A 57,096-nucleotide genomic window follows, 5' to 3' on the forward strand; every position below is an offset into this window, starting at 1 on the left:
TCGTAACCGACGTCGCGCCGCAGTCCCACCGACGCGGCGGCACACAGCGAGGCCGTCGACAGCATCGCGGTGGCGCAGCCCCGGTGCCCGCGCGGGCAGAGCGGCCCCAGGGGGTCGAGCGGGAAGTGTCCGAGCAGGCCGACGCCCGCGTCCGGGCTGTCCACGACACGGTCGTGCGTGACGAGGCCGTAGCCGATGCCCGCGCCGACGGTGAGTACCGCGAACCGGTCGTGGCCCCGGGCGGCGCCGAACCAGTGCTCGGCGCGGGTGAGTGCGAGCAGGTCGTTGTCGACGGCGGTGGGCACGCCGAGCGCGTCGGAGAGCAGGGCGCCGAGAGGGACGTCGTCCTTCCATTCCAGGAAAGGCGCCGCGGTGACCGTCGCGTGATCGGCCACGCTGCCGCCCAGGCTCACCCCGGCGGCGGTGATGTGCCGTGATCGCGGGGCGGGTTCGGCGCCGAGTTCGGCCGCGAGGCCGCGCAGGACGGCGACGACCGAGGCGGGGTCGCGGCCGGGCAGGTCGGCCCGCGCGGAGGCGACGACCTCGGCGCGCAGCGTGGTCAGTACGGCGTGCGCGTCCTCGTGGGTGACCTTGGCGCCGATGAAATGGTGCGCGTCGGCGACGACGTCCAGCGGGCGGGTGGGACGGCCCGCGCGTGACGCGTGGCCGGTACTGCCCGACTCGACGAGGAGTCCGCTGTCCAGAAGCGGCTTCGCGAGCCGGGTGAGGCTGCCGGCGGACAGGCCGAGCCGGCGGGCGAGTTCGCTGCGGGAGAGCGGTCCGCGGCGCAGCACTTCCAGGGCGACGGCGTGCGTGGCGCCGGACAGCGGGGCCCACGGCGCTGGTGTCACGTGCAAGGGGAGACCTTCCGCGAGGAGCCCGGAGCGTACGGCGCGTACAGCGCGTACGACGGCCGGGGTGGTCCCATCCTGCCAGCTCGCCCCATTTACTTCCACACCGAAAGTAAACATGCCGCGAGAGACCTGTTCTAGCCAAAACGGCAGTGCGCCATTCGCCTTCTGGCGCCTCCTGAACGCCTATTGACGGGTGGAAACTTCCACCCCGAAACTAAACAGAGACGCCGGACGATCCGAGGAGCCCGTATGCGCACCGGTCACTCCCCTGGCTACCTCCATCTCCGTGCGCCGGGTACGAGTCTGGTCCTCGACTGCGCCGGCAGCCGGCTGCCCCGGGTGCTCCACTGGGGCGACGACCTCGGGGACGTCGAGCACACCGCGCTCGCCGAACTGGCCACCGCGAGCGCCGCCCGGCAGATGTCCAACACCCTCGATCTGCCCGTACCGCTCTCCCTCCTGCCGGAGCACTCGGCCGGCTGGCTCGGTACACCGGGCCTCACCGGCCACCGCGACGGGGCCGACTTCTCCACCGCCTTCACCGTCCGCTCGATCCGTACCGTCCGCACGCCCGACCTCCCCCAGGCGCACCAGCTCACCGTCGACGCGGTGGACGAACACGCCCGGCTCCAGCTCGTGCTGGAGATCGAGCTGACCGCCGCCGGGCTCGTACGGCAGCGCGCCACCGTCACCAACCGCGACACCGGCGAGCGCCCGTTCGTCCTGGACGGTCTGCTGCTGGCCCTCCCCGTGCCCTCCCACGCCACCGAACTCCTGGACCTCACCGGCCGGCACGCGCGCGAACGCAGCCCGCAGCGGCACGAGTTCACGCTCGGTACGCATCTGCGGGAGAACCGCCGGGGCCGTACGGGCACCGACGCGACGCTGCTGCATCTCGCGGGCGAGCCCGGCTTCGGCTTCCGTACGGGCGAGGTCTGGGCCGTCCACGTGGCGTGGAGCGGCAACCACCGCACCCTCGCCGAACGCACCCCCGCCGGTGTGTCCCTGCTCGGCGCCGGGGAGACGCTGCTCGGGGGCGAAGTCCGGCTGGCGGGCGGCGAGTCGTACACGAGCCCGTGGATCGTCTGGTCGTACGGCCACGGGCTCGACGAGCTGGCCGGGCGCTTCCACCAGCAGCTGCGGGCCAGGACCCGGCATCCGCGGCGGCCCCGGCCGGTCACCCTCAACACCTGGGAGGCCGTCTACTTCCGGCACGACCTCGGCCGGCTCAGCGCGCTGGCGGACGCCGCCGCCGAGGTGGGCGCCGAGCGTTTCGTGCTGGACGACGGCTGGTTCAAGGGCCGCCGGCACGACCGTGCCGGGCTCGGCGACTGGTATGTGGACGAGAGCGTCTGGCCCGGGGGGCTGGGCCCGCTGGTCGACCATGTCCGTTCGCTGGGCATGGAGTTCGGGCTGTGGGTCGAGCCCGAGATGGTCAGTCCCGACTCCGACCTCGCCCGCGCGCACCCGGAGTGGATCCTGGCGACGGGCGACCGGCTCCCGCCGGAGTCCCGGCAGCAGCAGGTGCTCGACCTCGGGCACGCGCAGGCGTACGACCATGTGCTTGAGCGGCTCGACGCGCTGGTCGGCGAGTACGCGATCGACTATCTCAAGTGGGATCACAACCGGGATCTCGTGGAGGCCGGGCACAGTCCCACGGGCGCGGCGGGTGTCCACGTACAGACGGCAGCCACGTACCGGCTGCTGGACGAACTGCGCGCACGGCACCCCGGATTGGAGATCGAGTCCTGCTCCTCCGGCGGAGGCCGGATCGACCTCGCCATCCTGGAACGCACCGACCGGGTCTGGGCGAGCGACTGCATCGACGCGCTCGAACGGCAGCAGATCCAGCGCTGGACCGGGCTGTTGCTGCCGCCCGAACTCCTCGGCGCGCACGTCGGCTCGCCCGTCGCGCACACCACCGGGCGTGCCCACACGCTCGACTTCCGGGCGGGGACCGCCCTGTTCGGGCACTTCGGCATCGAGTGGGACCTCACCGCCGCCGACGCCGGTGAGCGCGCCCGGCTGGCCGAGTGGGTCGCGGCGTACAAGGAACTCCGGCCGCTGCTGCACTCCGGCACCGTCGTGCACGGCGACCATCCCGATCCGGCGCTGTGGGTGCACGGCGTGGTGGCGGCGGACCGCTCGCGCGCGCTGTACGCCCTGGTCCAGACGGCGACGAGCGTGACATCACCGGCCGGCCCGGTGCGGCTGCCCGGACTCGACGCGGACGCCCGCTACCGGATACGTCCCCACCGGCCCGGCGACCGGGCGGAGGGACCCCACCGGTCCGACCCTCTCTGGTGGGAGCGCGCGGACGGGGTGGAGCTGACCGGCCGGCTGCTGGCCGTCACCGGGGTGCGGGCGCCGACGCTCCACCCGGAGCGTCTCGTGCTCGTGGAAGCGAGCAGACTCTGACCGGCACCGGCACCGGCACCGGCACCGGCACAGCGGCGTACGTAGGCGAGGTTCAGCACGTGAGCACCAACTCCCCCTCCAACTCCCCTTCTCCCGAAGCCTGGTGGAAGTCGGCGGTCGTCTACCAGATCTATCCGCGCAGCTTCGCCGATTCCGACGGCGACGGGGTCGGGGACCTGCGCGGCATCATCGACCGGCTGGACCATCTCGCCGCTCTCGGCGTCGACGTCCTGTGGCTGTCGCCGGTGTACCCGTCCCCGCAGGACGACAACGGGTACGACATCAGCGACTACCAGGACATCGACCCGTCCTTCGGCACCCTCGCGGACTTCGACGACCTGCTCGCCGCCGTGCACGCCCGCTCCATGAAGCTGGTCATGGACCTCGTCGTGAACCACACCTCCGACGAGCACCCGTGGTTCACCGAGTCCCGGCGGGGGCCGGACAGCCCCAAGCGCGACTGGTACTGGTGGCGGCCGGCCCGCGACGGCGTACCGTCCGGCACCCCGGGGGCCGAGCCCAACAACTGGCGTTCCTTCTTCTCCGGCTCCGCCTGGGAGTACGACGAGCCGGGTGACGCGTACTACCTGCATCTCTTCTCCCGTAAGCAGCCCGACCTCAACTGGGAGAATCCCGAGGTCCGTTCGGCCGTCCACCGGATGATGAACTGGTGGCTGGACCGGGGTGTGGACGGCTTCCGGATGGATGTCATCAATCTCATCTCGAAGGACCCCGCGCTGGCCGACCGCACCCACCACGGCGCGGGCCCGCGGATCCACGAGTTCCTCCAGGAGATGCACCGCGAGGTCTTCGCCGGCCGCCCCGAACGGCTGCTCACCGTCGGTGAGATGCCGGGCGTCACCGTCGAGGAGGCCAGGCTCTTCACCGATCCGGCGCGCGCCGAGGTGGACATGGTGTTCCAGTTCGAGCACGTCGGACTCGACCACGGCGACGGCAAGTTCGACGTACGGCCGCTGAATCTGCTCGATCTGAAGGCGTCCCTCGGCCGCTGGCAGGACGCCCTCGCCGACACCGGCTGGAACAGCCTCTACTGGAACAACCACGACCAGCCGCGTGTCGTCTCGCGCTTCGGCGACGACGGGCCCGCGCACCGGGTCAGGTCCGCGACGATGCTCGCCACCGTGCTGCATCTGCACCGCGGCACGCCGTACGTCTACCAGGGTGAGGAACTGGGCATGACCAACGCCCTGTTCACCTCCATCGACGACTTCCGCGACATCGAGTCGCTCAACCACTACGCGGAGGCGGTCGACGGGGGCGCCGACCCGGCGCGGGTCCTGGCGGGGCTGCGGGCGATGGGGCGGGACAACGCCCGTACTCCGATGCAGTGGGACGCGTCCCCGCACGCCGGGTTCACCACCGGCACCCCGTGGATCCCGGTCAACCCGAACCACACCGAGGTCAACGCGGCTGCGGCGTACGACGATCCGGCGTCCGTCTTCCACCACTACCGGCGGCTGATCGAGCTGCGGCACTCCGAACCGGCCGTGGCGTACGGCGACTTCACGATGCTGCTGCCGGAGGACCCACGTGTGTACGCCTTCGCGCGACGGCTGGTTGCGGCGGACGGTACGGCGACCGAGCTGCTGGTGCTCGGCAACTTCACCGGCCGCCCGGCCGAGGCCGAGCCGCCGGACGACGGCTGGCGGGACGCCGAGCTGCTGATCGGCAACGTCCCGGACCCTGATCGGTTGGGCGCCACGGTCACGCTCGCCCCGTGGGAGGCACGGGTCCATCGCCGTCGGACACGTCCGAGGGGCTGACGGGCGCCGCCTCCTCGGGGAACGCGCGGCGTACGAACGAGGCGATGTGCTCGTGGAGCGCGTTCCCGGCGGCCTCCGCGTCCCCGGCGACGGCGAGCCGCAGGATCTCGCGGTGCTCGGCCGCCTCGCGCTCCCAGGTCGGGTCCGACGCCCACGCCACGGTGGACACGAGGGCGGCCTGGTCGCGGATCTCGTCCAGCATCCGGGCGAGCAGCGGATTGCCGCACGGCAGATAGAGTGCCCGGTGGAAGTCGCGGTTGGCGAGCGACCTGTCCGCCCGGTCGGCCGCCGACTCGGCCCGGTCCAGGGCCTCTTGGGCCGCTTCGAGCCGGGCCGCGCGGCTCACCGAACGGCGTAGCGCCTCCGGTTCGAGCAGCAGGCGGACGTCGTAGACCTCCCGTGCCATGGCCGCGTCGACATGCCGTACGACCACGCCCTTGTACTGGCTCATGACGACGAGTCCGGTACCGGCGAGGGTCTTGAGCGCCTCGCGTACGGGGGTCTTGGACACGCCGAACTGGGCGGCGAGTTCGGCCTCGACCAGCGCCTGTCCCGGTCGGAGGCGCGCCGTGAGGATGGCGTGCTTGATCGCCTCCAGGACGTACTGGGTGCGGGACGGTATCGGAGTGGGCGTGAAGGTCATGTCTCATACATGACGTATGAGGTACGACGCGTCAACGTGATTGACGGAAGCCATACAGAAAATTGAGTGGGCCCCGAGGACATGTCCTCGGGGCCCACTCCTTCACAGCGCGGTCGCTACCTGCCGATCGTGAAGGTGTCGATGTCGAACAGGGAGCCCGCCCCACCGGTGAAGGTGAGGAACAGCGGTCCGGTCGGTGTGCCCGTCAGCGTGGTGGACACGTCCCGGAAGGTCTCCCAGCCGCCGGTGTTGGGCACCGCGACCGTGCCGACGACCGGTCCGGTCGCCGAGCCCGAGCGGATCGTGACGGTGCCGCCGGCGCCGGCCGACGAGACCTTCGCGGCGAAGGTCTTCGCCCCGGTGAGCGACGCCTGGGAGTAACCGGCCCAGTCGCCGTTCTCGATGTAGCCGAGGGTCCGGCCGCCGCTCGCGGGAGCGTGGTCGGCGGGCTGGACGCCCTGTCCCGAGGTGTAGGACTCCCCTTCGTAGGTGGACGACTGGGGCGGATTGGTGCCGCCCAGCTCCTTGATCCTGATGTTGCGGAAGGACACGTCGTCACCGGTGCCGTGGTTCTGGATCCCGATGTGCCCCTGCTGGAGCGAGCGCACCGGGTCGGTGTTGGTGAAGTCGTTGATCCGTACGCCGTTGAGGAAGACCTGGAGCCGCTCCCCCTCCACCCGGATCTCGTACGTGTTCCAACTCCCCGGCGGATTAAGGGCGTTGTCACGTGCCGCGAGGTCGGCCGCCTTGAAACCGTAGACGGACCCGGTGGTCCGGTCGGCCGCGTCGGTGGCGTCGATCTGGATCTCGTAGCCCTGGTTGACCGAGGTGTTGACGTCGTCGGAGGCCGGGAAGCCCACGAAGACACCGGAGTTGTCGTCACCGGCCATGCGCCAGTCCAGCTTGAGGGAGTACGAGGCGTACTCCTTCGCCCGGTACCAGTACAGGCCCATGCCGCCGGTCGAGTTCAGCGTGGCGTCGGTGTTGGTGAAGCTGCCGGGGCCGGCCTGGGACCAGCCGGTGGTGGAGCCGTTGTAGAGCGTGGTGTAGCCGGTCTCCGCGCGGCAGTCGGCCTTGGCGAAGCCCGCCGCGTACCGGATGCCGCCGAGCAGCAGCGAGCGGAAGGCGGGGTCGGCGTACGACTCCTGGGTGTGGCCGAGTCCGGTGTAGAAGGACCGGCCGTTGCCCTGCGGGTGGCACCAGGTGATCGGGTGGTCGCCGCTCATCTCCCCGCCGCTGTAGCTGGATTCGTCCAGGCTCTGCAGGACGCGGACCTGCGGGCGGGGATTGGTGCGGTAGTTGTACCACTCGTCGGTACGCGACCAGGTCTGGCCCAGGTGCGCGGTGGCCGCGTGCGACCGGTCCTCGTTCTTCAGCGTGGCCCGCTGGATCGCGGGGTGGCTCTTGAACCAGGCGCCGACGAGGGTCTGGTAGTGCGGCCACTCGTACTCGGTGTCGGCCGCCGCGTGGACGCCGAAGTAGCCGCCGCCCCCGTCCACGTAACTCTGGAGCGCGGACTGCTGGCTGGTGTTCAGGACGTCGCCGGTGGTGGAGAGGAAGACGACGGCCTTGAAGTTGGCCAGGTTGGCGGTGGTGAACGCGTTGCTGTCCTCGGTGGCGGTGACGGTGAAGTTGTTGGCCGCGCCGAGGTCGCGGATGGTCTGGGTGCCGACCGGGATGGAGTCGTGCCGGAAGCCCGCCGTCTTGGAGAAGACGAGGACCCGGTACGCGGGGTCGGCGGCCTGGGCCGCGGTCGCCGGTGCCAGGAGCGACGCGGCGAGGCCGAGGGTGAGGGCGAAGGCCGCCGCGGCGGTCTTCGGCAGCGTGCGGAGCTGACGGAGCATCATCGTCTCCTTGACTCGCGTCACTTGGTGAGAGTGAGGGTGTCGATGTCGAACAGGGAGCCGGCCCCACCGGTGAAGGTGAGGAACAGTGCCCCGGACGATCCGGTACCGGTCAGCGCGGTGGACACGTTCTGGAACGTCTCCCAGCCACCGGTGTTGGGGACGGCGACGGTGCCGAGGACGGCGCCGGTGGCCGAGCCCGAGCGGATCGTGACGGTGCCGCCCGCGCCGGCCGATGAGACCTTCGCCGAGAAGGTCTTGGTCCCGGCCGTCGGGACGTGGGCGTAGCCCGCCCAGTCGCCGTTCTCGATGTAGCCGAGGGTCTTGCCGCCGCTCGCCGGTGCGTGGTCCGCCGCCTGGACGCCCTGCCCCGAGCTGAACGACTCACCCTCCACGGTCTGGCTGGAGCCGCTGCTGCCGGTGGTGAAGGTGAAGGCGTCCACGTCGAAGAGGTTGCCCTGGCCGGTCACGCCCTTGAAGACCAGGAACAACTCCGTTGACGCGGCAGGGGCGTTGGTGACGTTCGCCGACACGTCGACGAAGTTCTCCCAGCCGCCGGTCGGGGCCACGGCCACCGAGCTGAGCAGCGTGCCGGTCGCGGACCCGGCGCGTACCTCCAGGGTGCCGCCGACGCCGCCGGAGGCGACCCGGGCGGTGAACCGGGTGGCGTTGGAGACGTTGTACGGCTTGAAGGAGACCCAGTCGTTGTTGTCGGTGAAGCCGACGGTGCTGCCGCCCTCGGCGTTGCCGTGCGCGGCGACCTGGATGCCGGACTGGGCGCCGAAGTGCTCGGCCTGCCGGTGCCGGGGCTGGAGGATACGGGCGCTGTGCGTGGTCAGCCCGGCGCCGTCGGTGTACTCGGCGTCGAAGACCCCGTAGATGTTGGCGGCGCTGTCGTGCTCACCGTCGGCGGGCACGCTGAGGTTGCCGGAGCAGCCGGTGGCCTGGGTGATCTGGTGCCGGTGCTCGTCGTGGCCGAGCAGATAGGTGACCTTGACCTTGGAGCAGTCGATGGTCCCGTCCTCCGGGTCGCTGACGGTGACCTGGAAGGGCACGGTGTCACCGAAGGAGAAGAGCTGGCCGTCCTTGGGGGTCTGGAGGGTCACGGTCGGGGCGGTGTTGCCCGCCGTGACGACCAGGCTCGCCGTACCGGTCAGCCCCTCCGGGTCGCGGACGGTGAGCGTGGGCCGGAAGGTGCCGTTGGTGGTGTAGGTGTGGCTCGGGTTGGCGGCCGTGGAGGTGGTGCCGTCGCCGAAGTTCCAGGAGTACGTCAGGGCCTTGCCCTCGGGGTCGGCGCTGCCGGCCGAGGAGAACGCGACGGTCAGCGGGGTGGGTCCGGAGACCTTGTCGGCGGCGGCCTTGGCGACCGGGTTGCGGTTGGCGCCCGCGAGATACTCGACGCGGTACAGGGCCTGATTGTTGCCACCGGTGCCGTAGTCCAGGACGTACAGCGCGCCGTCGGGGCCGAAGGCCTGGTCCATGACCTGCGTACCGGTCCACGGGAACGCCTCGATGACGCCCGGGGTGCCGTCGGCCTTGACCTCGATGGCCTTGATCCACTTGCGGCCGTACTCACCGGCGAAGAAGCGGCCGTCGAGCGACTGCGGGAACTTCACGCTGGAGTTGAGGTTGGGGTCGTAGCGGTAGACCGGGCCGCCCATCGGCGACTCGGAGCCGCCGCCGAACTCGGGCGGGGAACCCGCGTCACCGCCGTACTTGATCCAGCTCGACTTGGCGGCGGGCAGGGTCGCCAGCCCGGTGTTGCGGAAGGAGTTGTTCGCGGGCGCGGCGCAGTTGTACTTGGCCGCGGACGGGCCGCTCGGGAAGGTGAACTCGCTGTACGTCTCGGCCGCCGTGTTGGTGCCGGTGCAGTACGGCCAGCCGTAGTTGCCCGGTCCGGTGATGCGGTTGAACTCGACCTGGCCGCTGGGGCCGCGGCTCGCGTTGGTGACGCCCGCGTCGGGGCCGTAGTCGCCGAGGTAGACGATGCCGGTGGCCTTGTCGACGGACATCCGGAACGGGTTGCGGAAGCCCATCGCGTAGATCTCGGGGCGGGTGCGCGCGGTGCCGGGCGCGAACAGGTTGCCGGAGGGCACGGTGTAGCCGCCGGCGGCGGTCGGCTTGATACGGAGCACCTTGCCGCGCAGGTCGTTGGTGTTGCCCGAGGAGCGCTGGGCGTCGAACTGCGGGTTGCGGTCGGTGCGTTCGTCGATCGGCGAGTAGCCCGAGGACTCGAACGGGTTCGTGTCGTCGCCCGTCGTCAGATAGAGGTTGCCCTGCGCGTCGAAGTCGATGTCACCGCCGACGTGGCAGCACTGACCACGGTCGTTGGGGACCTCCAGCACGACCTTCTCGCTGGCCAGGTCGAGCGTGTTGTCGGCCTTGAGCGTGAAGCGCGAGAGGTTGAGGTGGCCCTTCCACGGCTCGAACGCGGCGGCGTTGCCCGTGACGGGGGCGTCGCCGCCCGGGGTGCTGAGCTTGGGCGAGTAGTACAGATACAGATACCGGTTGCTCTGGAAGTTCGGGTCGGCGGCTATCCCCTGGAGGCCCTCCTCGTCATGGGTGTAGACGTCCAGCTTGCCTGCCGACTTGGTGTTGCCCGCGGCGTCCGTGTAGCGGACCGTGCCGTCCCTCGCCGTGTGCACGACGGCGCGGTCGGGCAGTACGGCGAGTGACATCGCCTCGCCCAACTCGGCCGAACCGAGCGCGAGTTGTACCTGCTGGTAGTCGCCTGCCGGGATGGCGGCAGGCGCTGCCTGTGCTTCCTCGTGGCCGGGATGACCGGGGTGGGCGGCGGCGGTGGGGACGCTGATCGCGCCGCCGCCCACCACCAGACCCAGTACCGCGAGCCACCTCAGCCACTTCTGTCTCGGGCGCGGCCGTCCTGAGAGTCCTGACATCGAGCTTCCTTCCATACCTGTTCAAGGGAAGCGAGACAGGCGGCAGCGCGGGCGAGCGCGCCACCGTGTCTCACTCAGGGAGGAACCTGCCGACCGGGTGATGTCCCTTCACCCGATGAGCAGCCGTGCGGTCCGTGCGTCCGTGCGGTCCGTGCAAGGGCATGTGTTACGGCACCGAACATCCACGGGAAACCCGCGGGAGTTTCGCATGCTGGCAACGGGCCACTAATTTGTCAAGGGTCTATCCAAATGGCCTTGACCTGCTACTGGATCGGCGCGGCGGGATCGGCGCCCCGACAGATGATTCCGGGCCGTTGACGCGCACGCGGGGATTGCGTTCGCACACTGAACAAATGCCGCTCGAAGGGCGGCCCCGGAGGAGAACCCCCGGGCCACGGCGAAGGTGGATACACCCCACAATGTGCCGTCCGGCGGCCTGGTGTCCACGAAGGACCTCAACACCTTCCGGGGAGGTCTCTTCGACGGCCGGCTGCTGCCGGGCCGGGCGGTGCGCGAAGCGGTAGGGGGACGTCAGGGCGACGTCTCGTAGCGGGTGGCGATCGTGGCGGCCCGGTCGCGCAGGGCCGTGCGCAACCACTGCGGGGCCAGGGCCTCCGCGTCCGTGGCGAGTTGCCACAGTGCCCATTCGGCGTGGCGCGCGTCCTGGAAGGTCACCTCCAGCCGCAGTCGGCCACCCTCTTCGGCCTCCTCGGTGTGCACCGCGAGCGCGGTGGCCACCAGGTCCTCCCGTCGCGCCGGGTCCACCCGTACCAGCACCGCGACCTGGTCGCCGCCCGTGCGGAACCGGGTGCCGCGGTCCCGCCAGGCCCGGTCCAGGTCGACGCGGTCCGGGCGCTGGGCGGGCTCGGGGAGTGCCTCGGCGGCCAGGACGCGGGAGAGCCGGTAGGTGCGGTCGGCGCCGGATCTCGTGGCCAGCAGGTAGCCCTGGTCGCGTACGGTCACCAGACCGATCGGGTCCACCGTGCGCCACCGAGGTGTCTGGCCTGCCGCGGCGTACCGGATGCGCAGCTTGTGCCCGGCGAGCACCGCGCGCCGGACCTCGGCCGCCGTCGCGTCCGGCACCTCCTCGGCGGCCACGCGGCGCGAGAGGAGGTCGGTCTCCGGGTCGATGAGCAGTCGCTCGGCGACGCCGGCCGCGGTGTCCCGGTGGCTTTCCGGCAGCGCGTCGACCACCTTGAGCACGGCCGAGGCGAGCGCCGAGCCGAGGCCGAACACCTGCGCGCCGCGCCGCGATCCGGCGACCAGCAGGGCGAGCGCCTCGTCGTGGTTCAGTCCGGTCAGCTCCGTCCGGAAACCGGGCAGCAACGCGAACCCGCCGTTCCGGCCGCGTTCGGCGTAGACCGGGACACCCGCCGCGGACAGCGCCTCGATGTCGCGCAGCACGGTGCGGGTGGACACCTCCAACTCGCGGGCCAGCGTGGTCGCGGACAGCCGGCCGCGCTGGCGCAGCAGCAGCACGAGGGAGACCAGCCGGTCGGCACGCATACGAAAACCCTACCGAGATACACGACCGAGGATGTCGTGTATTCGCTGCGAGGCTCCATCACGACGTCGAAGACCTACAGACAATCGAATGGAGCGGATGTGGCTATGGAGCGAACGGCCGTCAACCCGGTGCCGTGGTCGGTGGAGATGGGCTTCAACCAGGGCGAGGTCGTCTCGGGGCACACGCGGACCCTGTATCTCTCGGGGCAGACCGCGACGGACGCTGACGGCAAGCCCCAACATGACGGTGACATGGCCGCGCAGTTGGCGCTGAGCCTCGACAACCTGGAGGCCGTACTCGGCGAGGCCGGCATGTCACTCGCGAACCTCGCCCGGCTCAACGTCTACACGACCGACGTCGATCTGCTCTTCCAGCACTACGGCGGGCTGGCGGCGCGACTTGGCGCCGCCCGCGTGGCGCCGGCCACCACGATGCTCGGGGTGACCCGGCTGGCGATCCCCACCTTGCTGGTCGAGCTTGAGGGAACCGCCGTCGCGTGACACGGCCTCGGCCGGCCGGGCTCACGCCGTCTCCGGACGGCGTGAGCCCGGCCCGTGGTCCGGGGGTACGTCCGGTCACCCCGCCCACGGATCGGCGACGGCCCAGGTCGTGTCCTCGGTGAACGAGGCGGGGTTGTCCCAGGCGCGCGGACCGCCCCGAGTCGCCATCCACACCTCCGAGTTGATGTGCCGCAGATAGCCGCCTGCCATGTTGTACGCCGCGAGGCGCACTCCCCCGGCGGCGGGCAGCGCGCAGAACGTGGCGTCGGCGCGGAAGAGCGCCGAGCCGTCACCCGCCTCCTTGTAGACGCGGAAGTCGCGGTGCCGCAGGTACTGGCCGGGGTAGTTGCGGGACTCGAAGGAGTAGCAGCCGCTGCCCGCGAGGCCGGGGACGATCTTCCAGGTGGCGTCGTTCTTCAGCAGGCTGTCGCTGTTCGCGTCGACGGGCGCGGTGAAGGCGAGGCCGTCCTGGTGGCGCAGGTACTTGCCGGTGTGACCGGGGGTGGTCACCCGCAGCGACTTGTTCTGGCCGGTGGGCAGCGTGACCGGTGGCGGCGGGTTGCGCGAGGCGTCGACGAGGGCGAGGTTGGCGGCCCTGACCCGGGCCGCGTCGACCTTGACCACCTGCCGGTCGTACGTCAGCAGACCGTTGGCCTCGTTCTCGACGTCGGTGATCTCGGTGTAGACGGACGCGGAGAGACCGCTGGGCATCTGGTTCTCGCGGATGGTGTCGATGAGGCCGACGAAGCGGTTGTTCAGCGCGGCGACGCTCGCCTGGTCCTCGTAGCTGAAGCCGCCGCCCGGGTACCACTCGTGTCCCGGCACCTTCCAGCCGAGCCCGCCGAACTCGCCGAGGACGGCGGCCCGGGTGGCCGTCGGTGTCGTGGTGCCGGGGCCGACGTAGACGTGGTTGTCGATGACGTCGCCGTTGCCGCCGTCGACGGAGCCGCAGCAGTTGACGCCGCTCATGTTGTTGACGAGGCGGGTGGGGTCGTACGCCTTGACCTCGTCGGCGATCCGGGCCTGGTCGTACTGGCCCCAGCCCTCGTTCTGGTTGACCCACATCACCAGGGACGGTGAGCTGCGGTGCTGGTCGATGATCCGGTCGTACTCGGCCTCCCACTGCACACGCGCGGCGCCGTCCGGGGTCCGGGTGTCCATGGCGGGCATGTCCTGCCACACCAGCAGACCGAGCCGGTCCGCCCAGTAGAACCAGCGCTGCGGCTCCACCTTGATGTGTTTGCGGACCATGTTGAAGCCGAGGTCCTTGTGCTTCTGGAGGTCGTGGCGCAGTGCCTCGTCGCTGGGCGCGGTGTAGATGCCGTCCGGCCAGTAGCCCTGGTCGAGGGTGCCGGTCTGGAAGACGAACTTACCGTTGAGGAGCGGGCGTTGTACGCCGCCGACCTTGCCCACGGAGATGGAGCGCATCCCGGCGTAGCTGCCGGCGGAGTCGACGGCCGTACCGCCGCCTCCCGTTCCCGACAGCAGGTCGGCCCTGATGTCGTACAGGAACGGATCCTCGGGGCTCCACAGGCGCGGGTTCGGGATCGGCACCGAGAACGGGCTGTTCACGGGCCCGGTCACGGTGGCCACGGCGGTACCGCCGGAGGAGACCGTCACCCTGGCGGTGTGGCCGGCGGTGCCGGCGGCCCGGACGGTGACCTTGAGCGTGTTGTCGGAGAGGCTGGGCACCAAGTCGAGCCGGGTGATGTGGGCGGACGCTGTGGGCTCCAGCCAGACGGTCTGCCAGATGCCGGACGCGGCCGTGTAGAAGATGCCGCCGCCGGGATGCGGCGTGACGTCGCTGATCCGTTGTTTGCCCACCGCCTGGCCGCCGGTCTGGGAGGGGTCGAAGACGGAGACGACGACGGTGTTGGTGCCCGCGGTCAGCAGGGGGGTGATGTCGTAGGTGAACGCGTCGTAGCCGCCGCTGTGGGCCGCGCCGGCCTGGCTGCCGTTGACCCAGACCGTGGTCTGCCAGTCGCTCGCGCCGAAGTTCAGCTGGACGCGGCGGCCGTTCCAGCCCGCCGGGACGGTGAAGGTGCGCTTGTACCAGAGCTTGTCGCTCTGGGTGATCTTTCGCTGGATGCCGGAGAGGGCCGACTCGGCGACGAACGGGACCCTGATCTGCTCGGGGAACGCGGCGGGCTGCCCGGCGTTCGCGCCGGTGATCGCGAAGTCCCAGACGCCGTTGAGGTTGAGCCAGTCGGGGCGGGTGAGCTGGGGGCGCGGGTACTCCGGCAGCGGGTTGTCGACCGGGACCTGGTTCGTCCACGGGGTGGTCATGGGGGACGGTTTGGGCTGCCAGGCGGCGGGCTTCGCCTCGGCGGGGCCGCCGCCGGCCACGACGAGGCTCGCGCACAGGAGCAGCAGCGCGCCGAGCCAGGCGGTGGCGCGGTCGCGCGTGGGGACACGTGTGGGGAAACGCGTGGAGATGGACGTGGGGGTGGAGCTCGGCAGCGAGGCACGCATGGTCGATTGCCCTCCTCGGTCATCGGGCGAGGACGGTGCTGGTTCGGCCCGTAGGCATCTTTTACATCGTTGGAGGAGGGCTGTACACCCTCCTCGCGCAGGCCCGTTCCGCCGGGCTGCGCGGTGGCACGGCAGGCGTGATGATGGCACTGCCACCACCCGGCTGGAGCCCAGTCACAAGGAGGACCACCCATGAGCGTCATCCCCGCAGACCCGGCGGTCGCCGCGTTCGTCTCGGCCGTCAACGGCGGGAACCGGGACGCCTTCTTCGCCGTCCTGGCCCCGGACGCCACGATGTCCGACGACGGCAGCGAACGTGACCTCGCGGGCTGGGTGGACAAGGAGATCTTCTCCGCCGACGGCCGGATGGACATCGAGACGGCCTCCGACGAGGGCCGCGCCCTGACGGCGACGTTCACCAACGCGACGTACGGCACCATGCGGACCCGCTGGGCGTTCACCGTCGCCGACGGCCGGATCACCCGCTTCGAGACGGGCCAGGCGTAGGGCGTGTCCGCAAAGTCCCGTCTGGCTCACGCGGATCGATGAGTCCGGGGGCGCTTCCCAGTCACTACCGGCAGCGGGCCGCACCGGCCCCGCACCCGGATGAGGAGAGAACGATGCGCCGACCGACACCCCACAGCGCGCTGAGCCGGCTGGACGTCCTCGTGGGTGAGTGGGACATGTGGGCCGCCGGCCACCGGGCGGGGCCGGTCCGGACCGAGTTCACCTGGCTGGAGGGCGGCGCCTTTCTGGTCCAGCGCGCGGACCCGGGGCCCACGACGGCGTTCCCGCCCGAGTGGGTGGGGCACGTGCCGTTCCCCACGAGCACGATCACGGGCTACGACGACACCGCCGACGAGTTCACGACGCTGTACGCCGACGGCCGGGGCGTCGCACGGGTCTACCGTACGAGCCTGGCCGGCGGCGTATGGAAGCAGTGGCGCGCGGCGCCCGGCTTCCACCAGCGGTTCACGGCGACCGTCGACGAGACGGCCGGCACGATCGCGGGCGCCTGGGAGCGGTCGGAGGACGGCGAGGTCTGGGCGGTGGACTTCGACGTGCAGTACGTCCGGGCCGTCGGCTGAGGACGAACGCCGTCAGGAGCCGAGCGCGTGGCCCGTCGTCGCGTCGACATGGTCAGGGACCTCGTCGTGCCGGTCGCCGACCGTCGATGTCCCGGAGGGCTCGAACATCAGGATCGCCGCGCGGGACGGGGCGTACGGCTTGTGCTCCGTACCGCGCGGGACGGTGAACACGGCGCCCTTCGGCAGCAGGACCGTGCGCTCACCGGCGGACTCGCGCAGCGAGATCCGCAGCTCCCCTTCGAGGACGAGGAAGAACTCGTCCGTGTCCTCGTGGACGTGCCAGACGTGCTCGCCCTCGACCTTGGCGACGCGTACGTCGTAGTCGTTGACGCGGGTCACGATACGAGGGCTCCACAGGGCGTCGAAGGAGGTCAGCGCCTTGTCGAGGGAGAGGGGCATGGTGGGTTCATCGCTCATGCGCCCATGCTCGTCGGTTCCGTGCGGCCGGTGTGAGTGCTAGGAATCGCATATGACGCAAGAATCCTCGCACGAACGTCGGCGCCCTCACCGGGTCGTCGTGATCGTGGACGAGAACTCGAACCCCTTCGAACTGGGCTGCGCGACCGAGGTCTTCGGTCTGCGACGGCCCGAGATCGGCCGGGAGCTGTACGACTTCCACCTCTGCTCCCCCGAGCCGCGCACCCTGATGCGGGACGGGTTCTTCACGCTCACGGGGGTCGCGGAGCTGGCGCTGGCCGATACGGCGGACACCTTGATCGTCCCGAACCGCCCGGACGTCGAGGTACCGCGCCGCCCGGCCGTGCTGGACGCCGTCCGGCGGGCCCACGGGCGCGGCGCGCGCCTTGCCGGCTTCTGCAGCGGGGCTTTCACCCTGGCGGAGGCGGGGGTGCTCGACGGGCGCCGGGCCACGGCGCACTGGCAGTGGGCGGACTCCTTCCGGGCCCGCTTCCCCCGCGTACGGTTCGAGTCGGACGTGCTGTTCGTCGACGACGGCGACATCCTCACGGCAGCGGGCAGCGCCGCCGCGCTCGATCTGGGGCTCCATGTGGTGCGCCGGGACCACGGCGCGGAGGTCGCCAACTCGGTGAGCCGGCGGCTGGTCTTCGCGGCGCACCGGGACGGCGGGCAGCGGCAGTTCGTCGAACGACCGGTACCGGACCTGCCTGACGAGTCACTGGCGCCCGTGCTGGCCTGGGCGCAGGAGCGACTGGACTCCCCGCTCACGGTGGCCACCCTCGCGACCCGCGCCTCGGTGAGCCCGGCGACCCTGCACCGCCGCTTCCAGGCACAGCTGGGCACGACGCCTCTGGCGTGGCTCACCGGTGAACGGGTCGCCCTCGCCTGCCGATTGATCGAACGGGGCGAGTCACGCTTCGAGCTGGTGGCCCGGCGCAGCGGCCTCGGCACGGCCGCGAACCTGCGCACGCTCGTCCGCCGCGAGACGGGCCTGACACCGTCGGCGTACCAGCGCCGCTTCGGCCCCGGCCCGAACTGACAGCGGCAGGGATGCCTGCCCGGCGAGCGAGCAGCCCGAAGGTCGCGCGCTCGTCCGGGTACGCCACGGCGTCCGACTCACCGGTCCGCTTCGTCCGCCGCGCCACTACCGCCGTCGTCAGCGAGAAGCTCCGCGATCAGCTCCGCGAACTCGTCCGGTGAGGCTATTCGCGTACCGAGCTTCTCGGCCTTCTCCCGCTTCGACCCGGCGTTCTCCCCCGCGACGAGGAGGGACGTGCGCTTGGAGACGCTGGAGGAGGACTTGCCGCCGGCCCGCTCGATCAGTTCGTTCATCTCGTTGCGCGAGAGCTTCTCCAGCGGTCCTGTCATGGCGCCCGTGACCACCACGGTCATCCCGTCCAACGGACCGCTCCCGCCAGGGACTTCGCCGCCCTCGGCGTCCGCCGGCTCGTCGGACGGCGGCGTGGCGCCCGGCTCGGTCATGTTGACGCCGGCCGCCCGCAGCTTCCCGATGAGCGGCGCCAGCTCGGCCAGCTCCGCGACGATCGTCGGGGCCTTCTCCCCGCCGATCCCGTCGACGCGCCGCATCGCCTCCTCGTCCGCCGCGCACAGCACGTCCATGGACGCGAAGTGCCGGGCGATCCGCCGGGACATCGAGCGTCCGGTGCCGCGCACCCCGAGGGCGGCCAGCACCCGGGACAGCGGCTGTCCCTTGGCGCGCTCGATCGCGGCCAGGAGATTGTCCGTGCTGGTCTCCCCCATCCGGTCGAGACCGAGGATCTGCTCGCGGGTGAGGGTGAACAGGTCGCCGATGTCCGCGACGAGACCGGAGTCGACGAGCTGCACGACACGGGTCGCCCCCAGACCCTCGATGTCGAACTGGTCGCGTCCGGCCGCGTACGAGATGGACGCGACGACATGGCAGTTACGGCCTCGTACACAGCGCCAGCGCTGCTCCGAGGTGTCGATGTCCGAGCCGCACTGCGGACACACCTCGGGAAAGACGACGGCCTTCTCGTCGCCGGTACGCAGGTGCGCGACGGGCGCCTCCACGCGGGGGATGATGTCGCCCGCCTTGTACACCATCACGTGGTCGCCGATCCGCAGGTCACGGCGGGTGATGTCGTTCGGGTTGTGCAGCGTGGCGTAGGTGACGGTGGAGCCGTCTATCTCGACCGGTTCCAGGACGGCGCGGGGCGCGATGGTGCCCGTACGGCCGACGTTCCACTCCACGTCCAGCAGCCGTGTCACCTTCTCGACCGCGGGAAGCTTCCACGCGATCGCCCAGCGTGGCGCGCGCGAGCCCGATCCCGCCGCCAGCTGGTCCGCCGCGGCGTCCGCCTTGATCACGATGCCGTCGATGCCGAAAGGCAGCTCGGGGCGGAGCGCCGCGATCTCCTCCACCCGGACGCGCACGGCCTCGGTGTCGGTCACCGTCCTCGGCGGAACGGTGGTGCCGGCCGTCGTGTGCACGCCCAGCCCGCCGACGAGCGACAGCACCTCGCTGTGCGGCAGTTCGGTGAGGGAGGCGGTCAGGTCGCCGCCGGAGCCGGCCAGGGGCAGCGCCGCGTACGCGAAGAACGTCATCTCCACCTGATACGGGCGGTCCTTGGCCCGTACACTCCCGGCCGCCGCGCTGCGCGGATTGGCGAAAGGCGTCCCGCCGTGGCTCGTGCGGAGCGTGTTGGCCCGTTCGAACTGCTCAGTGGTCATCAGGACTTCGCCCCGCACTTCGAGCGTGAGAGGCTCGGAGAGCAGGTCGGGCAGGCCCTCGATCATCCCGGTCGCGTGCGAGACGTCCTCACCCGCCAGCCCGTCCCCGCGCGTGATCAGCCGGGCCAGCCGGCCGTGCTCGTACCGGGCGGCGACCGCCAGTCCGTCCAGCTTCGGCTCGACGCTCCAGCGCTCCACCGGCCGCCCGACGCGCCGCTCCACGGACGCGGCCCAGACGGTGAACTCGTCGGCGCCGAACACGTTGTCCAGGGAGAGCATCGGCACCGTGTGCGGCACGTCCCCGACCACCGCGCCGCCCGCGACCTTCCCGCTGGGCGAGTCGGCGGAGATCTCGTCCGGGTGGGCTTCCTCATAGGCGGCTATGGCCCGCGCCAAACGGTCGTAGGCGTCGTCGTCCAGGGCGCTCTCGCCCGTCGCGTAGTACGCGGCGGCGGCCTTCCTCGCGGTCTCCACCGCGACGGCGTAGGCGGCTGCGTCGACAGGAACGGCTGCGGATGTCGTCATGCCGTACATCTTGCCGCCCACCACTGACAATGCCCCTGACCAGGGCGTTTGTCAGTGGTGGGCGGTCCGGCGGGCGGTCAGTCGGCGAGTTGCCCGAGGAGGTCCCAGGTCCGGCGCCGGTCGGCGTCACCGGCGATCTCCGTGCCCGCGAGGACGACCTCCGTCGCCCCGGCGTCCCGGTAGCGCCGTACCTCGGCGGCGACCGTCCGCTCGTCGCCGATCACGGCGACATCGACGGCGCGTGTGCCGCCGGAGAGTTCGATGGCCCGCGCGTAGGACGGGATCTGCTCGTAGAAGGCGAGCGCCTCGGTGGCCGTCTCGCGCACCGCGTCGACGTCGTCGGTGACCACGCCGTACACGAGCGCCACGATCCGCGGCGCGGGGCGGCCCGCGGCCTTGGCCGCCGCGTGGACGGCCGGGACGATGTGGTCGGACAGGGCACGGGGCCCGGCGAGATAGGGCAGGATCCCGTCCGCCAGCTCTCCGCTCGCGCGCAGCGCCTGCGGCCCCATCGCGGCGACGAGCAGCGGTACACCCGCGTCGGCTCCCGGCACCCGCGCCGGGATGGGGGTACGGGTGGTGAGCAGCTCGCCCTCGAAGTCGGCGGCGCCGGTCTCGGTCAACTGCCGCAGGACGGTGAGGAATTCACGCAGCCTGGCGACGGGCCGTTCGAACGGGATTCCGTAGCCGCCCTCGACGAGGAATCTGGAGCCGAGGGCGACACCGAGGTGGTACCGGCCGTGTGTGGCCGCCTGCGCGGTCAGTGCCTGGCTCGCCACGGTCAGCGGGTGCCGGCCGAAGACGGGGATCGCGGAGGTGCCCACCTGGAGGCCCGGTACCTCACGTCCGACGATCGCCGCGAGTTGCGGCGAGTCGGCGCCGAAGGTCTGACCGAACCAGGCGGACCGCAGCCCCGCCGCGGCGGCCTCGCCCGCGAGCCGTACGGTGGCGTCGATCTGGTTGTCGGGATCTGTCGCGTTGAGTGCTACTCCCACAGTCATGCCGGAGAAAGCAGCGTCCGCCGGTCACGCATTCCGTTCCTGTGTGACGTCTGTGTGTCGGCCCGGTGCGGCGGCTCCGTCGGTGGCACCCGGGCGGCGGCTCAGGACGCGTACGCGCCCAGGCGTGCGAGCGTCTCCTCGGAGCGGGAGTTCTCCTCCGTGGTGACGAGGACGAGGAACTGATCCGGGGAGCGGGCGGGTACGACGATCTGCTGGGTGACGGTGAGCTCGCCGACCAGCGGATGACGCAGCCGGTAGGAGGCCGCTTCGCACGGCCGGACCCGGTGATCGCTCCACAGCTCGGCGAACTCGGGGCAGGCCGTGGACAGTTCCCCGACCAGCGACGCCAGAAGCGCGTCCTCGGGATGGTGTCCGGCGATCTGCCGCAGGCTGCCGACGACCGCTTGTGCCTTGCGTTCCCAGTCCACGTACAGGTCTCGGGTGCGCGGGTCGAGGAACACCATGCGGGACAGGTTGGGCCGGTCCCCGGGACGGTCGGGCGCGGCGGGATCGAGGTGCCCGGCGAGCAGGGCGTGCGCCAAGGGGTTCCAGGCCAGCACGTCGGTGCGCCGGCCGAGGACCAGCGCCGGGGTGTTGCCCACGGAGCGCAGCAGGTCGCGGGTGAGCGGGTCGACGCGTTCCGCCGGGGGCCGGGTACGGGGCGGCTGCCGCCGTGAGGCCAGCTCCCGCAGGTGCGCGTGCTCGTGCTCGTCCAGGCGCAGAGCGGTGGCGAGCGCGTTCAGGACGCCGTCGGACGCGTGGACCGACTGCCCCTGTTCGAGGCGCGTGTAGTAGGAGACGCTGACGCCCGCCAGTTGCGAAAGCTCCTCGCGTCGCAGGCCCGCGACCCGTCGCCGGCCCGGGAGCCCGGGAAGCCCCACGTCCTCGGGCCGTACCCGCGCCCGCCGGGCCCGGAGGAATTCGCCGAGCCGCATGGAGACCGCCATGCCGTCGAGTATGCCGCAGGCCCCGACAGCCTGCCTGACCCTGTCATGCGTAGGCACAGGTCGGGACTGGTGACCCGGCGCGCCGTACGGCGAGGCTGGCGGGACTCCACCAGATCGACAGACAGGACCGGTCATGCAGGAAATCGTTCTCGGCGACGTATCGATCACCCGGGTCGTCGAGTACTACGGATCGGTCGAGCTGGCCCCGGCCACCTTCTTCCCCGAGGCGCCGGAGCGGGCGTGGCGCCAGCACGAGACCTGGCTGGGACCGGACTTCGTCGACTTCGAATCGGACGTCTGTGTCAGTGCGATCCAGACCTGGGTGGTACGCAGCGAGGGCAGGACGATCCTCGTCGACACGGGTGTCGGCAACCACAAGGAACGCCCCTACTCGCCGGTGTGGAGCCGCCGGGACACCGATTTCCTCGGTGAGCTGGCCAGGGCGGGCGTACAGCCGCAGGACGTCGACCTGGTGGTCAACACACATCTGCACGTCGATCACGTCGGCTGGAACACCCGGCTGGAGGGCCGCGACTGGGTGCCGACCTTCCCCAACGCCACCTATCTGATGCCGAGGCGCGACTTCGATTTCTGGAACCCGGCGAACGGTTGCGCGCCGAAGCTGGGGCGTGGCAATCAGAACGTGTTCGAGGACAGCGTTGCTCCGGTGTACGAAGCGGGACAGACGCTGCTGTGGGACGACGGCCACACCATCGACGGAAATCTGCGGCTCGCTCTCGCGCCGGGGCACACCCCGGGCTCCTCCGTACTGATGTTGGAATCGGGCACCGACCGCGCGCTGTTCGTCGGTGATCTGCTGCACTCGCCGCTCCAGTTCGTGGAGCCCGACACCAACAGCTGCTTCTGCGAGGACCCGGCCGAGGCCAGGGCCACCCGCCGCCGGCTGCTGGGCCGGGCCAGTGACACCAACTCGCTCGTCCTGCCCGCGCATCTGGGCGGGTCCGGCGGTGCGGAGGTGGTCCGGGACGGCGACTCGTTCGCCATCGCCGCCTGGGCGCCGTTCGCCCGGATCTGACCGACGCCGACCGATCGCACGAGAACAGGAGAACCGGTGTCCGACCTGATCGTCACCACCACCACCGGCGCCGTACGCGGCGCGGTCACCGACCACACCGACAGCGGGACCCGGCGGTTCCTCGCCGTCCCGTACGCCGCACCGCCACGGGGCGCCGGGCGGTTCGCGCCGCCCCGCCCCCATGAGCCGTGGACGGGCGTGCGCGACGCCCTGGCCCCAGGGCCCAGCGCGCCGCAGCCGCGACGCGACGCCTTCGGCGCGCTCGACATGGCACCGTACTTCGGCCCCGGCTGGATCCGGGGCGACGACCATCTGACGGTGAACGTGTGGGCACCGCGTGCGGCCGACCGCAGCCCGGTGATGGTGTTCGTGCACGGCGGCGGGTTCGTGGCCGGCTCGACCGGCGCCGCCCTGTACGACGGCGCCGCGTTCGCCCGCGACGGTGTGGTCCTGGTGACGCTCAACTACCGGCTCGGCGTCGCGGGCTTCCTCGACCTGCCCGGCGCGCCTGCCAACCGCGGACTGCTCGACGTCGTCGCCGCGCTGCGCTGGGTCCGGGGCAACATCGTGGCCTTCGGCGGCGATCCCGGCAACGTCACCCTGTTCGGCCAGTCCGCGGGGGCCACGATCGTCGGCGCCGTCCTCGCCACGCCCGCGGCCGCGGGCCTTTTCCGGCGGGCGATCGTGCAGAGCGGCAGTGGGCTCGGCGCGTTCTCCCCCGAGCAGGCCGGCCGGGTGACGCGTGCCGCGGCGGAGAAGCTCGGCGTCGCGCCGACGGCCGCCGCTTTCGCGGACGTTCCCGACGAAAGGCTCGTCGAGGTCGTGCCCGAGCTGGGTGGGCTGGATCTGCGGACGACCGACCGGTCCGACCCTCTCATGGGGCTCAGCCCGTTCGGTCTCGTGCTGGAACGGCAGCCCGCCGACGGCCCCTTGGCGGACGTCGACCTGCTCATCGGCACCAACGCCGAGGAAGGGAACCTGTACCTCGCGCCGCAGGGCCGGCTGACGAACTCGACGGAGGGGGACGTACACGCGACCGCCGCCGCGCACGGTGACGGCGAGACGTTCGTCGCCGCCCACCGTGCCCGGCGTCCGGACGCCGGGCACGGCGAGGTGCGCTCCGCGATTCTCGGTGACGCGCTGTTCGGCGCCGGCACCCGGCGGCTGGCCCACGCCCACGGGCGCGCCCACGTCTACGAGTTCGGCTGGCGCTCACCCGCCGTCGACGGTCTGCTCGGCGCGGCGCACACGGTGGAACTGCCCTTCGTGTTCGACCGGCTCGGCCTGCCGTCGCTGCGCGGGCGACGTGGCCTGCTGGGGCCGGCGGAGCCGCCCGCGTCGCTGGCCGAGGAGATGCACGCGGCGTGGATCGCGTTCGCCCGTACCGGCGACCCCGGCTGGCCGCCGTCGACCGGGGAGCGAGGGATGCACCGGTTCGACGGCGAGAGCGGCGAGAGCGGCAGTTGACCGGACGACACCGGTTCGAAGACAGGGCCTAGTGGGCGATGGAGTCGATCAGCTCGCGTGCTCCCTGGCGGAGCAGCGCCACCGCGACGGACGTGCCGAGGGTCTCGGGGTCCAGCGGTCCCGCCCACTCGTGCGCGTTGAGGACCGTCTTGCCGTCCGGGGTGAAGACCCGGGCGCGCAGGGAGAGTCCGCCGCTGCGCTCCGCGTGTGCGAATCCGGCGATCGGGCTGTTGCAGTGGCCCTGGAGGACGTGCAGGAACATCCGCTCGGCGGACGCCACCTTGTACGTGTCCCGGTCGCCGAGCGCGGAGACGGCGTCGATGGTGTCGGTGTCGTCCTCGCGGCACTGGAGGGCGAGGATGCCGGCGCCGATGGGCGGGCACATGAGGTCCACCGGCAGGATCTCGGTGATGACGTCCGGGCGTTCGATGCGCTCCAGGCCGGCGACGGCCAGCAGCAGCGCGTCGGCCTCCCCGGCGGCGAGCTTCTCCAGCCGGCGGTTGGCGTTTCCGCGCATCGGTACGCAGATGAGCTGCGGGTGCGAGGCGGCGAGCTGGGCGACGCGCCGGACCGACGACGTACCGACGCGGGTGCCGGCGGGCAGTTCGTCGAGGGTGTGTCCGCCGGGGTGGACCAGGGCGTCGCGGATGTCGTCGCGCTTGAGGAAGGCGGCGAAGACCGTCCCGGCGGGCAGCGGCCGGTCGGCGGGCACGTCCTTGACGCAGTGCACCGCGAGGTCGGCCTCTCCGGCGAGGAGGGCGGCGTCGACCTCCTTGGTGAAGGCGCCCTTCCCTTCCACCAGGGAGAGGTCGCCCATCCACTTGTCGCCGGTCGTCTTGACCGGTACGACCTCGGTCACGATGCCGGGGTGGAGCGCGGTCAGTTCGGCACGCACACGCTCCACCTGGGCGAGCGCCATCGGCGAGTCACGGGAGACGATGCGGATCAGTTCAGGGGTGGACATGGCGTTCACCATAGAGCGTCGGGCGGGTGCCCCCGTCATCCGACCCGGTCGTCCATCTCGCCCGTGACACAGCCGTGTTGGAGACGTCGGGCAGGTGTACGAGCCGGGCGGTGGCGAGGCCCGCAACCTTTCCCGCTTTCGGCGGTCATACCTGATATGACCAGACACGCCGTTGTCGCCCTGACCGTCGCCGCGGCGGTCGGCGGGCTCACCGCCCCGACCGCACTCGCGAACAGCGCTCCCACAGCCCCCGCCGTCTCCGTTCCCGCCGCCGTCCCCACGGATCCGGTGATCACCGGCGTCACCGTCAACGGCGGGAAGGACGTGGTCGTCGGCACGACCGCGCGCAAGACCTTCACCGTCACGGTCCACGGGAGCGACGACTCCGGGCTCGAATTCGCGGACGCCGACCTGCTGGGTCCGGCCGGCGGCTTCTACACCACCGACACCTTCTGTGAGACCGCGACCGACTGCACCACCTCGTTCACCGTGGATCCCCGTCCCGATCCGTACAACGACAACGCCGACCTCAGCAACGCCAACGCGGGCCGCTGGTACGTGCACTCGCTGGTGGACACCTTCGACGGCGTCACCCTCTTCACGAAGCACACCGGCGGCTTCCTCCTCAAGCGCGCCGCCGCGCTGACGGTCAACGCCGCGCCCGAACCGGTCGTGAAGGGCGGCACGATCACGGTCACCGGCAAGCTGACCCGGGCGAACTGGGACACGTACCGGTACGCCGGCTACACCGGCCGGCCGGTGGCGCTCCAGTTCCGCCCGAAGGCCGGCGACACCTACACCACCGTGAAGACCCTCACGACCGACGGGACGGGCAACCTCCGTACGACGGTGAAGGCCGCTTCCGACGGCTACTGGCGGTGGAGCTTCGCCGGTACGACCACCACGGCCCCGAAGAACGCGACGGGCGACTTCGTCGACGTCCGCTGACGGGCGCCGGTCCGTACCGTCGTACCACCGGCGCGTCCGGCGGCTTTCCCACTCCACCGGGCGCGCCCTCCCCCGACATAAAGACGGCGTAAGCAGATGGCCGAACGTGGGGCTGTGTCTCTTCGACGTCCGCGCACGGGGTCGGCTGTCCGCGCCCGATCCCGCCGGTTACCCGTACAGGTGAGCTTGGCAATCTCCGCGCATGGCGGCACTCCCCGCGCGGAATTAACCCTGAGTTGCCAACGTCACCATGAGTGACCATCCTTGCCCGTGGGAGTGCTGTGATGACCGGCGTGGACTCCGTACAGACCTGCCCCTTCCGCCATGACGAGGCCCTGGAACCCGACCCCTTCATGACCCGGATGCGGATCGAGGCCCCCGTCGCCCGGGTGCGTATGCCGTACGGCGAGGGCGAGTGCTGGCTGGTGACCCGGTACGAGGACGTGAAGACCGTCACCTCGGACCGCCGTTTCAGCAGAGCCGCCCTGATCGGACAGGACTTCCCCCGGATCACCCCGGCGCCCATCGCGCAGTCCGAGTCGATCAACCTCATGGACCCGCCCGCGCTCAACAGGGTGCGCAAGCTGATCAACAAGGCCTTCACCACCCCGCAGGTGGAGGCGCTGCGCCCGTGGACCCAGCGGGCGGTGGACGAGCTGCTGGACACCATGGCCAAGAGCGGCGCGCCGGCGGACATCGCCGACCATCTCGCCGACCGGCTGCCGCTGATGACGATCTGCGAGCTGCTGGACGTGCCGGAGGCGGACCGTCCCCAACTGCGGCAGCGGGCGATGGACATGATGTCCATGAACGCGGCCGACCGGAATTCGGCGGTCGAGGCGAAGGCGTGGCTACGGGCCTACTTCTCCGAGCTGACGGCGGAGCGGCGGCGCGCGCCCGGTGAGGATCTGATCAGCGGCCTCGCGACCGCGCGTATCGGCGACGAGATGCTGGACGCGGACGAACTCGCCGTGCTGGCCATGCTCCTGGTGATCACCGGCCACGACACCACCACGTACAACATCAGCAACATCGTCTACACATTGCTGACCCGGCCCGAGCGGGCCGCCGAGCTGCGTGCCCGGCCCGAACTGCTCCCGAACGCCCTTGAGGAGCTGCTGCGCCACATCCCGTTCCGCCAGGGCGTCGGCATCCCGCGGGTGGCGCTGGAGGACGTCGACTTCGACGGTGTCGTCATCAAGGCGGGCGACACGGTGCACGTGTCGTACCTGACCGCCAACCGTGACGAACTCGCCTACGACCGGGCGGACGAGCTCAACTTCCACCGCGAGGACCCCGCCCCGCACATGACCTTCGGGTGGGGCAGCCACCACTGTCTGGGCGCCCACCTGGCGCGCATGGTGCTCCAGGTCTCCATCGGCACACTGCTCACCCGCTTCCCCGACCTTCGTCTGGCCGTACCGGCGGAGGAGGTGCGGTGGAACACCGTCTCGATCTGGCGATACCCGCTCGCCCTGCCGGTGACCTGGTAAGGAGCTGATCATGGCAACTCTGTGCAGGCCCGCCATCGCCGTCCCCGATCACGTCATCACCATGGAACAGACCGTGGAGCTGGCACGGACGCTCCACCCCGATCACCCGCAGCTCGAACTCGCGGTGCGGCTGATCAGCAACACCGGTGTCCTCACCCGACGTCTGGTGAGGCCCATCGAGGAGACCCTTCGCCATCCCGGCTTCACCGCCCGTAACGACGCCTACGAGGCGGAGGCGAAGGCGCGGGTGCCCGAGGTCGTCGAGCGGGCCCTGGCCCACGCCGAACTGACGCCGCGGGACATCGACATGATCGTCTACGTGTCGTGCACCGGCTTCATGATGCCGTCGATGACGGCCTGGCTGATCAACACCATGGGCTTCAGGCCGGAGACCCGGCAGCTGCCGATCGCCCAGTTGGGCTGCGCCGCCGGCGGTGCGGCCATCAACCGGGCACATGACTTCTGCTCGGCGTACCCGCAGGCCAACGTGTTGATCGTGGCGTGCGAGTTCTGCTCGCTGTGCTACCAGCCGACGGACCTCGCGGTGGGCAATCTGCTCTCCAACGGCCTCTTCGGTGACGCCGTCGCCGCCGCGGTGGTACGCGGTCAGGGAGGCACCGGCGTACAGCTGGAGCGCAACGCCTCCCATCTGGTGCCCGACACGGAGGACTGGATCTCGTACGCGGTCCGGGACACCGGGTTCCACTTCATGCTCGACAAGCGGGTGCCCGGCACCATGTCCGTACTCGCGCCCGCCATGCGGGAGATGGCCGAGCCGCACGACTGGGACGTCTCCGGGCTGGACTTCTACATCGTGCACGCCGGGGGGCCCAGGATCCTGGACGACCTCTGCCACTACCTCGACGTACCGGCGGAGATGTTCCGCTACAGCAGGGCGACCCTCACCGAGCGGGGCAACATCGCCAGCGCCGTCATCTTCGACGCGCTCGACCGCTTCTTCGAGGACGGCGGCGCGGAGCACGGCGCGCGAGGGGTGATCGCGGGCTTCGGTCCCGGCATCACGGCCGAACTCTCCCTCGGCACCTGGTCGGTGGGCGGCCGGGAGACCGGACGGATCGAACGGGAAGTGATCCTTCCGACGCCGGTCCTGATGGCCGGCTCCGACGCGGTCGGCTGATCCGGGCCGCGTACTGACTGATCCGGAGCCGGGTCCCCCGCCGGTCGGGGACCCGGTCCTGAAGCGCCGGACGGGCTCCACGCCCGTCCGGCGCTCGTCACTCCCCCTGACTCCGCCTCGTCACTCCTCACCGCCGATGCTGAAGCCCTGCTCCTGCGGGGGCTGGTCCCTGTCGTGCGGCATCAGCTCGATCTCGATGCGGTGCATGTTCTCGCGGGCCGCCGTCCCGCCCGCCTCGGCCGTGACGACGCCGATGTTCAGACTCCCCTTGCCGGTGCCCTCGCGCCGTACCTGCACGGTGAATTCGACGTTCACCCGCTCCACCCGGAACTGGATCCTGCTCTCCCGGCCGTCGTGCTGGGCTTCCTCCAGCTCCTCCCGGATCCGGCCGATCACCTCGGCGAGGCCGGCGGTCTCCGTACCGGGTCCACCACGTCCGCCACGTCCGCCACCCGCGCCCATTTACGACCCTCTCGTTACGCAGCGGGGGTCCATTGTCACACCCCGTGGCTATTGTTGAGCAGTATGAGGGAGCCCGATGGCACTTCCAACTCCGCGTCCCAGGACGCCCCTTGGCGGGTCCGGCTGGTCAAGGGAGAGGACGGCGCCGGGCCACCGCTCGGCGCGGGCGTGCTGCTGCCCGGTGGGCTGGTGCTCACCTGCGCCCATGTGGTGCTGGCCAAGACCGCGAGCAGGACGGACCGTTCACCGGGAGCGGGTGCCGGCCGGGGAGACGAGCCGCCGCGGCCCGTCGGGGCGTTGTACGCGGAGTTCCCCGGCGTCCGCGCGACCCCGCCCGTGCGGCTGCGCGCCGAGGTGCTCGCCGACCATCTGAAGCCGCTGACCTCGCACTTCAGCGGCGACATCGCCCTTCTGCGCCTGGCCTCCGTGCCACCGGTGGAGCCCGCCGTGCCCCATCTGCAGATCCCTGCGCGCGACGAGTTGGTGCACTCCGTCGGTTACACGGCCGCGTTGCCCGGCGGGGAGGACGTCAATGCCCGGCTCAGAGGCTGGGGCGGGCCCGGCCGTGATCCCGAATGGGTGCAACTCGACCGGGACGTCGGGTCGTTCGCGCCACGTCGCGGCTTCAGCGGCAGCGGTGTGGTCCACACCCGCTCGGGGGCTGTCATCGGCATCATGGCCTACCAGTTCGAGAACGTCCGGGACCGGATCAGCCACACCTATATGATCCCGACCGACACGATCGTGGGGCATCTGTCCGTTCTGCGGTCCCTGTGGGCGGAGCAGCGGGACGAGTTGAAGTGGACGGGGCGCAGCGCCCTGTCGCGCACCATCCCGCGCGATCCCCCCGCGAGTGCGTCGAACCGCGCTCTCGGGCTCCGCCGCAAGGTGACCAACTGGCTCGTCGACGCGGCTCCGGTGACGGGCACCACCGCCACCGCCACCGCCCAGGTGTCGAATCCGGTGTCCGGGACGGGCTCGGTGACCGGCGGGCGCGTGGCCACGGAGCCGGTGGAGCTGATCTTCGTCCGCGACGGCCGGCACGACGACATCTCGGCGATCCACACCACGCTCAACCTCGCCGACCGCGAACGCAATCCGCGGCGGGCGGGCGCGGGCGACGCCTCGGAGCCGCCCGTCGGATCGATCGACCTGGCCGTGGACGCGAAGGGTCTGACCGCCGATGAACTGATCGCGTTCACCGCCGAGCGCATCGGTCTGGTGGGCCCCTCCAGACCCACCGGACCGACCGGACCCGGTGGACCGACCGGACCCGAGGAGCGCGAAGGGGCGAACGAGCACGGGCGGCCGGAGGACCATGACCGCATGCTGGCACTGATCGCCGGGGACAGTCCGCCGATCTCCGCCGCCTTCCTGTCGGTCGATCAGGCGTCCCCGACCGGCGAGGCCGTGTTACCGCTGCTCAGGGCCCTACGGGCGAGCAAACTCACCCGCTTGCTCCTCGTCTTCCGCGACCTCGGGTCGCCCTTGCTCGACAGCGTCGTGGACACGCTGCTCGACGACGCGTGGGCCGAGCGCCGCACAACGGCCATAGCAGCACGACTGACCGTGCTCGCCGACCTGGAGAAGCGCTTCCGCAGGCTGCACGCGCACTCCGTCGGCCAGGACGGCACCGACGTGCCTCAGCCGCGCCACCGCCAACTGGCCGCGCGGCTGGCCGAGTTGCACCAGGATGGCGAGGTCCCCCGGAAGAGCGGCGCCCTCGCGCACCACCTGTTCCTGCTCGACATCGACGTCGAGGAGGCGGTCCGGCGGGTCGGCAGCGCCGTACAGGGTCTGGACCGGCCGAACTCACCGGGCGAGTACAACGTGGTCCCACCCGGAGACGATCTCACCGCGCTGCCGCGCATCACCGTCAAGAATCCCCGCGCGTTCGTGGAGTCCGAGCCCGAGCCGCAGACACCGGCGGAGCCGGATTCCGGTCTCACCGCCGGCCAGGTGCTGCACCAGCAGTACGAGGTCGTCGGACTGCTCGGCGAGGGGAGCCACGGCAAGGTGTATCTGGCCTGTGACCAGATGCTGGAGGACCGTGAGGTGGCCCTGAAGGGGGTACGGGATCCCGCCGACCAGACCGACCGGCGGATCTCCCGGGGCGAGCTGCTCCGGCTGATCGGCCTCAACCACCCTTCGATCATCAAGGTGTACAACTACGCCCCGCATCCCGGCCGCCCGGAGCAGCCCGAACACCCCGCGAACAAGGCCGGGTTCATCGTCATGGAGTTCGCGAACGGGGCTCCGCTGAAGTGGGTCGCCGAACAGATCGAGCGGAACGCGGCGCCGTTCGACGGCTATCGCGTCCATGAGTTCATCGCCGCGTACGGACTGGCGATCCTGGACGCGCTGCGCTATCTCCACGAGGACGAGGGCTTCGTCTACGGCGATCTGTCCCTCACCAACGTCCTCCACTGCGGCAACGGCATCAAGCTCATCGACGTCGCGGGCGTCCGCAGAATCGGCCACGCCGGGCCCGTCACCTTCCCGGCCCCCGAGATCGGCACGTCCACCAAGGTGACGGTCGCGGCGGACCTGTACGCGGTCGGGGCCGTCCTCCAGGAACTGCTCAACCGGGTCCCCGCACCTCCCGTCGACCTGGGTACGACCTCGCTCCAGCGCGTACTGCACCGGGCCCAGGCCCGGAAGCCCGGGGACCGGTTCGCCGACGCGCGCGAGATGGCCGTTCAACTCCGTGGTGTTCTACGCGAGTTGCGCTCGCTGCGGCGCGACGAGGAGACGTTCGAGCCGTCACCGCTGTTCTCCGTCGCGCCCGCCGCGCTCGACGGGGAACTCGGCAAGGCTCCGCCGCTCGGCCAGTGGCGGCACGGCGGCAGCGACAAACGCCCCCTGACGATAGGGCCGCCCGAACCGGCCGAGGTGGCCGTGGGCCTGCCCGTACCCAAAGTGAGCAAGCAGGACCCGAACTGGAAGAAGACGCAGCGCACGTCGTACGACGATCCGGCCGGTCTGCTCCAGCTCAGCGCCGGCTGGCAGCCCTCTCCCGAACTGGCGCTCCTGCGCTGCCGCCTCCACCTGGAGGTCGGCCGCTACCAGCCGGCCGACGCGGCAAGGCATCTGGCGTCGGCCACCGCCGAGCTGGAGCGGGCCGAGGTCGCCGTCGGCACCCTGGCCGAGTACGACTGGCGGCTGCGCTGGCACCAGGGCCTGCTCCATCTCGCGGGAGACGACGTGGAGTCGGCCCACGAGTCCTTCGACCAGGTCTACGCGGCGATCCCCGGCGAGTACGCGCCCAAGCTCGCCCTCGGCTACTGCCACGAGGTCCTCGGCCACCCGCAGGAGGCGACGGTCTTCTACAGCGCGGTGTGGAAGCGCAACCGGGCTCTCGGCAGCGCCGCCTTCGGGCTGGCCCGTATCCATCTCGCCGACGGCGACACCCAACTCGCCCTCGACCGGCTCGAAGCCGTGCCCGCCGACTCCCGGCACCGCACCGCCGCCCGTACGGCCATGGTGCGGATCCACGCGGACCCGCCCGCCGACGGTGAACCGCCGACCGTGGCCGCCGCGGGCCGGGCGTGCGAGACGCTGCACCTGCTGGCCAGGGACGAGGGTCTGACGGACCGCCATGCCCAGGACCGGCTGCGTACGGACCTGTTGGAGCTGCTGCTGCGGCTGGTCACCACTCCCCCGGTACCGGATCCGCTGCGCGCGCTCCGCGACTCGCTGAACCGGGAGATCGCGGTCCCCACCACCGAACACGAGCTGCGCAAGCAGTTGGGGGCCTGCTACGAACGGCTCTCCGAGCAGGTGCCGCGCACCCCGTCCCGCGAGCACACGACCCTGGAGCGGGCCCTGCTGGACAACGCCTACCGCACCCGTCCGTACGCGTTCGGCCACAGCAGGGGCGAGCAGCGCCAGGGCCGGTTGCGCGGGTGGCGGCCCGGGCGGCTGCGCGGCCGGGCGACGGACCCGCCGGCGACCGACGCCGCCACGGGTGAGCGGTGATGGGCCGCCGCCGGTTCACCGTAGCGGCCTCGCTCCGGTCCCCCCGGACGGCGGCGCGCTCGGCCGGGCACGCCGTACGGCATTCGGTCGCGGGGCCGTTGTGGGGCCGGTCGCGCGGTCTGCGACCTCACACGAACAAGCGCCGGCACACCGCGCCCTTCCTGTTCAGCCGCATGCTGCTGCTGCCTGCGCTCGCCCTGACGGTCCTGACGCTCGCCGGGACGGCGTATCTGGACCTGCACGACCGCACGGGCCAGTTGCGCGAGCGCTACGCCCCCGCGATGGTCGAACTGGCCCACGCCAGGACGTCGTTGGCCCTCGCGCACGACGAGGCAACGCGGCGGCTGGGCGACCACGGCAGGGATCCGCTGCTCCAGACCGATCTCGTCGGGCTCGGCGAGAGATACCCGGCCCTGCTGACCGAGGCGGCGCAGAGCCTCAACAACGCGGCGCAGACCGAGGCGCTGCGCACCGCCCAGGAGCAGGAGGTCCGGGTGGTGTCGGGGCTGGTGGTGGCGTACGACGACTGGATCGGCTGGGCCGGCAGCCATCACGAGAGCAAGGCGCTGCGCACGGCGGGGCTGGACTACGCGACGAGTCTGCTGAACGACGTCGGCAGCCCCGACAAGCCCATGGCCGTGCTCGACCGCATCGCGGCCCTCGAAAGGGAGCTGAACGAGGACGCGGCGGAGCTGTCGGGCTGGAGCGCGCTGTCCGCCGTGACGGCGTCGGCCGCCCTGCTGGCCGCGCTGGTCTTCGTGTTCGTCGTGGCCGGCACGCTGGAGTTCATCCACTCGCAGTTGCATGTGGTCAGCGTGGTGCTCGCGCTGTACGCGCTGCCGGTGCTGCTGGTCCTCGGGGTGCTGGTGCTCGGCGCCGTCGGCCAGCACCGCGCGCAGCGGGAAGTACGGCAGGCGGGCGTCGAGTTGGCTGCGGTGGGTGCGTCGGTGAAGGCCGATCCGCTGATCGAGGATCTGGACGGACAACTGGCCGTGAAGCTGCGCGGTACGCACCCGGGCAGTTGGGCGCTGGCCGCCGAGATCGCCCTGGCGGTCGGCGCGGCGGGCGCGGTGGCGTCCGGTTTCACCCTGTTCCACTACGGCCGCAGACATCTGCAGATCCTCTGGAGGACGTCGTGAGGGCTCCGTACGCTCTGCTGCGCACCGCGCTGGCCGGCGTCCTGCTCACGGGGGCGGCCGTGGTGTCGGCCGGGTGCGCGGCGCAGGAGAAGCCGACGCTGGTGGTGCTCGGTCCGTGGACGGACGGCGAGGAGAAGCCGTTCGAGGCGACGCTCGCGAAGATCGGTGAGCGGACGGGCCGGCACTACGCGTACGAGGGCACGCGCTCGCTGCGCGAGACGCTGGTCGCGCAACTGCGCACGGACGCCCCGCCCGACGTGGCGATCCTCAACGGCACCGGCGAACTGGCGGAGTACGCGCTGGACGGGGACGCGCAGCCGCTGCCGCCGGAGGTGGAGGCCGAGGCCATCGGGCCGTGGGCGCCGCGTATAGCGGTCCCCGACATCGACGGGGACGTGGCTGTGCGCGCCTACTGGGTGCCCGTGCGGGTGGACCTCAAGTCCATCGTCTGGAGCAAGGCGGGCGAGGAGGACGCCGACGACGAGGAGGCGGTGTGGTGTCTGGGCATGGCGTCGGGCGCGACGTCGGGGTGGCCGGGCACGGACTGGATCGAGGATCTGCTGCTGCAACGGCACGGCTACGAGACGTACGAGAGATGGGCCACCGGAAAGCAGCCGTGGGACGAGGGGCCGGTGAAACAGGCCTGGCAGGAATGGGCCGCCGTGCTGGCCACCGACGACAGGTCGAACGCCCTGGACTCGCTCACCACGGACTTCGAGAGTCTGGGCTCGAACAGGTACGGGCTGCTGAACGGGAAGGACTGCACCCGTGAGCACCAGGGGTCGTTCATCCGCCGCCACTACGGGCTCGACGTGACGCCCGCGCCGACCTCCGGCTTCGTCGCGGGGCTGCCGGCGGACCAGAACGTGTTCGAGGTCTCGGGCGACATGGCGGCGGTCTTCAAGCCGAGCGACGCGGCGTGGGAGCTGCTGCTCGAACTCACCTCGCCGCGGGCGCAGGCGGACTGGGTCGCGGCGGCGGCCCCGGCGGAGCGGCCGAACTTCCCGTCCGGCGCGGCGGGAATAACGGGCGCGACGGGTACGTCCGCCGCGACGGGGCCCTCGGCGGCGGTGCTGCGGATGTTCAACGGAGCGGACCAGATCTGTTTCGACGCGTCCGACGCGATGCCGTCGACGCTGCGGGGCGCCTTCCAGCGGGCCGTCCTGGAGTTCCTGGAGAAGCCGCAGGACGCGGCGGCGCTCGACGATCTGCTCGGCCAGCTGGAGGCGGAACGGATGCTCCAGAGACGAGCCGGGGCATTCGTCCTGGACGACCTCTGCGAGAAGCCATCGGGCGGGGCGCCGAGCGGCTAGGGCGTGGGGAAACAGAGAAGGCAAAGAGCGCACGCGCTCCTGGCCACTCTCAACATATAGCGCACCGGGGGCCTTGCGGCAAGACCCCCGTCGTGCCGCAGAATTGTCGGCCGAGGCGCCAGAACATACCGAAATCGGAGTTTCACCACTCCTGTGCGCTTCTGGCGGCCACTGTCGATATTGGGGGGTCTCTGTGTTTGACGTGATCGTGGCCGGCGGCGGACCGACCGGCTTGATGCTTGCCGCCGAGCTGCGGCTGCACGGCGTGAGCGTGGTCGTGCTGGAGAAGGAGCCGGAGCCGACCCGGGTGGTCCGCGCGCTGGGGCTGCACGCGCGCAGCGTCGAGGTGATGGACCAGCGCGGGCTGCTGGACCGGTTCCTCGCGCTCGGGCAGCGGTATCCGCTCGGCGGCTTCTTCGCCGGCATCCGCAAGCCGGCGCCGGAACGGCTGGGCACCGCGCATCCGTACGTCCTCGGCATCCCGCAGCCGGTCACCGAGCGGCTGCTCAACGAGCACGCCGTCGAGCTGGGCGTCGAGATCCGGCGCGGCCGGGAACTGGTCGGGCTCAGCCAGGACGACGACGGTGTGCTCGTCGAGCTGGCGGACGGCACGCGGCTGCGGGCGGGCCACCTCGTCGGTTGCGACGGTGGCCGCAGCACGGTGCGCAAGCTGCTCGGCATCGGCTTTCCCGGTGAGCCCAGCAGGGTCGACACGCTGCTGGGCGAGATGAGGATGACCGCGTCGCAGGAGACGCTGACCGCCGTGATGACCGAGGTCCGCAAGACCCAGCTGCGGTTCGGAGCCATGCCCCTGGAGGACGGGGCGTACCGCGTCGGCGTGCCCGCGGCCGGAGTGGCCGAGGACCGTTCGGTGCCGCCGGCGTTCGAGGAGTTCAAGCAGCAGCTGCGGGCGACCGCCGGTACCGACTTCGGTGTGCACTCACCGCGCTGGCTGTCGCGCTTCGGCGATGCGACCCGGCAGGCCGAGCGCTATCGCAGCGGCCGGGTACTGCTGGCCGGCGACGCGGCGCACATCCATCCTCCGGTGGGCGGGCAGGGTCTCAATCTCGGCATCCAGGACGCGTTCAACCTCGGCTGGAAGCTGGCCGCCGAGGTCAACGGCTGGGCTCCGGAGGGGCTGCTGGACAGCTACGGCACCGAACGGCACCCGGTGGCCGCCGACGTACTGGACAACACCCGGGCGCAGATGGAGCTGATGTCGACCGAGCCGGGTCCGCGGGCCGTGCGGCGGCTGGTGTCGGAGCTGATGGACTTCGACGAGGTGAACCGGTATCTGACCGAGAAGATCATCGCGGTCGGGATCCGCTACGACTTCGGGGAGGGGCATGAACTGCTGGGCCGCCGGTTGCGGGACGTGACGCTGAAGCGGGGGCGTCTGTACGAGCTGACGCGCACCGGCCGCGGGCTGCTGCTCGACCAGACCGGCCGGCTCTCGGTGACGGGCTGGGCGGACCGGGTCGACCATGTCGTCGACGTCAGCGAGGAACTGGACGTGCCCGCGGTGCTGCTGCGGCCGGACGGCCATGTCGCGTGGGTCGGCGACGAGCAGTCGGATCTGCTCGGCCGGCTGCCCGAGTGGTTCGGCGCCGCCACGGGCTGAGCGCGCCGCGCCGGGCCGGCCGACACCGGCTCGGCGGCCGGACGGGACGCCGCATGCGTCCCGTCCGGCGGCCGGGGGCGGTCAGGGGGTGATGGCGATGTTCGTCAGCCCGCGACCGCCGGTGACGGTGTTGCTGGAGTGGACGGTGGTCCGGCAACTGGCGGTGTCGGCCGTGACGTTGATCGCGAGCTGCTTGTCGCCGGTGGCGCCGGTCAGGTCCGACTTGTTGCCGCGGAAGACCGTGCCGCAGCCCCAGCCCGACTTCTGGGTGTGGGTCTCGAAGCCGTTGTTGGTGGTGTTCTTCCCGGTGTTGTTCTCGACGAGGGTGTTGTTGCCCTTGACGTCGACCCAGGAGTCGTCGAAGTTGGCGCCGGTCAGGCCCCGGCCGTCGAAGGTATTGCCGATGATCTTCGCGCCGGTGGTGCCTTCCTTGATGTCGATGGCCTCGCCGCCGACGTCGGGCCCGATGGTGTTGTTGAGGATCTGCGCGTTGTCGCTCTTGTCGGAGGTGCCGCCGGCGGAGCCGACGTAGACGCCCTCGCCCATGCCCCGGCCGTCGTTGCCGGTGTCGTAGATCCGCGAGTTCTTGACGACTCCGTCGCGGCTGGTGTTGCGGAAGTGGATGCCTTCCATGTCCAGGTCGTGCACGACGACGGAATCGATGACCACGCCATCCGCGGTGTCGGCCATGATCCCCTTCTGCGCGCCGGTGAGGGTGATGCCCTTGACGGTCCAGTACGAGGCGCCGTTGAGGTGCAGCACGTACCCACCGCCGGCGTTGAGGACGGCCTTCTCCGAACCGGTCAGCGTGATGCGGGAGTTGGCGGTGGCGGCGACGAGCGCCTTGAAGTTGCCGGTGTAGTTGCCGTCGGCGAGCTGGATCGTGTCGCCGGGGCGGACGGTGGTGAGCGCCGACTTCAGTTCGGCGGCGGTCGTCACCCTGATGACGGCCGCGTGGGCCGGGGTGACGGTCATGGACAGCGCGCCGGCCGCCGTGGCGACGGCGAGGAGGGTGGGGAGAAGCCTGGGAGTACGCATCGCAAGAGCCTTCCTGCGGGAAGTGGTGGGGTCTCATATGCGAACGAAGGACGAGCATGTGAACGGTGGGGCTGATTGGCCACCGTAGGGACACCGACGAACCACGTCAAGGTCCGTACCAATAGCAGGAGTTCGACCCATCGGGACGTCGGCCCGCCCGAACTCCGGCCCACCGACACGCCGACACTCCGGGACGGAGATCTCTTGCAGTATCCGCACGATCGATCGTATTTTTACGCCATGACGACTACCACAGCGAAGACCCTCACCGAGGAGACCGATCCCTTCTGCCTCCCCCCGGCGCGCGCCGCACAGCTCCTCGCCGGCTCGCCCTGGCGACGGTTCGCGGTGGCCGGTGACAGTCTGGCCGCCGGAACCGGCGGCCCGAGCCCCGGTTACGCGCACCTGCCGTGGGGCGACCGCGTCGCCGGCGCCCTGCGTGAGGTGTGTCCACGACTGGTCTATCTCAACACCGGCACCATCGGAGCGACCGCCGCCGACACACTGCGCCGGCAGTTGGACGAGATCGTCGCGTTCGGCCCGGATCTGCTCCATATCTCCTGCGGCGCCAACGACTTGTTCCGGCAGCGGCCGGATTTCGACGCCGTCGAGCGTACGGCACGGCGCGTGTTCGAGCGGGCGGCCGGGACGGGGGCGCGGCTGACGACGTTCACGCTCGGCAGGGCCTTCCACGTACCGGCGTTCCCTGACTTCCCCGAGCGGGTGCGGGCGATCAACGCCATCACCCTCGGCCTGGCCGTGGAGTTCGACGTCGTGGTGATCGACATGTGGGACCACCCGGTCAACGCGCGGCCGGATCTGCTGAGCGCCGACCGTATCCACTTCTCCGCGTCCGGCCAGGCGGTGCTGGCGTCCGAGGTGATCAACGCGCTGGCGCACACCCTGCGATGACGAGGCGCTGACGGGACGTCTGTCGGGCGGCGGCGGATTCGCAGGGCCATCACCACTCCCACCAGGAACAGCGCCGGAAGCGGCAGCAGCAGAGCCCAGTTGACGGCGGAACCGGCGGCCGTGAGGAGGTCGAGCTGCGATATCGAGAGCCACACGAGCACCACCAGACCGACAGCGGCCACGGCGGGTGCTATCAGGACGCGCCAGGGCGAGTGGCCCCGGAGGTTCTTCGCGAAGAAGAAGACCACCGCGAGCGCGGTGAGCGCTTCGAGCGCGAGGATGCCGAGCACCCCGGGCGCGGCCGACCAGAGGAAGACCACCAGGTACGGGTCCGCGCCCAGGATCATCGCCAGGCCGAGGACCACGGCGTTGAGGACGGTCTGGGCGACCGTGCCGCCGACCGGCGCGCCGGACCGCCGGTGGATCCTGCCGAACGCGCCCGGCAGGACGCGCTGCCGGCCGAGCGCGAAGAAGTAGCGGGACGCGGCGTTGTGGAAGGCGAGCGCGGCGGCGAAGGCGCTCGTACAGAGCAGGATCTGGCCGAAGTCGGCGGCCCAGGCACCGACGTAGTGGGTGATCGAGGCGAACGTCATGTTCGCCACGTCGTCGCCGCCCGCGAAGGCGAGCGCGCCGTCGGAGCCGTACGCGACGAACACGCACCACACGGAGAAGGTGTAGAAGACGGCGAGGAAGCCGATGGCGATGTAGGTGGCGCGCGGGATCGTACGGGCCGGGTCGCGGACCTCCTCCGCGTACAGCGCCGTCGCCTCGAAGCCGATGAACCCGCCCGCGGTCAGGACCAGCAGCGCGCCGAAGCCGTCGTGGGTGATCAGGCTGGGCGCGAAGACGCTCACGGTCGGGCCGCTCGCGCCGCCCTTGACCAGCACGAACACCTCGTAGACGACGAGCACGAGAAGTTCGAGCCCGAGCGCGATGCCCAGTACGCGGGCGCCTAGGGTGACCTTGGAGTAGCCGAGGAACGCGACCGCGGCCGTGCCGACGACCGCGATCAGCTGCCAGGGGACGTCCAGACCGAAGAGCGAGGAGAAGGTGTTCGCCGTGTAGTACGCGAAGCCGGCGAGCAGACAGACGGCCATCGCGTTGTACGCGACGAGCGCGACCAGCGCGGAGCCGATGCCGAGGGGGCGGCCGAGACCGCGGGCTATGTAGGAGTAGAAGGCGCCGGCGTTCTTGATCATCGGGCTCATCGCGGTGAACCCGGCGGCGAAGAGCAGCAGGATCGCGCCGGGGACGATGTAGCCGTACGCGGCCGATTCGCCGCCGGTACGGATCGCGAGCGGCACCACGCCGGCCATGACCGTGAGGGGCGCGGCAGCCGCGACGACGAAGAAGACCAGGTCCTTGGTGGTCAGCCCGGCGTTGGCGAGACGGACCGGCCGCGAATCGGCGCCCGGCCCTGTGCCCACGCCCGCACCGGTACCCGCGCCCCGGATGTCAGACGACTTCGCCATGACGGTCTCCCCCGTCCGGCCGCTCTGCTCCGTCGTCCGCCCGGTCGACCCAGACCTGGGTGCCGCGCTGGACGCGGACGATGTGCTCCTTGCCGTACGCCTTCGGGGTGTCGAGCGGGTTGAGCCCGAGCGCGAGGACGTCCGCGCTCTTGCCGACGGTCAGCGAGCCCGTGACGCCGTCGACCCGCAGCGCGCGTGCGCCGTTGAGGGTGGCGGCGACCAGGGCGTCCATGGGCGGCATGCCCGTCTCGATCATGGTCCTGACCTCGGTGAGGGTGGACACGCCGAAGGGGACGGTCTCGCTGGAGAAGCTGTCGCTGCCCACGGCGATCCGCACGCCCGCGGTGCGGGAGGCGTTGAAGTTGTCGGCCACGCGGTTCTTCTCCTTCTCGACCATCGTCTCGCCCCGGTAGTTCTCCAGACCCTCGCGCGGTGGCGGCGGGTAGTGGTCGAACCACGGGCCGAGGAACAGCTGAAGCGTCGGTACGTGGACGACGCCCTGCTCGCGCATCATCTCGATGCACTCCTCGTCCAACTCCTCGCCGTGTTCCAGTGTGGCGACCCCGGCCCGCAGACAGTCCTTGGTCGCGGCGAGGGACTCGGCGTGCGCGAGGACCGGGGCGCCGACCATACGCGCCTCCCGGACGACCGCGCGAAGTTCGTCGAGGTCGAAGTGCTGGTCGGTCTCCAGTTCCTTGTCCCACATACCGCCGCCGGTGGCCCAGATCTTCACGGCGTCGGAGCCCATGCGGTTCAGCAGCCGGACGGTCTTGCGGATCTCCTCGGGGCCGTCGGCGAGCAGGGCCCAGGGGTGGCTGCGCTGGACCAGGTCGCAGTGCAGGTTGTGCGCGTCGCCGTGGCCGCCGGTACGGGAGATGCCGGGGCCGCAGGCCACGATCCGGGGGCCGGGCAGCCGCCCGGCGTTGACCGCGCGCTTGAGGCGCAGCCCGTTGCGGGAGATGTCCCGGATGGTGGTGACGCCGTGGACCATCAACTCGCGCATCTGGACGGTCGATTCGACGGCCTGCTGGAGGTCGTCCTCGATGACCCACTGGGTGAAGTCGGAACTCTGTGTGCCGCCGAGGTGGGTGTGGCAGTCGATGAGGCCCGGAATCAGGGTCGCGTCGTGGAGATCGACGTGTTCCGCGGTGCCCGGCACCTGTACGCCGGTCTCGGTGCCGACGGCGGTGATGACGCCGTCGGTGACCACGAGAACGGCGTTGTCGATCGGGTCGGCACCCGTTCCGTCGATCAGTGTGGACGCATGGAGAGCATGTATTTTCGTTGCCATGAAACACCTCTACCGTCAAAGTGATGGCAAGAAGCTAGGCTCACGATCAATATGGTGTCAATGAGTCCCGTCGAGTAATCTCCTGACGAAAGTGGCGGGTCCGGCGGACCCGACGGCCTTCAGGACCCGAGGAGCACGGTGCGACACGGACAATTCAGCGGCCTGCGGCCCGCGGACCTGGACGAGACGGACCGGACGCTGGTCCGCATCCTCCAGGCGGACGGGCGGACACCGGTCGCGGAACTGGCACGGACGGTGGGCCTGTCGCACGCGGCGACGCGGCAGCGGCTCAACCGGCTGATCCAGGAGCGGATCGTCGCCGTGGGGACCATGACCCACCCGGGGACGCACGGTCTACACCGCTCGGCGATCGTGGGCATCCGGTGCGACTCACGGACGCGGAGCGTCGCCGAGAACGTGTCGAAACTGGACGAGGCGTACTACGTGGTGACGGGCATGGGCGCGTACGACCTCATCGTGGAGGTGATGGCGCGGGACGACGCGCACCTGATCGACCTCGTGGCGTCGATCAGGTCGATCACCGGGGTGCTGTCCACCGACGTGACGATGATCGCGGAGACCACGAAGTGGGTCTACGCGCCCGACTTCACGGGCTGAGCCGCCCCGGGAGGGAGCGCTCGTCGCGGTGCCCGGCCGCGTTGGGGCGGCGGCCCGGCGGGTAGTTCGGCGCGGGCGGGGCGACGACGGCCGGGATGGACCGTGCCTCGGTGTCGCCGCCGTGGACGGTGAAGAGTTCGCCGTAGTGGCGGATCTGCAGCGGCTCACCGGTGGGCAGGGTGTACGTCGCGTTCGTCGGGGTGATCTCGACGCGCAGGTGACGGCCCCGGAACTGCATCGTGAAGGCGAGCCGGCTGATCTCCTCGGGCAGCCGGGGCGCGAAGTCCAGGATGTCCCCGTAGTGCCGCATCCCGCCGAAGCCGCCCACCAGCACCATCCAGGTGCCCGCGAGCGAGGCGATGTGCAGGCCGTCACGCGTGTTGTGTTCCAGATCCTCCAGATCGATCTGCGCGGCCTCGGTCAGATAGTCGTAGGCGAGACGCATGTGCCCCGTCTCCACCGCCATGACCGCCTGACAGCAGGCCGACAGTGAGGAGTCACGGACGGTGAGGGGCTCGTAGTAGGCGAAGTTGCGCGCCTTGTGGTCGGCGTCGAAGTACGAGCCGCACTTGACCATGGCCAGGACCAGGTCCGCCTGTTTGATGACCTGCTTGCGGTAGATGTCGAAGTACGGGAAGTGGAGCAGGAGCGGGTACTGGTCGGGCCGGGTGTTCTCGAAGTCCCACTGCTGGTGGCCGGTGAATCCGGCGTCCTGCTCGTGCACGCGCAGCTCGTCGTTGTAGGGGATGTTCATGGCGTCGGCGGCGTCCCGCCACGCCGCGCTCTCCTCGTCGTCCACGCCGAGTTCGGCCGCCCGGTCGGCGTGGCGCTCCACGATGTCGGCCGCCGCGAGCAGATTCGTCCGCGCCATCAGGTTCGTGTACGTGTTGTCGTCCACCACCGCGCTGTACTCGTCCGGGCCGGTGACACCGTCGATGTGGAACGCGCCGTGGTGGTCGTGATGTCCGAGGGATCTCCACAACCGGGCTGTCTCCACCAGCAGTTCGACGGCGCAGTCCCGCTCGAACTCCGCGTCCTGGGTCGCGTACAGATAGCCCACGGCGGCGTCGGCGATGTCGGCGTTCACATGGAAGGCCGCCGCCCCGGCCGGCCAGTAGGCGGAGCACTCCGACCCCTCGATGGTCCGCCAGGGGAACGCCGCCCCGCGCAGCCCGAGTTGCTGCGCGCGCTCCCGAGCGGCGGGCAGGGTGCTCTGGCGCCAGCGAAGTGCCTGGGACACCGCGTCGGGCGAGGTGTAGGTGAGCAGCGGCAGGACGAACGCCTCGGTGTCCCAGAAGGCGTGCCCGTCGTAGCCGGAGCCGGTCAACCCCTTGGCGGCGATGCCCCGTTGCTCGGCGCGGGCGCCGGCCTGAAGGACATGGAAGAGGGCGAAGCGTACGGCCTGCTGGATCTTCTCGTCGCCGTGCACCTCCACGTCGGCGCACTTCCAGAAGTCGTCGAGGTAGGCGCGCTGTTCATCGGCGAGCCCCTGCCACCCGACGCTCGCCGCGCCGGCCAGGGCGGCGTCGACCTGATCGCCGACGGCGGGCAGCGACCGGGTGCTCGACCAGCCGTACGCCACGAGCTTGTCGAGGCGCAGGGTCTCGCCCGGCGACAGGACGGAGGTGACGGTCAGCCGCGCGATGTCGTCGTCGGACTCGCACTCCGTCGTGGTCGGCTCGGGTCCGGACACGGCGTGGTCCGCGGCGGCGCCGACGCGCAGACAGCTGCGGCGGGTGGAGTGCACCAGCCGCAGTCTGAGCCCGGACGCGAACGTCTCCTCGGCCTGGAGGGACGCCTCCAGCGCGGCGGAGGCGCGCGGGTCGGCCGCGGCGTCGGGCAGTTGCTCGTTGGCCACCAGCTCCGACTGGATCACGATGCGCACCTTGGTGTCCACCGCCTCGACCTCGTAGGAGACGGCGGCGACGGCGCGCTGGGTGAAGGAGACGAGCCGGGTGGAGCGCACCCGAACGGTGCTGCCGGCCGGTGAGGTCCACTCGCACGTGCGGTGCAGCAGACCGCTGCGCAGGTCGAGCACGCGCTCGTGGGAGCGCAGCTGCCCGTAGCGCACGTCGAACGGCTCGTCGTCGACCAGCAGCCGGATGATCTTGCCGTTGGTGACGTTGATGACGGTCTGGCCGGACTCGGGGTAGCCGTAGCCGGCCTCGGCGTACGGCAGCGGGTGCAGTTCGTGGACGCCGTTGAGGTACGAGCCGGGCAGGCCGTGCGGCTCGCCCTCGTCGAGGTTGCCGCGCCAGCCGACATGGCCGTTGGAGAGCGCGAAGACCGATTCGCTCTGCGGCAGCACGTCGAGGCTGAGTTCCGTCTCGCGCAGGGACCAGGGCTCCACGGCGTACATCGAGTCGGTGATCATGCCTGCGGCTCCTGGTCGGCGGGTGCGGCGGGGTCGGCGAGGTCCGCCAGATCGGTGACGACGGTGTCCGCGCCGTGGGCCCGCAGCGCGTCGGCCTGACCCACCCGGTCGACGCCGACGACGTAGCCGAAGTGCCCCGCGCGGCCCGCCTCCATGCCGGCCAGCGCGTCCTCGAACACGGCGGCGGCCGACGCCTCGACGCCCAGGTCCTGGGCCGCCGCGAGGAAGGGGGCGGGGTCGGGCTTGCCGGGCAGTCCGCGCTCCGCCGCCACGACGCCGTCGACGCGGGTGTCGAAGAGGGATTCGGCGTCGATCGCCTTCAGGATGTCGCGGCAGTTGGTGCTGGAGGAGACCACGGCGGTGCGCAGGCCGCCCGCCCGGACGGCCCGGATGTAGCGCAGCGATCCGTCGTACGCCTCGACTCCGCCGGCCTTGATCCTCTTCAGCAGCCGCTCGTTCTTGCGGTTGCCGAGGCCCTGGACGGTGTCACTGTCGGGCGGGTCGTCCGGCTTGCCTTCGGGCAGTTTGATGCCGCGCGAGGCGAGAAAGGCCCGGACGCCGTCGGCGCGGGGAAGTCCGTCGACGAATTGGTTGTAGTCCGCGACGGCGTCGAACGGACGGAATCCCGCCCCGTCGCGCTCCCGCAGGAATTCGTCGAACGTCTCCTTCCACGCCGCCGCGTGCACGACGGCCGTCCTGGTGATGACACCGTCGAGGTCGAAGAGACAGGCCTGGATACTGTCCGGGAGGCCGAGTTTCGTCATGCGGCGCGCCTTCTCCGTAGGAAGAGAGCTGCTTTCCCGGCAATCGTAGGGCGGCCCGCCTCCCGGGGCCCGGGCGTTCGACCGTACGGAGGAGCGCGCCGCTTCCTCAGGGCGCGAGCTGGTCGAGGAAGCCGAAGAGGTTCGTCCGCGTGCGCTCGATCTGCTGCTCCACGGTCAGGCTCTCCTCCATGCGCCCGCCGGGCGCCGCGGTCTTCTTCCCGCGTACGTAGAGGGAACAGGCGAGGTCGGTGCACATGTACAGACCGACCGAGTTCCCCTCCCGGCCCGCCTTGCCGCGTTTGCGCGCGGTCATCAGCGACACACCGCTGCCCGGGTGCGTGGTCAGACAGAGGGAACACATGCTGCGGCGCAGAAAGCCGCCGCGGCGCGACGGATAGCGCAGCGTCACGCCGATGAGCGCGCCGTCCCTTTCGGTGACGAGATAGCCGCGGTCGGGCGCCGAGAGGTCGAGCCAGCCCAGGAAGTCGAGGTCTTCCCAGGGGCGCTCCGCGAGGTCGCGCGGCAGCGGAAGCCGCGCCGCCTCTCCCTTGGAACAATTGACGAACGACGCGCGGATCTCTTGCTCGGTCACTGCTTTCATGCTTTCGAAGCTAACAGCGCCTAATCCTATTAGGCAAATAATTATTTTCCCTAGTCCCCAGGTATGCTCGGGCGGAGCCGCGTCGCACGGGGCCGAGCACAGACCGAGCACAGGAGGTGGCGCCCATGGCGCGCGTACGACTGACGGTCGACGGGCTGACCGAGGCGGCGGGCGTCCTGGCGGACGAGGTGGGTTTCGAGAACGTGACGGTGGCCGCGCTCGCCCGGCACTTCGGTGTGAAGGACGCGAGCCTCTACGCCCACCTCAGGAACGCGGCGGACCTGCGGACCCGGATCGCCCTGCTGGCGGTGGACGAGTTCGCCGGGCGGGTCGCCGCAGCGGTGGCGGGCCGGGCCGGCCGCGACGCGCTCGTCGCGTTCGCCGACGCGTACCGGACGTTCGCGCTGGAGCGCCCCGGTCTGTACGCCGCCACGCAGGCCCGGATCGACCCGGCGATCACGTCCGCTCCCCCGTCGTATCTGCGCACCATCGAGATGACGTACGGGATGCTCCGGGCGTACGGCCTCACCGAGCCGGACCTGACCGACGCCGTACGGCTGCTGCGCAGCACCTTCCACGGTTTCTGCACGCTGGAGGCCAACGGCGGATTCGCGGCCGAACGCGACGTCCGGGCGTCCTGGGAGCGGACCGTCGAAGCGCTCCATGTCCTGTTGGAGCACTGGCCACGGGCGGGCACGGCGGAGGGCACTTCGGCGCCCACTGGCGCGGCCCCACCTCATAGGGTTACGTAGGGCCCGTCTTCGAACCGGCGTCGCCCGCCCGACACGATTGGAGTCCGCCGATGGTGCACGACAGGGCGGGGCAGCCCGCGCAGCCCGGAGATCTGGTCGACGTGGCACGGCTGGTGACGGCCTATTACGCGCTGCGCCCGGATCCCGCCGAGCCCGCCCAGCGCGTCACCTTCGGTACGTCGGGGCACCGAGGCTCCGCGCTCGTGGCGGCGTTCAACGAGGACCACATCGCCGCCACCACGCAGGCCATCTGCGACTACCGGACCCGACAGGGCACCGACGGGCCGGTGTTCCTGGGCGCCGACACGCACGCCCTGTCCGAGCCGGCCCGGGTGACCGCGCTGGAGGTGCTGGCCGCCAACGGCGCCACCGTCCTGATCGACGCGGACGACGGCTACACCCCCACCCCGGCCGTCTCGCACGCGATCCTCACCCACAACGAGGGCCGCACCACCGGTCTCGCCGACGGCATCGTGGTCACGCCGTCGCACAACCCGCCGGCCGACGGGGGCTTCAAGTACAACCCGCCCAACGGCGGCCCGGCCGGTTCGGACGCCACCTCCTGGATCCAGGACCGCGCCAACGCGCTGATCGAGGCGGGCTCCAAGGAGGTCCGCCGGGTGCCGTACGCGCGGGCGCTGGCCGCCGACACCACGGGTCGGCACGACTTCCTGGGCCGGTACGTGGACGACCTGCCGTCCGTCCTGAATCTGGACGCGGTCCGTGACGCCGGGATCCGGATCGGCGCGGACCCCCTCGGCGGGGCGTCGGTCGGCTACTGGGGCCGGATCGCGGAGCGGCACCGGCTGGACCTGACGGTCGTGAACCCGCTCGCCGACCCGACCTGGCGGTTCATGACGCTGGACTGGGACGGCAAGATCCGGATGGACTGCTCGTCGCCGTACGCGATGGCGTCGCTGATCGCGCAGCGCGACACGTACACCATCGCGACCGGCAACGACGCCGACGCCGACCGGCACGGCATCGTCACGCCGGACGGCGGTCTGATGAACCCCAACCACTATCTGGCCGTGGCCATCCAGTACCTCTACGCGCACCGCGACGGCTGGCCGGCCGGTACCGGGATCGGCAAGACGCTGGTGTCCTCCTCGATGATCGACCGGGTCGCCGCCGACCTCGGGCGCACGCTCGTGGAAGTACCGGTGGGATTCAAGTGGTTCGTGGACGGTCTGTACGACGGCGGTCTGGGCTTCGGCGGCGAGGAGAGCGCCGGGGCGTCCTTCCTGCGCCGTGACGGACGGGTGTGGACCACCGACAAGGACGGCATCCTGCTCGCCCTGCTGGCCTCCGAGATCACCGCCGTCACCGGCTCCACCCCGTCCCAGCACTACGCCGCGCTCACCGACCGGTTCGGCGATCCGGCGTACGCCCGCGTGGACGCCCCCGCGACCCGGCAGGAGAAGGCCGTCCTCGCGAAGCTCTCCGCCGACCAGGTCACCGCCGGCTCCCTGGCGGGCGAGCCGATCACCAAGGTCCTCACCGAGGCGCCCGGCAACGGCGCGGCGATCGGCGGGCTGAAGGTGTGCACCGACAGCGCCTGGTTCGCGGCGCGGCCGTCGGGCACCGAGGACGTGTACAAGGTGTACGCGGAGAGCTTCCGGGGCCCGGAGCACCTGGGCGAGGTGCAGGAAGAGGCGAAGGCCCTGGTGTCGTCGGTGCTGCGGGCAGCGGGCTGACGGGGCACTGACCGGGTGTCGACTCCCTTGCGGCGCACCGGAGTTCAGCGGGTGGCCGTAGGGGCGACCTCCACGGACAGGTCGTTGTCGACCGTGTAGTACGGACGCGCCGTCACCCCGCCGAGGGTGGCGGCCGGGTAGACGAAGACCGCCTTGCGGTCGGCGACGTCGTCCAGCAGCCGGGCCACCCGGATCCGGGGCGCACCCGCGGCCGGCCGGACGTACACGTCCCAGATCGCCGCCGCCCCCGCCCCGTTCGGGCCGGGCTCCGCGAGGAGGTCCGGGTAGTCGACGGTGAAGGTGAATGCCTGGTCCCCCTCGGCCCGCAGCGGCGTCTGTACGGCGGTCTCCCGCCCCCGCCGGTACAGGAGCGCCGCCGCGCCCTCGCCCAGCCGGGGGCCGAACAGCCGCGCGCGTACGGTCATCGAGCGGCCCGAGAAGACGATCCGGCCGGCCTCCGCGTGCGAGGCCCGCAGCCAGGTACGTACGGCGAGCCGGCCGTCCTTCGTCGCGTAGGGGATCCGGACCGCCAGGGGCGCCGACCGGCCGTCGCCGCCGCCCGACACCAGCGTGCGCAGGTCGCGCAGGCCGGGCAGCAGCGGGGTGCGCTCCTCGCCCGGCGCCCCCAGGACATACGCGTCCCAGCGGCCCTCGGCGAGGGCGGGCGCCGTCTCCAGGACGGCCCGCCACTCGTCCGGTCCGGCGGACTCCAGCGCGACGACGCGGCCGGTCTCCTCCGACTGCCCCTTCTTCGGGCGCAGTTGGAGCAGCAGCCGGGGGCGCGCGGAGTCGGGCAGGGGCAGTCGTACGCGCAGGACGAAACGCCCGTCCTCCTCCACGGTCGCGTCCGCGCGGGGCTTGACCACCGGTGCGTGTCCCACCGGTGCGTGTGCGTTGTCGTCGACGCTCATCCTCGTGCCTTCCGTACGGTCCTCAGGACGCTGCTGGCCGCGACGAGCGCGGTGTCCTTGGCGGCGTGTCCGCCGCTCACCAGGGCGTGGTCGGTGGCGTGTGCGGCCGGCCGGCCGTCTCTTCGGGCCGCCAGCAGTTCCTCGAAGAGCCGCTCGGCCTGGGCCACCACGGGGGCGGGGGCGAAGCGCCGGGAGTTCTCCAGCGCGCTGCGGCCCATCCGGCGGCGCAGTTCGTCGTCGCGTACGAGGTCCAGCAGGGCGCCGGCCAGGGCGTCCCGGTCGCCGACGGGGACCAGCCGGCCGTCCTCGCCGGGGGCGATGATCTCGCCGGGGCCGTACTCGCAGTCGGTGCTGACGACAGGCAGTCCGCAGCGCATCGCCTCGACGATGGTCATGCCGAACGGCTCGAAGTTCGAGGTCGCGGCGCCGATGGAGGCCTTGACCCACTCGGCCTCCATCGGGATCGCGGCGCCCATCAGGAAGACGTTGTTGTACAGGCCGAGCCGGTCGATGAGCGCGCGCAGCCGCTCGTGTTCCTCGCCCTTGCCGTAGATGCGCAGCTGCCAGTCGGGCCGCTCGGCGGCGACCGCGGCGAAGGCCTCGATCAGCAGGTCGAAGCGTTTCACCGGCACCAGCCGTCCGGCGGCGATCACGACGCGCTCGGCGCCGTCGGCCGGCGGGAGGGTGGGGGCCGGGACGCTGTTGGGGAGCGCCTGCACCCGCACGCCCGGCAGCCGCATCTTGCGCCGGTAGGAGGCGGCGTCGGCCTCCGTGACGGGGGTGATCGCGTCCAGGCGCGGATAGACCCGGCGCAGCGCGTTGCGCAGGCGCGGCGGGTGGTTGTTCAGGGTGAGGTGCTCCTGGCCGACGCGCACCGTGTCGGCGGGGGCCTGGAGGGCGAGGTGGACGTTGAGGCCGGGCCGGGTGCCCACGACGACGTCGGCGTCGAGCGTCGCCAGCGCCCCGCCGATGCGCTCGTCGGTCAGCGCGCTGTACTGCCGGTAGCGGTACTCGGCCGAGGGGAAGACTTTGGCCGGTGCCAGATGGCGCGGATCGTCCTTCTCGTGCCTCAGATCCACCAGGGGCCGCAGCCGGACGCGGGGGTCGAGGTTGAGGTTCGGCCGCTCCCGGTGCCGGAGAGCGGAGATGATCTCCACATCGTGCCGGTCGGCCAGCGCGCGGGCCAGGTTGAACGTGGTGGTGATTGTCCCTCCTATCCCATACGCGTTGTGTATAAGAAATGAGATCTTCATGCCGTGCATGACGGACCCCGCATCGAGAAGGTTGCCTCCGTAACCCCTCGGTAAGGAGAAAAACCCCTCCCCGTAACCAGCGGTCTGACGCACCGTCGGACACGCTCGGCACGAGGAAGCCACTGGGGCATTTGTCGCATTCCGCTGTTTTACCGGCAATACGATCGGGAAAACGGCCCTGAGTACTGTCCCCGACCGTCCCCGCAGCACTGTCGAAGCAGCCCTGTCGAAGCAGCACCTCAAGGAGCCCTCATGAACGCGGTACCCGACATCACGCTCAACAACGGGGTGCGCATCCCCCAGCTCGGCTTCGGCACCTTCCAGATCCCGCCGGCCGACACCCGCGCGGCGACGCTGACCGCGCTGGAGGTCGGCTACCGGCACATCGACACCGCGCAGATGTACGGCAACGAGAAGGAGGTCGGGCAGGCGGTCCGCGACTCCGGGCTCGACCGGGACGACATCTTCGTGACCAGCAAGCTGAACAACCCCTTCCACGAGCCCGCCGCCGCGCACGCCGCGTTCGACCAGAGCCTCGCGGACCTCGGACTGGCCCACCTCGACCTCTTCCTGATCCACTGGCCGCTGCCCGCCACCGGAAAGTTCGTGGAGACCTGGCAGGCGCTGGAGGAGATCTACCGCTCGGGCCGGGTCAGGGCCATCGGCGTCTCCAACTTCCAGCCGAACCACCTGCGGCGCCTGATGGAGAACTCGGTGATCGTGCCCGCCGTCAACCAGATCGAGGCGCACCCGTATCTGACCCAGGACGAGGTCAGGGCCTTCGACGCGGAGCACGACATCGCCACCGAGGCATGGTCCCCCATCGCCAAGGGCAAGGTGCTGAACGATCCGGTCGTCGTCGGCATCGCCGCCGCCCACGGCCGGACGCCCGCCCAGGTGACCCTCCGCTGGGCCATCCAGCGCGGCGACATCGTGTTCCCGAAGTCGGTGACCCGCGCGCGCGTCGAGGAGAACTTCGCCCTGTTCGACTTCGAACTGAGCGAGGCCGACATCGCGGAGATCTCTGCCCTGAACCGCGACGAGCGCACCGGTCCCCACCCGGACCACATGAACTGACACCTGGCCCGTAACAGTTGTTTCAACTCCGCAACCCTGAGCGAAGTCGGGTCGGCCCGTACGGCAAGATCGGTCCCATGACCGAACAACGGGGCAGCGCACCGCGACAGAGCGCCACGGACGAGACGACAGCGGCCCTGGCGGTCCGGCTCCGCGCGGCGGACCCCGGCGGCTGGACGTCGGACGCGGCACGGGCCCTGGTCGTGCGGCTCGGCTGGGGCTGGACCGACAGCCCCACCGTGGTCACCGGCCGCTCCACCGGCGACGCGCGGCTGGCGCCCGTCGGGAAGTACTCGGAGCGGTACGTGAACGGGGCGGCGTACGTCGAACTCGCCGTCCCCGTACGGCACACCGCGCCGGACCCGGCCTCCCAGGCGGAGGCCTTCCGAGTGGTCAAGGACGAGCTGACCGCGACGCTCGGCGAAGCGTCGATCATGGGCGTGACCGGCAGGCTGGCCCCGTTCTACCGCGACGTGGAGAGCTGGGGCTCCCCGTATCTGCGCTGGCGGGGCGAGCCCAACACGCTCGAACTGCGAGCGGGGCCGACCGGGCCCGAGCTGGTGCTTCTGCCCACCGAACCGGCCGAGAACTGGTTCGTACGCCTGGGATACGACCAGGAGCACGCGATCACCGGCTTCTTCGGCTTCCGGCAGGACGCGTCCAACGGCGGCCTGACCTTCCCCGGCGGCTGGCAGGCCCGCAGCTGGGAGACGCTGACCAGGGCCCTGGCCGACTTCCTGACGACCCTGCCCGCCGAGACGACCGCGCTGCGGACGCCGATGTCGTTGGCGATCTACGGCCGGGTCGAGGGGAAGGGGGCACCGATCATCGTCGACATCGACTGCGGCGACCGGCTGATGCTCGCCTCCTTCGCGGACGAGTCCCTCGACCCGGGATCGCTGGGCTGGGGCACGGCGGCCGAGCACCCGATATCCGGCCGGTCGTGGCCCAACGCCGACGATCCCCGGCTGCGTATCGACGCGGGCGGTCCCGGCGAACCGGACGGCCAGGCGCTGGCCGAGACGATCGTGGCGACGGCCCGCGCGATGGGGGTGGTGTCCCCCGAGGACCTGCTCATCGAACCCGAGGCGGGGGACATGGGCGCGTACCGGGTCACGTTCTACGGCCTGGGTCTGCCGATGGCCTGAGCCGGCCGGACCCGGGTTCTTCGCCCCCCTCGAACTGATCAACTCACCTTCCCTGTGCGAGACTTCTCCGGACGGCTGGTGACGCCCGGGGTACCCCGTGACGGCGCCCGGACACGTCGTGCCGCCTCCCGTCGCACCGCCACGCACCCATCGGAGTTTCGTATGACGGCAGGGACGCCCAAAGCTCAGGTCGACACCAGCAAGCCGCACCCGGCACGGGTCTACGACTGGCTGCTCGGCGGCAAGGACAACTACGAGGTCGACCGTCAGGTGGGCGAGAGGCTGCCGGCGGAGTCGAGGGACGGCGCCCGCCAGAACCGGGCGTTCATGCACCGCGCCGCCGCCTGGCTGGCCGGGAACGGCGTGCACCAGTTCCTGGACATCGGCACGGGCATCCCGACCGAGCCGAATCTGCACCAGATAGTGCAGCGGAGCCTGCCGACGGCGCGGGTCGTGTACGCGGACAACGATCCCATCGTGCTGCGGCACGCCGAGGCGCTGCTCGTCAGCACGCCCGAGGGCTCCACCGCGTACATCGAGGCCGATGTGCGCAAGCCGCAGGACATACTGCGGTACGCGCGCGCCACCCTGGACTTCGACCGGCCGATCGCGCTGTCCCTCATCGCGCTCATGCACTTCGTCCCCGACGACCAGGGCCCGTACGACATCGTCTCCAGCCTGGTGGACGTACTGCCGTCGGGCAGCTATCTGGTGCTGTCGCACGCCGCGTCCGACCTGGTTCCCGAGCTGTCGGACAAGGTCGTCGCGGAGTACGCGAAGGGCGGCATCAGGCTGGGATTCCGTACCCGCTCCGGGGTCGGACGGTTCTTCGACGGACTGGACATGGTCGAGCCCGGCCTGGTGACGGCGCCCGCGTGGTTCAAGGACACCGACGCGCCGACGGACGAGATGAGCGGCATCTACGCGGGCGTGGCGCGGATCCCGTAACGCGCGGGTCGCTGCACCCCGGCGCGGCCCGGTCCGGCTTACGCTGCGTTGGCCCGACCACCGTCGACGTGAACCCGAGGTGCTGAGCGATGCCGACGACCCTGCGCAAGTGGGCATGGCTGCCGGTGCTGGCAGTCGGGCTCGGGCTTTACTTCCTGGTGCAGGGCACGCTGATCGACACCGGCAACGTCAACTACGTACCGTCCCTGATCCTGTTGGGCGCGCTCGTGGTCCCGCTCTCGTTCCTCACCTTCGTGGCGGGGCACACGGGCGTGTGGCGGGTCGGGCCGTTCGTGCTGGGGATCGCGGCGCTGTTCGGCGGAGTGGTCGGGATCGTGACCGCCGGGCGGCTGGAGTTCGACACCCTGCGCGGCCTCGGCACGTCGTCCCTGATCGGCATCGGCCTGATCGAGGAGTCGTGCAAGCTCATCGTCCCGGTGCTGATCCTGGTGTGGCAGTGGCAGCGCGGCACCGTACGGGTCGCGGACGGGCTGCTGATCGGGGTCGCGGCGGGGATGGGGTTCGCCGTACTGGAAACGATGGGGTACGCGTTCACGGCGCTGCTGGCGTCCCAGGGGAACATCGGCGACGTCGAGGAGACGCTTTTGCTGCGCGGGCTCAGCTCGCCCGCCGCGCACATGGCGTGGACGGGGCTGATCTGCGGAGCGCTGTGGGCGGCGGTGGCGGCGCGGTGGACCCTCGCGGCCACCGCGCGGCTCCTCGTCACCTTCGTGTTCGCGGTCGCCCTGCACGCGCTCTGGGACGGTGTCAGCAACCGGTTCGCGTACTTCCTGGTGGCGGCGGTCTCGCTGAGCTGGCTCCTGGCCGAGCTGCACCGGAGCGACACCCTGTCCTGGGACGGCCGGTCGACCGACCCACGGCATCTGCGACGGCCGTGAGCGGGCGGTAGGTTCTGGCGTATGTACTCGACCCGGATCTCCCGGCGTGTCCGTGCCCCGCGGGCCGCCGTCTACCGCGCGCTGCTGGACGCGGACTCCGTCGCGACGTGGCGGGCGCCCGAGGGGATGAGCGCCGAGGTGCACGAGTTCGACGGCCGTCCGGGCGGCCGGTTCCGTGTCTCGCTGATCTACCGGGAGCCGACGGACACCGGGAAGTCCGGCGAGCGGACCGACACGTACCACGGCCACTTCGAACGGCTCGTGCCGGACGAACAGGTCGTGGAAGTCATCGAGTTCGAGACCGCCGACCCCGCGATGCGGGGAGTGATGACCATGACGACGACGCTCTCCGACGTCGACGGCGGTACGGAGATCGTGATGGTGCACGACGGGGTCCCGGACGCGGTGCCGGCGGCCGACAACGAACTGGGCACGCGGATGTCCCTGGACAATCTCGCCAGGCTCGTCGAAGACGGTCACTGACGTACGCGCACCGCCGTGCCGCGGTCAGGAACGGCGACCCGGCTTGCCGCGTCTGCCGCTCTTCGCGCCGCCGCCGGAACCACCGCGCGGATTCTTGCCCGCCTTGCCCCCGGCCTTGCCGCCCGCCTTGTTGGCCGTCGACTTGCCGGCGGCGCGCTGCGGTGTCGCCCTGGACCTGGCCTTCGGCGCCGGCTTCTCCTGCGCCGGAGCGGTGCGGCGGCCCCGTGAGCTGTTGACCGTGCGCCCCCGGACGATCCCGATGAACTCCTCGACCAGATCGGTGGTCGACTCCTCCGGCCAGGACAGCGCGACGCGCGACTCGGGGACGTTGGAGACCGGCCGGTAGGTGAGGTCCTTGCGGTGGTGCAGCCGGGCGAGCGATTGCGGTACGACGAGGAGACCCACTCCCGCGGCCACCAGCTCGACGGCGTCGGCCGTCGTGGCCGGCCGCTCCTTCGCGGGCCTGCCGGGCAGCGGCCCGTCCCAGCCGAGGGTGTCGTCGAGCGGGTGGAGCACGATGTCGTCGGCCAGATCGGCGGCCGACACCTCCTCGACCGCCGCCACCAGATGGTCCTTGGGGACGAGGACCACCGTCGTCTCGGTGTACAGCGGGATCGCGCTGAGGTCCGTCCGGTCGATCGGCAGCCGTACGAACGCCGCGTCGGCGTCCCCGGCGCGCAGCGTGCCGGCCGCGTCGGCGGCGGCCACCCCGGTCAGGGTCAGCGGGATGTCGGGCAGCCGCTCGTGCCAGATCCGCACCCACTTGGCGGGGATCACGCCCGGCACGTACGCGAGCCGGAACGTGGGGGATGTCGGGGGTACCTCCGGGCCTGTCACGCCGGTCAGGCTACCGGTCGGTGGTCAGAGGTCCCGTACGCGCTCGATAGTCTGGGCACCATGACGTCGCACCAGACCACCCAGACGATGAAACCCGCCACGGCGGCGAAGAAACTGGGTGTGTACCTCGAAGCCACCCCCGCCGAGTTCCAGGAGGGTGTCGTCTCGCGCAGCGAGCTGAACGCGCTCCAGGCCGATCCTCCGGAGTGGCTGCTGGAACTGCGGCGCGACGGCCCGCATCCCCGCCCGGTGGTCGCCGCCAAGCTGGGCGTCTCCATCGCGGGTCTCGCGCGCGGCGGCGTCACGGAAGCTCTGACGACGGAGCAGATCGACGCGCTCAAGGAGGAGCTTCCGGCGTGGCTGCGGCGCGAGCGCGCCACGCAGGCCGAGGTGCGGAAGGAAGCGGCACGTATCAAGGAGAAGAACGCGGAGCGGGCCGCCGAGGGCCGCCGCGCGCGCCCCTGACCGGCCGGGCGCGGCGGGACCGCGTGACGGCGGGGCGGCCGGGAGGAGTCCCGGCCGCTCGCCGTACGTCGGTTACCGGGCCGGCCGGGGGCGGTCGGTCAGCAGGGACCAGATGACGAAAACGCCGATCGCGATGGTGATCACCGCCCAGACGGGCTGGTACGGCAGCCACATGAAGTTCGCGACCACGCTGATCGCGGCGACGCCCACGCCCAGCGCCCGCGCGAACGGCACGCCCCTGATGATGCCCAGCCCGGTGAGGATCAGCACCGCGCCCACCACCAGATGGATCCAGCCCCACGAGGTCAGGGTGAACTGGTAGGTGTAGCTGCCGCTGAGCGTGAACACGCTGTCCCGCGCCAGGGCGACGACGCCGTTCAGCACG

Annotated in this window: 47 protein-coding genes and 1 pseudogene (1 of these 48 only partly in view); 26 read left to right on the forward strand and 22 right to left on the reverse strand. The window is 71.0% G+C overall.

Annotated elements, in window-relative coordinates:
* The coding region (locus BHU15_RS12855) for an ROK family transcriptional regulator (protein WP_069627304.1) at positions 1-851 on the reverse strand (851 nt) is incomplete at its 3' end.
* A 252-nt stretch (positions 852-1,103) separates the two neighbouring features.
* Here BHU15_RS12855 and BHU15_RS12860 point away from each other — a divergent pair.
* Both BHU15_RS12860 and BHU15_RS12865 read left to right on the forward strand, forming a co-directional pair.
* Positions 1,104-3,272: an alpha-galactosidase gene (locus tag BHU15_RS12860; protein ID WP_069627305.1), complete on the forward strand. Its 2,169-nt coding sequence runs from the start codon at positions 1,104-1,106 to the stop codon at positions 3,270-3,272.
* Positions 3,273-3,331: 59 nt separating this feature from the next.
* Positions 3,332-5,056 carry a glycoside hydrolase family 13 protein gene (locus tag BHU15_RS12865; RefSeq protein ID WP_069627306.1) on the forward strand — a complete coding sequence of 575 codons (1,725 nt, stop codon included), beginning with the start codon at positions 3,332-3,334 and terminating at the stop codon, positions 5,054-5,056.
* Here BHU15_RS12865 and BHU15_RS12870 read toward each other — a convergent pair.
* From BHU15_RS12870 to BHU15_RS12880, 3 genes are all read right to left on the reverse strand, one after another.
* A complete protein-coding gene (locus tag BHU15_RS12870; RefSeq protein ID WP_079128105.1) occupies positions 4,998-5,699 on the reverse strand; it encodes a GntR family transcriptional regulator in 702 nt (233 codons plus the stop codon). The genes BHU15_RS12865 and BHU15_RS12870 overlap by 59 nt on opposite strands.
* A gap of 116 nt (positions 5,700-5,815) precedes the next feature.
* Positions 5,816-7,543: a ThuA domain-containing protein gene (locus BHU15_RS12875; protein ID WP_069627341.1), complete on the reverse strand. Its 1,728-nt coding sequence runs from the start codon at positions 7,541-7,543 to the stop codon at positions 5,816-5,818.
* A gap of 20 nt (positions 7,544-7,563) precedes the next feature.
* Positions 7,564-10,443: a carbohydrate-binding protein gene (locus tag BHU15_RS12880; RefSeq protein WP_069627307.1), complete on the reverse strand. Its 2,880-nt coding sequence runs from the start codon at positions 10,441-10,443 to the stop codon at positions 7,564-7,566.
* Between the two features lie 421 nt (positions 10,444-10,864).
* On the opposite strand from BHU15_RS12880, the gene BHU15_RS41270 reads away from it, so the two are divergent.
* Positions 10,865-10,993: a hypothetical protein gene (locus BHU15_RS41270; RefSeq protein ID WP_255293098.1), complete on the forward strand. Its 129-nt coding sequence runs from the start codon at positions 10,865-10,867 to the stop codon at positions 10,991-10,993.
* Here the strand turns inward: BHU15_RS41270 and BHU15_RS12885 are convergent.
* Positions 10,975-11,949: a helix-turn-helix transcriptional regulator gene (locus BHU15_RS12885; protein ID WP_069627308.1), complete on the reverse strand. Its 975-nt coding sequence runs from the start codon at positions 11,947-11,949 to the stop codon at positions 10,975-10,977. The two genes, BHU15_RS41270 and BHU15_RS12885, sit on opposite strands and share 19 nt — an antisense overlap.
* Before the next feature lie 105 nt (positions 11,950-12,054).
* On the opposite strand from BHU15_RS12885, the gene BHU15_RS12890 reads away from it, so the two are divergent.
* The gene (locus BHU15_RS12890) at positions 12,055-12,450 is read left to right on the forward strand and encodes a RidA family protein (protein ID WP_069627309.1); all 396 of its coding nucleotides are present in this window, start codon (positions 12,055-12,057) and stop codon (positions 12,448-12,450) included.
* A gap of 75 nt (positions 12,451-12,525) precedes the next feature.
* Here the strand turns inward: BHU15_RS12890 and BHU15_RS12895 are convergent, their stop codons facing one another.
* Positions 12,526-14,922 carry an AbfB domain-containing protein gene (locus BHU15_RS12895; RefSeq protein ID WP_079128106.1) on the reverse strand — a complete coding sequence of 799 codons (2,397 nt, stop codon included), beginning with the start codon at positions 14,920-14,922 and terminating at the stop codon, positions 12,526-12,528.
* Between the two features lie 192 nt (positions 14,923-15,114).
* Between BHU15_RS12895 and BHU15_RS12900 the strand changes: the two genes are divergently transcribed.
* A complete protein-coding gene (locus tag BHU15_RS12900) occupies positions 15,115-15,429 on the forward strand; it encodes a nuclear transport factor 2 family protein (RefSeq protein ID WP_023536824.1) in 315 nt (104 codons plus the stop codon).
* Positions 15,430-15,542: 113 nt separating this feature from the next.
* A complete protein-coding gene (locus BHU15_RS12905) occupies positions 15,543-16,010 on the forward strand; it encodes a hypothetical protein (RefSeq protein ID WP_069627310.1) in 468 nt (155 codons plus the stop codon).
* Positions 16,011-16,022: 12 nt separating this feature from the next.
* On the opposite strand, the gene BHU15_RS12910 is transcribed toward BHU15_RS12905, so the two are convergent.
* On the reverse strand, positions 16,023-16,427 hold the full coding sequence (locus BHU15_RS12910) for a cupin domain-containing protein (protein ID WP_069627311.1): 405 nt from the start codon (positions 16,425-16,427) through the stop codon (positions 16,023-16,025).
* Positions 16,428-16,479: 52 nt separating this feature from the next.
* Here BHU15_RS12910 and BHU15_RS12915 point away from each other — a divergent pair, with 52 nt between their 5' ends.
* On the forward strand, positions 16,480-17,466 hold the full coding sequence (locus tag BHU15_RS12915; RefSeq protein WP_069627312.1) for a GlxA family transcriptional regulator: 987 nt from the start codon (positions 16,480-16,482) through the stop codon (positions 17,464-17,466).
* Positions 17,467-17,543: 77 nt separating this feature from the next.
* On the opposite strand, the gene ligA is transcribed toward BHU15_RS12915, so the two are convergent.
* The 3 genes from ligA to BHU15_RS42020 form a co-directional block, all read right to left on the reverse strand.
* A complete protein-coding gene (gene ligA / locus BHU15_RS12920) occupies positions 17,544-19,673 on the reverse strand; it encodes an NAD-dependent DNA ligase LigA (protein ID WP_069627343.1) in 2,130 nt (709 codons plus the stop codon).
* Positions 19,674-19,741: 68 nt separating this feature from the next.
* Positions 19,742-20,665 (reverse strand): TIGR03564 family F420-dependent LLM class oxidoreductase, encoded by a 924-nt coding sequence (locus tag BHU15_RS12925; protein ID WP_069627313.1) that lies wholly within the window; start codon positions 20,663-20,665, stop codon positions 19,742-19,744.
* A 101-nt stretch (positions 20,666-20,766) separates the two neighbouring features.
* Positions 20,767-21,612, reverse strand: coding sequence for a helix-turn-helix transcriptional regulator (locus BHU15_RS42020; protein WP_069627314.1), 846 nt, complete (start codon positions 21,610-21,612; stop codon positions 20,767-20,769).
* Between the two features lie 133 nt (positions 21,613-21,745).
* On the opposite strand from BHU15_RS42020, the gene BHU15_RS12935 reads away from it, so the two are divergent.
* Both BHU15_RS12935 and BHU15_RS12940 read left to right on the forward strand, forming a co-directional pair.
* A complete protein-coding gene (locus BHU15_RS12935; RefSeq protein ID WP_069627315.1) occupies positions 21,746-22,648 on the forward strand; it encodes an MBL fold metallo-hydrolase in 903 nt (300 codons plus the stop codon).
* A 36-nt stretch (positions 22,649-22,684) separates the two neighbouring features.
* The gene (locus BHU15_RS12940) at positions 22,685-24,115 is read left to right on the forward strand and encodes a carboxylesterase/lipase family protein (RefSeq protein ID WP_069627316.1); all 1,431 of its coding nucleotides are present in this window, start codon (positions 22,685-22,687) and stop codon (positions 24,113-24,115) included.
* 28 nt (positions 24,116-24,143) lie between these two features.
* On the opposite strand, the gene hemC is transcribed toward BHU15_RS12940, so the two are convergent.
* Positions 24,144-25,079 (reverse strand): hydroxymethylbilane synthase, encoded by a 936-nt coding sequence (gene hemC / locus BHU15_RS12945; protein WP_069627344.1) that lies wholly within the window; start codon positions 25,077-25,079, stop codon positions 24,144-24,146.
* Between the two features lie 156 nt (positions 25,080-25,235).
* Between hemC and BHU15_RS12950 the strand changes: the two genes are divergently transcribed.
* The 3 genes from BHU15_RS12950 (at position 25,236) to BHU15_RS12960 (ending at position 28,658) form a co-directional block, all read left to right on the forward strand.
* The gene (locus BHU15_RS12950) at positions 25,236-26,027 is read left to right on the forward strand and encodes a hypothetical protein (protein WP_069627317.1); all 792 of its coding nucleotides are present in this window, start codon (positions 25,236-25,238) and stop codon (positions 26,025-26,027) included.
* A gap of 284 nt (positions 26,028-26,311) precedes the next feature.
* Positions 26,312-27,520, forward strand: coding sequence for a cytochrome P450 (locus BHU15_RS12955; protein WP_069627318.1), 1,209 nt, complete (start codon positions 26,312-26,314; stop codon positions 27,518-27,520).
* Between the two features lie 10 nt (positions 27,521-27,530).
* Entirely contained in the window at positions 27,531-28,658 is a 1,128-nt protein-coding gene (locus BHU15_RS12960; RefSeq protein ID WP_069627319.1) for a type III polyketide synthase, read from the forward strand.
* Between the two features lie 120 nt (positions 28,659-28,778).
* Here BHU15_RS12960 and BHU15_RS12965 read toward each other — a convergent pair whose 3' ends face one another.
* A complete protein-coding gene (locus BHU15_RS12965; protein WP_069627320.1) occupies positions 28,779-29,120 on the reverse strand; it encodes a trypco2 family protein in 342 nt (113 codons plus the stop codon).
* Positions 29,121-29,183: 63 nt separating this feature from the next.
* Between BHU15_RS12965 and BHU15_RS12970 the strand changes: the two genes are divergently transcribed.
* The 4 genes from BHU15_RS12970 (at position 29,184) to rox (ending at position 37,171) form a co-directional block, all read left to right on the forward strand.
* Entirely contained in the window at positions 29,184-33,098 is a 3,915-nt protein-coding gene (locus BHU15_RS12970) for a tetratricopeptide repeat protein (RefSeq protein WP_069627321.1), read from the forward strand.
* Positions 33,099-33,271: 173 nt separating this feature from the next.
* A complete protein-coding gene (locus BHU15_RS12975) occupies positions 33,272-34,237 on the forward strand; it encodes a GlnX family signal transduction membrane protein (protein WP_135072379.1) in 966 nt (321 codons plus the stop codon).
* A complete protein-coding gene (locus tag BHU15_RS12980) occupies positions 34,234-35,550 on the forward strand; it encodes a hypothetical protein (protein ID WP_247748892.1) in 1,317 nt (438 codons plus the stop codon). Before BHU15_RS12975 ends, BHU15_RS12980 begins: the two co-directional genes overlap by 4 nt.
* Before the next feature lie 193 nt (positions 35,551-35,743).
* Positions 35,744-37,171, forward strand: coding sequence for a rifampin monooxygenase (gene rox / locus BHU15_RS12985; RefSeq protein ID WP_069627322.1), 1,428 nt, complete (start codon positions 35,744-35,746; stop codon positions 37,169-37,171).
* A gap of 81 nt (positions 37,172-37,252) precedes the next feature.
* On the opposite strand, the gene BHU15_RS12990 is transcribed toward rox, so the two are convergent.
* A complete protein-coding gene (locus BHU15_RS12990) occupies positions 37,253-38,209 on the reverse strand; it encodes a right-handed parallel beta-helix repeat-containing protein (protein ID WP_069627323.1) in 957 nt (318 codons plus the stop codon).
* A 240-nt stretch (positions 38,210-38,449) separates the two neighbouring features.
* Here BHU15_RS12990 and BHU15_RS38210 point away from each other — a divergent pair, with 240 nt between their 5' ends.
* The gene (locus BHU15_RS38210; RefSeq protein WP_079128110.1) at positions 38,450-39,121 is read left to right on the forward strand and encodes an SGNH/GDSL hydrolase family protein; all 672 of its coding nucleotides are present in this window, start codon (positions 38,450-38,452) and stop codon (positions 39,119-39,121) included.
* Positions 39,122-39,222: 101 nt separating this feature from the next.
* Here the strand turns inward: BHU15_RS38210 and BHU15_RS41290 are convergent.
* Both BHU15_RS41290 and BHU15_RS13000 read right to left on the reverse strand, forming a co-directional pair.
* Positions 39,223-40,593, reverse strand: a pseudogene (locus BHU15_RS41290) (APC family permease); the annotation flags it as partial.
* Positions 40,577-41,884, reverse strand: coding sequence for a metal-dependent hydrolase family protein (locus BHU15_RS13000; protein WP_079128107.1), 1,308 nt, complete (start codon positions 41,882-41,884; stop codon positions 40,577-40,579). The gene BHU15_RS13000 and the pseudogene BHU15_RS41290, both read right to left, overlap by 17 nt.
* Positions 41,885-42,022: 138 nt before the next feature.
* Here BHU15_RS13000 and BHU15_RS13005 point away from each other — a divergent pair, with 138 nt between their 5' ends.
* On the forward strand, positions 42,023-42,502 hold the full coding sequence (locus tag BHU15_RS13005; protein ID WP_079128108.1) for an Lrp/AsnC family transcriptional regulator: 480 nt from the start codon (positions 42,023-42,025) through the stop codon (positions 42,500-42,502).
* Here BHU15_RS13005 and BHU15_RS13010 read toward each other — a convergent pair.
* The 3 genes from BHU15_RS13010 to BHU15_RS13020 form a co-directional block, all read right to left on the reverse strand.
* The gene (locus BHU15_RS13010; protein ID WP_069627326.1) at positions 42,492-44,876 is read right to left on the reverse strand and encodes a glycoside hydrolase family 65 protein; all 2,385 of its coding nucleotides are present in this window, start codon (positions 44,874-44,876) and stop codon (positions 42,492-42,494) included. The genes BHU15_RS13005 and BHU15_RS13010 overlap by 11 nt on opposite strands.
* Positions 44,873-45,640: a beta-phosphoglucomutase family hydrolase gene (locus BHU15_RS13015; RefSeq protein WP_069627327.1), complete on the reverse strand. Its 768-nt coding sequence runs from the start codon at positions 45,638-45,640 to the stop codon at positions 44,873-44,875. The genes BHU15_RS13010 and BHU15_RS13015 overlap by 4 nt, the downstream gene beginning before the upstream one ends.
* Before the next feature lie 106 nt (positions 45,641-45,746).
* Complete coding sequence (locus tag BHU15_RS13020) at positions 45,747-46,241, reverse strand: FBP domain-containing protein (protein WP_069627328.1); 495 nt, start codon at positions 46,239-46,241, stop codon at positions 45,747-45,749.
* Positions 46,242-46,366: 125 nt separating this feature from the next.
* Here BHU15_RS13020 and BHU15_RS13025 point away from each other — a divergent pair, with 125 nt between their 5' ends.
* Both BHU15_RS13025 and pgm read left to right on the forward strand, forming a co-directional pair.
* The gene (locus BHU15_RS13025) at positions 46,367-46,993 is read left to right on the forward strand and encodes a TetR/AcrR family transcriptional regulator (RefSeq protein WP_069627329.1); all 627 of its coding nucleotides are present in this window, start codon (positions 46,367-46,369) and stop codon (positions 46,991-46,993) included.
* Positions 46,994-47,043: 50 nt separating this feature from the next.
* Positions 47,044-48,690, forward strand: a complete 1,647-nt coding sequence (pgm, locus tag BHU15_RS13030) for a phosphoglucomutase (alpha-D-glucose-1,6-bisphosphate-dependent) (protein ID WP_069627330.1) — start codon at positions 47,044-47,046, stop codon at positions 48,688-48,690.
* 44 nt (positions 48,691-48,734) lie between these two features.
* On the opposite strand, the gene BHU15_RS13035 is transcribed toward pgm, so the two are convergent.
* Together BHU15_RS13035 and BHU15_RS13040 are read right to left on the reverse strand one after the other, a co-directional pair.
* Complete coding sequence (locus BHU15_RS13035; protein WP_069627331.1) at positions 48,735-49,601, reverse strand: hypothetical protein; 867 nt, start codon at positions 49,599-49,601, stop codon at positions 48,735-48,737.
* Positions 49,598-50,854, reverse strand: coding sequence for a glycosyltransferase family 4 protein (locus tag BHU15_RS13040; protein ID WP_069627347.1), 1,257 nt, complete (start codon positions 50,852-50,854; stop codon positions 49,598-49,600). The genes BHU15_RS13035 and BHU15_RS13040 overlap by 4 nt, the downstream gene beginning before the upstream one ends.
* Positions 50,855-51,106: 252 nt before the next feature.
* Between BHU15_RS13040 and BHU15_RS13045 the strand changes: the two genes are divergently transcribed.
* The 5 genes from BHU15_RS13045 (at position 51,107) to BHU15_RS13065 (ending at position 55,409) form a co-directional block, all read left to right on the forward strand.
* Positions 51,107-51,931: an aldo/keto reductase gene (locus BHU15_RS13045; protein ID WP_069627332.1), complete on the forward strand. Its 825-nt coding sequence runs from the start codon at positions 51,107-51,109 to the stop codon at positions 51,929-51,931.
* Positions 51,932-52,008: 77 nt separating this feature from the next.
* Complete coding sequence (locus BHU15_RS13050; protein WP_069627333.1) at positions 52,009-53,079, forward strand: hypothetical protein; 1,071 nt, start codon at positions 52,009-52,011, stop codon at positions 53,077-53,079.
* Between the two features lie 162 nt (positions 53,080-53,241).
* Entirely contained in the window at positions 53,242-54,027 is a 786-nt protein-coding gene (locus tag BHU15_RS13055) for an SAM-dependent methyltransferase (protein WP_069627334.1), read from the forward strand.
* A gap of 89 nt (positions 54,028-54,116) precedes the next feature.
* A complete protein-coding gene (locus BHU15_RS13060; RefSeq protein WP_069627335.1) occupies positions 54,117-54,926 on the forward strand; it encodes a PrsW family intramembrane metalloprotease in 810 nt (269 codons plus the stop codon).
* A gap of 21 nt (positions 54,927-54,947) precedes the next feature.
* The gene (locus BHU15_RS13065; protein WP_069627336.1) at positions 54,948-55,409 is read left to right on the forward strand and encodes an SRPBCC family protein; all 462 of its coding nucleotides are present in this window, start codon (positions 54,948-54,950) and stop codon (positions 55,407-55,409) included.
* Between the two features lie 24 nt (positions 55,410-55,433).
* Here BHU15_RS13065 and BHU15_RS13070 read toward each other — a convergent pair whose 3' ends face one another.
* Positions 55,434-56,246 (reverse strand): LysR family substrate-binding domain-containing protein, encoded by an 813-nt coding sequence (locus tag BHU15_RS13070; RefSeq protein WP_069627337.1) that lies wholly within the window; start codon positions 56,244-56,246, stop codon positions 55,434-55,436.
* Between the two features lie 60 nt (positions 56,247-56,306).
* Between BHU15_RS13070 and BHU15_RS13075 the strand changes: the two genes are divergently transcribed.
* Positions 56,307-56,711, forward strand: coding sequence for a DUF5997 family protein (locus BHU15_RS13075; protein ID WP_069627338.1), 405 nt, complete (start codon positions 56,307-56,309; stop codon positions 56,709-56,711).
* 72 nt (positions 56,712-56,783) lie between these two features.
* On the opposite strand, the gene BHU15_RS13080 is transcribed toward BHU15_RS13075, so the two are convergent.
* On the reverse strand, positions 56,784-57,096 hold the 3' portion of the coding sequence (locus BHU15_RS13080) for a DUF7144 family membrane protein (protein WP_069627348.1). 128 nt of this gene lie beyond the right edge of the window; only the last 313 of its 441 coding nucleotides appear in the window; its start codon lies beyond the right edge, outside the window; its stop codon occupies positions 56,784-56,786.

Source organism: Streptomyces niveus, assembly GCF_001723055.1.
Taxonomy (GTDB): domain Bacteria; phylum Actinomycetota; class Actinomycetes; order Streptomycetales; family Streptomycetaceae; genus Streptomyces; species Streptomyces niveus.

What these genes read in the sequence shown, in the direction of transcription:
- BHU15_RS12890 (WP_069627309.1), top strand. Translation starts at nt 12,055, where the DNA reads ATGGAGCGAACGGCCGTCAACCCGGTGCCGTGGTCGGTGGAGATGGGC.
- BHU15_RS12885 (WP_069627308.1), bottom strand. Translation starts at nt 11,949, where the DNA reads ATGCGTGCCGACCGGCTGGTCTCCCTCGTGCTGCTGCTGCGCCAGCGC.
- BHU15_RS12925 (WP_069627313.1), bottom strand. Translation starts at nt 20,665, where the DNA reads ATGACTGTGGGAGTAGCACTCAACGCGACAGATCCCGACAACCAGATC.
- BHU15_RS13000 (WP_079128107.1), bottom strand. Translation starts at nt 41,884, where the DNA reads ATGGCAACGAAAATACATGCTCTCCATGCGTCCACACTGATCGACGGA.
- BHU15_RS12900 (WP_023536824.1), top strand. Translation starts at nt 15,115, where the DNA reads ATGAGCGTCATCCCCGCAGACCCGGCGGTCGCCGCGTTCGTCTCGGCC.
- BHU15_RS13010 (WP_069627326.1), bottom strand. Translation starts at nt 44,876, where the DNA reads ATGATCACCGACTCGATGTACGCCGTGGAGCCCTGGTCCCTGCGCGAG.
- BHU15_RS12975 (WP_135072379.1), top strand. Translation starts at nt 33,272, where the DNA reads ATGCTGCTGCTGCCTGCGCTCGCCCTGACGGTCCTGACGCTCGCCGGG.
- BHU15_RS12875 (WP_069627341.1), bottom strand. Translation starts at nt 7,543, where the DNA reads ATGCTCCGTCAGCTCCGCACGCTGCCGAAGACCGCCGCGGCGGCCTTC.
- BHU15_RS12880 (WP_069627307.1), bottom strand. Translation starts at nt 10,443, where the DNA reads ATGTCAGGACTCTCAGGACGGCCGCGCCCGAGACAGAAGTGGCTGAGG.
- BHU15_RS13045 (WP_069627332.1), top strand. Translation starts at nt 51,107, where the DNA reads ATGAACGCGGTACCCGACATCACGCTCAACAACGGGGTGCGCATCCCC.
- BHU15_RS13075 (WP_069627338.1), top strand. Translation starts at nt 56,307, where the DNA reads ATGACGTCGCACCAGACCACCCAGACGATGAAACCCGCCACGGCGGCG.
- BHU15_RS12950 (WP_069627317.1), top strand. Translation starts at nt 25,236, where the DNA reads ATGACCAGACACGCCGTTGTCGCCCTGACCGTCGCCGCGGCGGTCGGC.
- BHU15_RS12960 (WP_069627319.1), top strand. Translation starts at nt 27,531, where the DNA reads ATGGCAACTCTGTGCAGGCCCGCCATCGCCGTCCCCGATCACGTCATC.
- BHU15_RS12870 (WP_079128105.1), bottom strand. Translation starts at nt 5,699, where the DNA reads ATGACCTTCACGCCCACTCCGATACCGTCCCGCACCCAGTACGTCCTG.
- BHU15_RS13035 (WP_069627331.1), bottom strand. Translation starts at nt 49,601, where the DNA reads ATGAGCGTCGACGACAACGCACACGCACCGGTGGGACACGCACCGGTG.
- pgm (WP_069627330.1), top strand. Translation starts at nt 47,044, where the DNA reads ATGGTGCACGACAGGGCGGGGCAGCCCGCGCAGCCCGGAGATCTGGTC.
- BHU15_RS12965 (WP_069627320.1), bottom strand. Translation starts at nt 29,120, where the DNA reads ATGGGCGCGGGTGGCGGACGTGGCGGACGTGGTGGACCCGGTACGGAG.
- BHU15_RS13020 (WP_069627328.1), bottom strand. Translation starts at nt 46,241, where the DNA reads ATGAAAGCAGTGACCGAGCAAGAGATCCGCGCGTCGTTCGTCAATTGT.
- BHU15_RS12955 (WP_069627318.1), top strand. Translation starts at nt 26,312, where the DNA reads ATGACCGGCGTGGACTCCGTACAGACCTGCCCCTTCCGCCATGACGAG.
- BHU15_RS12915 (WP_069627312.1), top strand. Translation starts at nt 16,480, where the DNA reads ATGACGCAAGAATCCTCGCACGAACGTCGGCGCCCTCACCGGGTCGTC.
- BHU15_RS42020 (WP_069627314.1), bottom strand. Translation starts at nt 21,612, where the DNA reads ATGGCGGTCTCCATGCGGCTCGGCGAATTCCTCCGGGCCCGGCGGGCG.
- BHU15_RS12895 (WP_079128106.1), bottom strand. Translation starts at nt 14,922, where the DNA reads ATGCGTGCCTCGCTGCCGAGCTCCACCCCCACGTCCATCTCCACGCGT.
- BHU15_RS13060 (WP_069627335.1), top strand. Translation starts at nt 54,117, where the DNA reads ATGCCGACGACCCTGCGCAAGTGGGCATGGCTGCCGGTGCTGGCAGTC.
- BHU15_RS13025 (WP_069627329.1), top strand. Translation starts at nt 46,367, where the DNA reads ATGGCGCGCGTACGACTGACGGTCGACGGGCTGACCGAGGCGGCGGGC.
- BHU15_RS13040 (WP_069627347.1), bottom strand. Translation starts at nt 50,854, where the DNA reads ATGAAGATCTCATTTCTTATACACAACGCGTATGGGATAGGAGGGACA.
- BHU15_RS12970 (WP_069627321.1), top strand. Translation starts at nt 29,184, where the DNA reads ATGAGGGAGCCCGATGGCACTTCCAACTCCGCGTCCCAGGACGCCCCT.
- BHU15_RS12905 (WP_069627310.1), top strand. Translation starts at nt 15,543, where the DNA reads ATGCGCCGACCGACACCCCACAGCGCGCTGAGCCGGCTGGACGTCCTC.
- BHU15_RS12910 (WP_069627311.1), bottom strand. Translation starts at nt 16,427, where the DNA reads ATGAGCGATGAACCCACCATGCCCCTCTCCCTCGACAAGGCGCTGACC.
- hemC (WP_069627344.1), bottom strand. Translation starts at nt 25,079, where the DNA reads ATGTCCACCCCTGAACTGATCCGCATCGTCTCCCGTGACTCGCCGATG.
- BHU15_RS12990 (WP_069627323.1), bottom strand. Translation starts at nt 38,209, where the DNA reads ATGCGTACTCCCAGGCTTCTCCCCACCCTCCTCGCCGTCGCCACGGCG.
- BHU15_RS12860 (WP_069627305.1), top strand. Translation starts at nt 1,104, where the DNA reads ATGCGCACCGGTCACTCCCCTGGCTACCTCCATCTCCGTGCGCCGGGT.
- BHU15_RS12935 (WP_069627315.1), top strand. Translation starts at nt 21,746, where the DNA reads ATGCAGGAAATCGTTCTCGGCGACGTATCGATCACCCGGGTCGTCGAG.
- BHU15_RS38210 (WP_079128110.1), top strand. Translation starts at nt 38,450, where the DNA reads ATGACGACTACCACAGCGAAGACCCTCACCGAGGAGACCGATCCCTTC.
- BHU15_RS13050 (WP_069627333.1), top strand. Translation starts at nt 52,009, where the DNA reads ATGACCGAACAACGGGGCAGCGCACCGCGACAGAGCGCCACGGACGAG.
- BHU15_RS13065 (WP_069627336.1), top strand. Translation starts at nt 54,948, where the DNA reads ATGTACTCGACCCGGATCTCCCGGCGTGTCCGTGCCCCGCGGGCCGCC.
- ligA (WP_069627343.1), bottom strand. Translation starts at nt 19,673, where the DNA reads ATGTACGGCATGACGACATCCGCAGCCGTTCCTGTCGACGCAGCCGCC.
- BHU15_RS13015 (WP_069627327.1), bottom strand. Translation starts at nt 45,640, where the DNA reads ATGACGAAACTCGGCCTCCCGGACAGTATCCAGGCCTGTCTCTTCGAC.
- BHU15_RS13055 (WP_069627334.1), top strand. Translation starts at nt 53,242, where the DNA reads ATGACGGCAGGGACGCCCAAAGCTCAGGTCGACACCAGCAAGCCGCAC.